General features: G+C 65.2%; 58 protein-coding genes and 3 pseudogenes (1 of these 61 only partly in view). 32 read left to right on the forward strand and 29 right to left on the reverse strand.

Going from position 1 to position 55,290, the window contains the following annotated elements:
• From QTI66_RS33905 to QTI66_RS33920, 4 genes are all read left to right on the forward strand, one after another.
• Window positions 1–142, forward strand: a 142-nt coding sequence (locus QTI66_RS33905; RefSeq protein ID WP_353506263.1) for an ATP-binding protein, incomplete at its 5' end; no start/stop codon positions are given.
• A gap of 667 nt (window positions 143–809) precedes the next feature.
• The gene (locus tag QTI66_RS33910) at window positions 810–1,358 is read left to right on the forward strand and encodes a carboxymuconolactone decarboxylase family protein (RefSeq protein ID WP_286564772.1); all 549 of its coding nucleotides are present in this window, start codon (window positions 810–812) and stop codon (window positions 1,356–1,358) included.
• 4 nt (window positions 1,359–1,362) lie between these two features.
• Window positions 1,363–3,021, forward strand: a complete 1,659-nt coding sequence (locus QTI66_RS33915) for a hybrid sensor histidine kinase/response regulator (protein WP_286564773.1) — start codon at window positions 1,363–1,365, stop codon at window positions 3,019–3,021.
• Between the two features lie 496 nt (window positions 3,022–3,517).
• Window positions 3,518–3,943 carry a hypothetical protein gene (locus tag QTI66_RS33920; RefSeq protein WP_286564774.1) on the forward strand — a complete coding sequence of 142 codons (426 nt, stop codon included), beginning with the start codon at window positions 3,518–3,520 and terminating at the stop codon, window positions 3,941–3,943.
• Between the two features lie 41 nt (window positions 3,944–3,984).
• Here the strand turns inward: QTI66_RS33920 and QTI66_RS33925 are convergent, their stop codons facing one another.
• Window positions 3,985–4,470 (reverse strand): SixA phosphatase family protein, encoded by a 486-nt coding sequence (locus tag QTI66_RS33925; protein WP_286564775.1) that lies wholly within the window; start codon window positions 4,468–4,470, stop codon window positions 3,985–3,987.
• A gap of 598 nt (window positions 4,471–5,068) precedes the next feature.
• Here QTI66_RS33925 and QTI66_RS33930 point away from each other — a divergent pair.
• Window positions 5,069–5,596 carry an autotransporter domain-containing protein gene (locus QTI66_RS33930; protein WP_286564776.1) on the forward strand — a complete coding sequence of 176 codons (528 nt, stop codon included), beginning with the start codon at window positions 5,069–5,071 and terminating at the stop codon, window positions 5,594–5,596.
• A 759-nt stretch (window positions 5,597–6,355) separates the two neighbouring features.
• Here QTI66_RS33930 and QTI66_RS33935 read toward each other — a convergent pair.
• Window positions 6,356–6,610: a hypothetical protein gene (locus tag QTI66_RS33935; protein WP_286564777.1), complete on the reverse strand. Its 255-nt coding sequence runs from the start codon at window positions 6,608–6,610 to the stop codon at window positions 6,356–6,358.
• Between the two features lie 102 nt (window positions 6,611–6,712).
• Here QTI66_RS33935 and QTI66_RS33940 point away from each other — a divergent pair, with 102 nt between their 5' ends.
• From QTI66_RS33940 to QTI66_RS33975, 8 genes are all read left to right on the forward strand, one after another.
• Complete coding sequence (locus QTI66_RS33940) at window positions 6,713–7,330, forward strand: LexA family protein (RefSeq protein WP_286564778.1); 618 nt, start codon at window positions 6,713–6,715, stop codon at window positions 7,328–7,330.
• Between the two features lie 122 nt (window positions 7,331–7,452).
• Window positions 7,453–7,743 carry a hypothetical protein gene (locus QTI66_RS33945; protein ID WP_286564779.1) on the forward strand — a complete coding sequence of 97 codons (291 nt, stop codon included), beginning with the start codon at window positions 7,453–7,455 and terminating at the stop codon, window positions 7,741–7,743.
• Window positions 7,744–9,447: 1,704 nt separating this feature from the next.
• Window positions 9,448–9,645 (forward strand): DUF3606 domain-containing protein, encoded by a 198-nt coding sequence (locus QTI66_RS33950; RefSeq protein ID WP_286564780.1) that lies wholly within the window; start codon window positions 9,448–9,450, stop codon window positions 9,643–9,645.
• Window positions 9,642–9,974, forward strand: a complete 333-nt coding sequence (locus tag QTI66_RS33955) for a hypothetical protein (protein ID WP_286564781.1) — start codon at window positions 9,642–9,644, stop codon at window positions 9,972–9,974. Before QTI66_RS33950 ends, QTI66_RS33955 begins: the two co-directional genes overlap by 4 nt.
• Before the next feature lie 549 nt (window positions 9,975–10,523).
• Window positions 10,524–10,838, forward strand: a complete 315-nt coding sequence (locus tag QTI66_RS33960) for a hypothetical protein (RefSeq protein WP_286564782.1) — start codon at window positions 10,524–10,526, stop codon at window positions 10,836–10,838.
• Window positions 10,839–11,094: 256 nt separating this feature from the next.
• Window positions 11,095–11,745, forward strand: coding sequence for a GntR family transcriptional regulator (locus tag QTI66_RS33965; RefSeq protein ID WP_286564783.1), 651 nt, complete (start codon window positions 11,095–11,097; stop codon window positions 11,743–11,745).
• Between the two features lie 130 nt (window positions 11,746–11,875).
• Window positions 11,876–12,172 (forward strand): hypothetical protein, encoded by a 297-nt coding sequence (locus QTI66_RS33970; RefSeq protein ID WP_286564784.1) that lies wholly within the window; start codon window positions 11,876–11,878, stop codon window positions 12,170–12,172.
• Between the two features lie 462 nt (window positions 12,173–12,634).
• On the forward strand, window positions 12,635–13,051 hold the full coding sequence (locus QTI66_RS33975; RefSeq protein ID WP_286564785.1) for a hypothetical protein: 417 nt from the start codon (window positions 12,635–12,637) through the stop codon (window positions 13,049–13,051).
• Between the two features lie 568 nt (window positions 13,052–13,619).
• Here the strand turns inward: QTI66_RS33975 and QTI66_RS33980 are convergent.
• From QTI66_RS33980 to accB, 9 genes are all read right to left on the reverse strand, one after another.
• Window positions 13,620–14,303 carry a hypothetical protein gene (locus tag QTI66_RS33980; protein ID WP_286564786.1) on the reverse strand — a complete coding sequence of 228 codons (684 nt, stop codon included), beginning with the start codon at window positions 14,301–14,303 and terminating at the stop codon, window positions 13,620–13,622.
• A 134-nt stretch (window positions 14,304–14,437) separates the two neighbouring features.
• On the reverse strand, window positions 14,438–15,211 hold the full coding sequence (locus QTI66_RS33985; RefSeq protein WP_286564787.1) for an enoyl-CoA hydratase/isomerase family protein: 774 nt from the start codon (window positions 15,209–15,211) through the stop codon (window positions 14,438–14,440).
• Window positions 15,208–16,383 carry a thiolase C-terminal domain-containing protein gene (locus QTI66_RS33990; protein WP_286564788.1) on the reverse strand — a complete coding sequence of 392 codons (1,176 nt, stop codon included), beginning with the start codon at window positions 16,381–16,383 and terminating at the stop codon, window positions 15,208–15,210. Before QTI66_RS33990 ends, QTI66_RS33985 begins: the two co-directional genes overlap by 4 nt.
• 11 nt (window positions 16,384–16,394) lie before the next feature.
• On the reverse strand, window positions 16,395–17,942 hold the full coding sequence (locus QTI66_RS33995; protein ID WP_286564789.1) for an AMP-binding protein: 1,548 nt from the start codon (window positions 17,940–17,942) through the stop codon (window positions 16,395–16,397).
• Window positions 17,943–17,985: 43 nt separating this feature from the next.
• Entirely contained in the window at window positions 17,986–18,417 is a 432-nt protein-coding gene (locus QTI66_RS34000) for a Zn-ribbon domain-containing OB-fold protein (RefSeq protein ID WP_286564790.1), read from the reverse strand.
• Between the two features lie 12 nt (window positions 18,418–18,429).
• The gene (locus tag QTI66_RS34005) at window positions 18,430–19,932 is read right to left on the reverse strand and encodes a carboxylase (RefSeq protein ID WP_286564791.1); all 1,503 of its coding nucleotides are present in this window, start codon (window positions 19,930–19,932) and stop codon (window positions 18,430–18,432) included.
• Window positions 19,933–19,936: 4 nt separating this feature from the next.
• Complete coding sequence (locus QTI66_RS34010) at window positions 19,937–21,394, reverse strand: acetyl-CoA carboxylase biotin carboxylase subunit family protein (RefSeq protein WP_286564792.1); 1,458 nt, start codon at window positions 21,392–21,394, stop codon at window positions 19,937–19,939.
• Window positions 21,391–22,845 carry an acetyl-CoA carboxylase biotin carboxylase subunit gene (gene accC / locus QTI66_RS34015; protein ID WP_286564793.1) on the reverse strand — a complete coding sequence of 485 codons (1,455 nt, stop codon included), beginning with the start codon at window positions 22,843–22,845 and terminating at the stop codon, window positions 21,391–21,393. Before accC ends, QTI66_RS34010 begins: the two co-directional genes overlap by 4 nt.
• A gap of 2 nt (window positions 22,846–22,847) precedes the next feature.
• Complete coding sequence (accB, locus tag QTI66_RS34020) at window positions 22,848–23,354, reverse strand: acetyl-CoA carboxylase biotin carboxyl carrier protein (RefSeq protein ID WP_286564794.1); 507 nt, start codon at window positions 23,352–23,354, stop codon at window positions 22,848–22,850.
• Window positions 23,355–23,521: 167 nt separating this feature from the next.
• Here accB and QTI66_RS34025 point away from each other — a divergent pair, with 167 nt between their 5' ends.
• The 10 genes from QTI66_RS34025 (at window position 23,522) to QTI66_RS34070 (ending at window position 34,649) form a co-directional block, all read left to right on the forward strand.
• Entirely contained in the window at window positions 23,522–23,749 is a 228-nt protein-coding gene (locus tag QTI66_RS34025) for a biotin/lipoyl-binding carrier protein (RefSeq protein WP_286564795.1), read from the forward strand.
• On the forward strand, window positions 23,746–24,480 hold the full coding sequence (locus QTI66_RS34030; RefSeq protein WP_286564796.1) for a GntR family transcriptional regulator: 735 nt from the start codon (window positions 23,746–23,748) through the stop codon (window positions 24,478–24,480). The genes QTI66_RS34025 and QTI66_RS34030 overlap by 4 nt, the downstream gene beginning before the upstream one ends.
• Window positions 24,477–26,054 (forward strand): class I adenylate-forming enzyme family protein, encoded by a 1,578-nt coding sequence (locus QTI66_RS34035; RefSeq protein WP_286564797.1) that lies wholly within the window; start codon window positions 24,477–24,479, stop codon window positions 26,052–26,054. Before QTI66_RS34030 ends, QTI66_RS34035 begins: the two co-directional genes overlap by 4 nt.
• Window positions 26,051–27,655 carry an acyl-CoA carboxylase subunit beta gene (locus tag QTI66_RS34040; RefSeq protein ID WP_286564798.1) on the forward strand — a complete coding sequence of 535 codons (1,605 nt, stop codon included), beginning with the start codon at window positions 26,051–26,053 and terminating at the stop codon, window positions 27,653–27,655. The genes QTI66_RS34035 and QTI66_RS34040 overlap by 4 nt, the downstream gene beginning before the upstream one ends.
• A gap of 15 nt (window positions 27,656–27,670) precedes the next feature.
• Window positions 27,671–29,272, forward strand: a complete 1,602-nt coding sequence (locus tag QTI66_RS34045; RefSeq protein WP_286564799.1) for an acyl-CoA carboxylase subunit beta — start codon at window positions 27,671–27,673, stop codon at window positions 29,270–29,272.
• Window positions 29,273–29,288: 16 nt separating this feature from the next.
• Window positions 29,289–30,275 carry a Bug family tripartite tricarboxylate transporter substrate binding protein gene (locus QTI66_RS34050; RefSeq protein WP_286564800.1) on the forward strand — a complete coding sequence of 329 codons (987 nt, stop codon included), beginning with the start codon at window positions 29,289–29,291 and terminating at the stop codon, window positions 30,273–30,275.
• Between the two features lie 66 nt (window positions 30,276–30,341).
• Window positions 30,342–31,652, forward strand: coding sequence for an MFS transporter (locus tag QTI66_RS34055; RefSeq protein ID WP_286564801.1), 1,311 nt, complete (start codon window positions 30,342–30,344; stop codon window positions 31,650–31,652).
• Window positions 31,649–32,677, forward strand: a complete 1,029-nt coding sequence (locus QTI66_RS34060; RefSeq protein WP_286564802.1) for a YeiH family protein — start codon at window positions 31,649–31,651, stop codon at window positions 32,675–32,677. Before QTI66_RS34055 ends, QTI66_RS34060 begins: the two co-directional genes overlap by 4 nt.
• An 18-nt stretch (window positions 32,678–32,695) precedes the next feature.
• Window positions 32,696–33,316, forward strand: coding sequence for a carbonic anhydrase (locus tag QTI66_RS34065; protein ID WP_286564803.1), 621 nt, complete (start codon window positions 32,696–32,698; stop codon window positions 33,314–33,316).
• A 52-nt stretch (window positions 33,317–33,368) separates the two neighbouring features.
• A complete protein-coding gene (locus tag QTI66_RS34070; RefSeq protein WP_286564804.1) occupies window positions 33,369–34,649 on the forward strand; it encodes a branched-chain amino acid ABC transporter substrate-binding protein in 1,281 nt (426 codons plus the stop codon).
• 42 nt (window positions 34,650–34,691) lie between these two features.
• Here QTI66_RS34070 and QTI66_RS34075 read toward each other — a convergent pair whose 3' ends face one another.
• Complete coding sequence (locus QTI66_RS34075) at window positions 34,692–35,438, reverse strand: NAD(P)H-dependent oxidoreductase (protein ID WP_286564805.1); 747 nt, start codon at window positions 35,436–35,438, stop codon at window positions 34,692–34,694.
• Window positions 35,439–35,443: 5 nt separating this feature from the next.
• Window positions 35,444–36,697, reverse strand: a complete 1,254-nt coding sequence (locus QTI66_RS34080) for an acyl-CoA dehydrogenase family protein (RefSeq protein ID WP_286564806.1) — start codon at window positions 36,695–36,697, stop codon at window positions 35,444–35,446.
• A 124-nt stretch (window positions 36,698–36,821) separates the two neighbouring features.
• On the opposite strand from QTI66_RS34080, the gene QTI66_RS34085 reads away from it, so the two are divergent.
• Window positions 36,822–37,817, forward strand: coding sequence for a GlxA family transcriptional regulator (locus QTI66_RS34085; RefSeq protein WP_286564807.1), 996 nt, complete (start codon window positions 36,822–36,824; stop codon window positions 37,815–37,817).
• Between the two features lie 18 nt (window positions 37,818–37,835).
• Here the strand turns inward: QTI66_RS34085 and QTI66_RS34090 are convergent, their stop codons facing one another.
• A complete protein-coding gene (locus tag QTI66_RS34090) occupies window positions 37,836–37,979 on the reverse strand; it encodes a hypothetical protein (protein ID WP_286564808.1) in 144 nt (47 codons plus the stop codon).
• 52 nt (window positions 37,980–38,031) lie between these two features.
• Window positions 38,032–38,175 (reverse strand): annotated as a pseudogene (locus tag QTI66_RS39730) (hypothetical protein); the annotation flags it as partial.
• On the opposite strand from QTI66_RS39730, the gene QTI66_RS34095 reads away from it, so the two are divergent.
• From QTI66_RS34095 to QTI66_RS34110, 4 genes are all read left to right on the forward strand, one after another.
• A complete protein-coding gene (locus tag QTI66_RS34095) occupies window positions 38,120–38,788 on the forward strand; it encodes a TauD/TfdA family dioxygenase (protein WP_353506262.1) in 669 nt (222 codons plus the stop codon). The pseudogene QTI66_RS39730 and the gene QTI66_RS34095 overlap by 56 nt on opposite strands.
• 269 nt (window positions 38,789–39,057) lie before the next feature.
• Window positions 39,058–39,510, forward strand: a complete 453-nt coding sequence (locus QTI66_RS34100) for an Hsp20/alpha crystallin family protein (RefSeq protein WP_286564810.1) — start codon at window positions 39,058–39,060, stop codon at window positions 39,508–39,510.
• 21 nt (window positions 39,511–39,531) lie between these two features.
• Window positions 39,532–39,942, forward strand: a complete 411-nt coding sequence (locus QTI66_RS34105) for an Hsp20/alpha crystallin family protein (protein ID WP_286564811.1) — start codon at window positions 39,532–39,534, stop codon at window positions 39,940–39,942.
• Window positions 39,943–40,022: 80 nt separating this feature from the next.
• On the forward strand, window positions 40,023–40,244 hold the full coding sequence (locus tag QTI66_RS34110) for a hypothetical protein (protein ID WP_286564812.1): 222 nt from the start codon (window positions 40,023–40,025) through the stop codon (window positions 40,242–40,244).
• A 202-nt stretch (window positions 40,245–40,446) separates the two neighbouring features.
• On the opposite strand, the gene QTI66_RS34115 is transcribed toward QTI66_RS34110, so the two are convergent.
• The 11 genes and pseudogenes from QTI66_RS34115 to QTI66_RS34160 form a co-directional block, all read right to left on the reverse strand.
• Window positions 40,447–41,106, reverse strand: coding sequence for a hypothetical protein (locus tag QTI66_RS34115; protein WP_286564813.1), 660 nt, complete (start codon window positions 41,104–41,106; stop codon window positions 40,447–40,449).
• 236 nt (window positions 41,107–41,342) lie between these two features.
• Window positions 41,343–41,510 (reverse strand): annotated as a pseudogene (locus tag QTI66_RS39735) (hypothetical protein); the annotation flags it as partial.
• Window positions 41,511–41,520: 10 nt separating this feature from the next.
• Complete coding sequence (locus tag QTI66_RS34120; RefSeq protein ID WP_286564814.1) at window positions 41,521–41,997, reverse strand: hypothetical protein; 477 nt, start codon at window positions 41,995–41,997, stop codon at window positions 41,521–41,523.
• A 215-nt stretch (window positions 41,998–42,212) separates the two neighbouring features.
• Complete coding sequence (locus QTI66_RS34125) at window positions 42,213–42,677, reverse strand: MaoC family dehydratase (RefSeq protein ID WP_286564815.1); 465 nt, start codon at window positions 42,675–42,677, stop codon at window positions 42,213–42,215.
• A gap of 32 nt (window positions 42,678–42,709) precedes the next feature.
• Window positions 42,710–44,356 carry a fatty acid--CoA ligase gene (locus tag QTI66_RS34130; RefSeq protein WP_286564816.1) on the reverse strand — a complete coding sequence of 549 codons (1,647 nt, stop codon included), beginning with the start codon at window positions 44,354–44,356 and terminating at the stop codon, window positions 42,710–42,712.
• Window positions 44,357–44,417: 61 nt separating this feature from the next.
• Window positions 44,418–44,633 (reverse strand): DUF1289 domain-containing protein, encoded by a 216-nt coding sequence (locus QTI66_RS34135; RefSeq protein WP_286564817.1) that lies wholly within the window; start codon window positions 44,631–44,633, stop codon window positions 44,418–44,420.
• Window positions 44,630–45,664, reverse strand: a complete 1,035-nt coding sequence (locus tag QTI66_RS34140; RefSeq protein ID WP_286564818.1) for a YeiH family protein — start codon at window positions 45,662–45,664, stop codon at window positions 44,630–44,632. Before QTI66_RS34140 ends, QTI66_RS34135 begins: the two co-directional genes overlap by 4 nt.
• A gap of 49 nt (window positions 45,665–45,713) precedes the next feature.
• Window positions 45,714–47,036 (reverse strand): MFS transporter, encoded by a 1,323-nt coding sequence (locus QTI66_RS34145; RefSeq protein WP_286564819.1) that lies wholly within the window; start codon window positions 47,034–47,036, stop codon window positions 45,714–45,716.
• A 296-nt stretch (window positions 47,037–47,332) separates the two neighbouring features.
• Window positions 47,333–48,328 carry a tripartite tricarboxylate transporter substrate binding protein gene (locus QTI66_RS34150; protein ID WP_286564820.1) on the reverse strand — a complete coding sequence of 332 codons (996 nt, stop codon included), beginning with the start codon at window positions 48,326–48,328 and terminating at the stop codon, window positions 47,333–47,335.
• Window positions 48,329–48,360: 32 nt separating this feature from the next.
• On the reverse strand, window positions 48,361–49,416 hold the full coding sequence (locus tag QTI66_RS34155; protein ID WP_286564821.1) for a beta-keto acid cleavage family enzyme: 1,056 nt from the start codon (window positions 49,414–49,416) through the stop codon (window positions 48,361–48,363).
• Between the two features lie 380 nt (window positions 49,417–49,796).
• Entirely contained in the window at window positions 49,797–50,261 is a 465-nt protein-coding gene (locus tag QTI66_RS34160) for a universal stress protein (RefSeq protein WP_286564822.1), read from the reverse strand.
• A gap of 688 nt (window positions 50,262–50,949) precedes the next feature.
• Here QTI66_RS34160 and QTI66_RS34165 point away from each other — a divergent pair.
• On the forward strand, window positions 50,950–51,774 hold the full coding sequence (locus QTI66_RS34165) for an SDR family NAD(P)-dependent oxidoreductase (protein ID WP_286564823.1): 825 nt from the start codon (window positions 50,950–50,952) through the stop codon (window positions 51,772–51,774).
• 130 nt (window positions 51,775–51,904) lie between these two features.
• Window positions 51,905–52,474 carry a hypothetical protein gene (locus QTI66_RS34170; protein WP_286564824.1) on the forward strand — a complete coding sequence of 190 codons (570 nt, stop codon included), beginning with the start codon at window positions 51,905–51,907 and terminating at the stop codon, window positions 52,472–52,474.
• A gap of 89 nt (window positions 52,475–52,563) precedes the next feature.
• Here the strand turns inward: QTI66_RS34170 and QTI66_RS39740 are convergent.
• A pseudogene (locus QTI66_RS39740) lies at window positions 52,564–52,809 on the reverse strand (GAF domain-containing protein); the annotation flags it as partial.
• A 75-nt stretch (window positions 52,810–52,884) separates the two neighbouring features.
• Here QTI66_RS39740 and QTI66_RS34180 point away from each other — a divergent pair.
• Window positions 52,885–53,043, forward strand: a complete 159-nt coding sequence (locus QTI66_RS34180) for a hypothetical protein (RefSeq protein WP_286564826.1) — start codon at window positions 52,885–52,887, stop codon at window positions 53,041–53,043.
• A 16-nt stretch (window positions 53,044–53,059) separates the two neighbouring features.
• Here QTI66_RS34180 and QTI66_RS34185 read toward each other — a convergent pair whose 3' ends face one another.
• Together QTI66_RS34185 and QTI66_RS34190 are read right to left on the reverse strand one after the other, a co-directional pair.
• Entirely contained in the window at window positions 53,060–53,626 is a 567-nt protein-coding gene (locus QTI66_RS34185; RefSeq protein ID WP_286564827.1) for a GNAT family N-acetyltransferase, read from the reverse strand.
• Between the two features lie 234 nt (window positions 53,627–53,860).
• Complete coding sequence (locus QTI66_RS34190; RefSeq protein ID WP_286564828.1) at window positions 53,861–54,256, reverse strand: carboxymuconolactone decarboxylase family protein; 396 nt, start codon at window positions 54,254–54,256, stop codon at window positions 53,861–53,863.
• A gap of 247 nt (window positions 54,257–54,503) precedes the next feature.
• Between QTI66_RS34190 and QTI66_RS34195 the strand changes: the two genes are divergently transcribed.
• Window positions 54,504–55,290: the 5' portion of an AraC family transcriptional regulator gene (locus QTI66_RS34195; RefSeq protein ID WP_286564829.1), read on the forward strand. 209 nt of this gene lie beyond the right edge of the window; 787 of the gene's 996 nt are visible here — the first part of the coding sequence; the start codon lies at window positions 54,504–54,506; its stop codon lies off the right edge, out of view.

The raw sequence follows: 55,290 nt of genomic DNA on the forward strand, positions 1-55,290 counted from the left end.
CCATGACAAGTCGGGCCTGGGCCTGGGCCTTGCCATTGCGCGCAGGAGCATCGAGGCCGACCTTGGCACCTTGACCGTTCGGGACGTGCCCGGCACCGGTTGCGTTTTCACCATCCGGTTGCCGCGCCACTCGCTCAAGTGACTCAGGCCTGCGCCACGCTTTTTTTTTGCTTGACCCCACGGTCCTGCGCAGTGTGATGGCCTGAGATGTCCCGATGATGCTGTCAGAGTTCCTCTGGAACAATCAATCCGGCTCTATGCCATGCCCACCATTTTGGCAGGCTCACAGGACCGCCCGCACCCGGGAATGCGCCTGCCGGGCCCACTTCGGGCAATGCAAGAATTGAAAGCTGCGAGGCCACGCGGATCGCAGGCCAATGCAATCTCGAAGGACCGGGCAAACGCAGCATGTGGCCTGCTATCGGTGCCTTTAGTCAATGCTGCTGACCGGCCGCAAACAGTCGTAGGCGGCGCGAGCTTGACTCGCCGCTTGCCGCGCACCTCTTGGCCACGGGACCCTTGGGTTCCTGGCGCGCGGTACCGGTGCCGCAAGCATTGGCCTACAGCACAAAGTCGCCCCTGGAGACAAGGGCTACGGTCAAAGCGGACATACCATGGACAACTCCGCCGACCTCCGATACCTGCGCCTCCACCGCAGATTCCAAGGACGCTGTGGCCAATGCACGGCGGGCGGGAGGGGCGAAGGACGGGAGAGGGTTCTGGCATTTCGCACGAGATGTCCTGAGCAAGCCGCGCATCATGCGCCTGCGTCGCCAGCTTCCCGCTAGCAAGTCGCGCCTCATTTCATCATGTCCCACCTCGAGATCGTCGAACCCCAAAAGGCCAGCGAACAGGTACGCGCCCTCTACCTGGACTTTCAACGCCGCATGGGATTTCCCTCCGCGCCGAACTTCATCATGGTCCAAGGCCACTCCTTGGCCGCTGCGAGCGGAACCTGGGGGCTCGTTCAGAACACACTCGTGGGCGGGTCGCTTCCACGCACCCTGAAGGAGATGGTTTTCGCGGCCATCTCGGCCGACCGCAAGTGCCGATATTGCGAAGCCGCCCACCTTGCGTGCTGCCGGATGCTCGGAGTCGACGAGGTGACGCTCGAGAAGCTATCGACCAACGTTGAAGACGTTGATCCTGTCAAAGCACGTGACATCATCAAATTTGGCATCAAGTGCGCCCGCGACCCGCAGGCCCTTACCAAGTTTGACTTTGACCATCTTCGCTCCCACGGCCTGCGGGAGTCGGAGATCATGGAACTCATCTCGATGTCCGCCTTGGCCGTTTACGCGAACATCGTCGCCGACGCCACCGCGGTGCCGCCTGACGAGATGTTCGGCCGGCCTTGATTCCATGGACAAGCTGCGCGAGATCACCCGGCTGAATCTCGCGCTCGAGCTGGTCTCCGAATGCGCGGGGCTCGTCGACGTCGACGCTGTTGCACGCGTCGTTGGCGAGCGGATGCGCTGGCTCTTCGACTTCGACGTTTGCGTGCTTGCGTTGCGGATTGGCGGCGCGGTTCGTTGGCTTTCGATGCGCTCCGGCGACGAAGGACTGGCCGTCATGCCGGATGATCACGCCGTCCCGATTCGGAGCCTCGCTGAAAGGGCCATGGGACTGGGTTCCCCTGCCGCATCCGGACAGCCCCTGCTTGCTCTCGCCTATCCCCTGGGAGATGTGGCGCGCCCGCTGGGTGCGCTATGCATCGAAGGCTCGGGCGCCTACTCGAATCGCGATTTGCGCTTTTTGCACCACGTGTGCTCCGGCCTGGGAACGGCCCTCGTGCGCATCGAGCAGTCCGATCATTTGACTTCCGTCCGTACACTCGCCGCCGCGCGTGACCGGGCTGCGAGCGACGAGGCGCGGGCCGCCAATGATGCCAAGGACACCTTCCTGGCCATGCTGGGGCACGAACTGCGCAACCCTCTGGCGCCGATCCTTGCTGCCGTCGAACTGGTGCGTCGCGACCCCTTGGGCCCGACGCTGGCGCGTGTCGAGATCGTTGAGCGGCAAGCGCGCCATCTCAATCGCCTCGTCGGCGACTTGCTCGATGTGTCTCGGGTCACCTCAGGCAAGGTCACCTTGCGCCGCTCGGCGGTCGACCTGCGGGACGTGGCAGCGAAGGCGGCCGAGATGGCTCGGCCCCGTATGCTGGGCAAGGGCCAAAATCTGACGATGGACCTTCCGGGGTTCGCCGTCATGGTCGATGGCGACGAGGCGCGCCTGGCGCAAGTTGCCTGCAACCTCCTCAACAACGCATCGGCCTACAGTGCCCGTGGCGCGCAGGTCGAGCTACTGCTCCGCAGCGGCGTTGGCGAAGCACTGCTGGAAGTGCGGGACGAGGGCATCGGCATCGCCCCGGAACTCCTTGGCAGCATCTTCGAGCTGTTTGTACAGGGTGGTCGCAGCAAGGAAGTAGCGCCCGGCGGCCTGGGGTTGGGATTGGGGGTGTCCCGCGCGCTCGTCAACCTGCACAGAGGCACCATCTCGGCGTCGAGCGAGGGCGAAGGTCGTGGCAGCGTGTTCCGGGTCGCTTTGCCGCTTTTGCCCGCTGGCGCACCGGAACTTGCGCAGGCAGCTTCCGGGACGGGCGAGTCCGCGCCGGCGGACGGGCCGCGAATCCCGCGAAGAATCCTGCTGGTCGATGACAACAAGGATGCCGCTGACTCGACGGGCGAGTTGCTGAGGGACTTCGGTCACGAAGTGCTCGTCGCCTACGGGCCACTCGAGGCGCTCGCCTCCGCCATGGCCTTTGCTCCGGAGGTCGCAGTGCTGGACATCGGCTTGCAGATCATGGATGGCTATGAGCTGGCCCGGGAGTTGCACACGCGCCTGGGCTGCGGCGCGCCCGCCATGATCGCGCTCTCAGGCTACGGCCAGGAGCGCGATCGCAAGCGATCCGCCGAGAGCGGCTTCGCGGCCCACTTGGTGAAACCCGTGAGTCTGTCCGAGTTGCTCGCCAATATTGAGAGCGCTCGCGCGGGGCCTTCTGAATGCATGGCACACGGTTGAGCATTCCTTGCCACCGTCGCGATTCTTTTGCACTGGCCGGGCGACCAAGGTCAGCTCCTCATTGCAGCGGACACTTCACCAATGCGGTGAACGTCCGAGTTGGCCCGCGACTTGGAGTTCGCGCCCGAATCCGGCAGCGGTCCCTCCGTCCTTCGGGCTTATGGCCTGGGTATCCAATGGCAGCTTTCAGCGCGCTTTGGGAACAAGCGGGCCCGGCCACGAGCCTGACATGCGTCCAGGTCTGCTGTCGAGCGATCCGTCTCGAGCAAGGGAGGCGCGTGTTCGGAATTCACGCGGGTGGCGGGGCGCACGTCACTGCTCACAGCCGCACTGCGCACCAGTGTGTCGGCCCTGGCCTGGATCTTCGCAGCCAGGTCGCGCGACCAGTGTTCCTTGCCCGCGCGCTCGCGGGTGGTGGATCCGGCTCCACCGTGCTCGCCTGCAATCGTGCGCAACGCTTTGATCCTCGCGCGTTAGTCGGCCTCGACCGGAGCACGTGGTCATCGACGCCAACGCCGATGTGGTCTTCAAGGTAGGCAGGTCCCAGCGCGGCGACCTTGCACGCACCACGGGGCTGTTTCGGGCCTTGCTGGCCGATCTGGAGGCGCAGACCACAAGTATTGAACTGTTCATCCGCTTGGGGGAGTTGATGGACATGTCCGGCAACGACGAGAATGGGCGCAACCGCCGGGATCTGCTCAACGAGACCTGCCAGAAGGTGATCTCCACCGTTGGTCGCATTGACGGTGCGAAGAAGGTCACCGAGATGCTGGAGAAACTGGTGCGCGTGGAGCGCGAGGCTTACGGCATCACCATGGTCGATGCGGGCAACACCGACCCGCTGCAGTCCTTGCTCAGCGCATCGGCCGCACTGCGTGGCCCCGTGGTTGCCGAACCGCCTGATGACGATTCCGCAGGCTGACGGTCAACGGCTTCCTGCTGCGGCCGCCGAACTGGCGCGAGCTACATCTTCGGCGCGTCCCACTTGACCTTCGACGGCCCAATCACCCCGACATCTGCCCACGCCTGTGCGTCGAAACGGAACTCGGCGACGGCACAGGTGGGCATGTCGGTGATCTCGCTCGACAGCCGGTGTGCGAGGTCAGTGAACTCGGGGTTGTGGCCGAAGAGCATCACGCGGTCCAGCTTGTCATCAAGTGCGCGAACGACGGCGAGCAGCTTGTCCGGACTGGCGGCGTAAAGTCGTTCATCGACGACGATGTCCTTGCGTTGGTAGCCGATCTCGTCAGCGATGAGTTGTGCCGTCGTCAGCGCGCGCAGTGCAGGACTCGACACGAGCAGATCGGGCTTCACCCCGCGCTTGCTGAGGCGCTTGCCCATCGCGGGCGCGTCCTGGCGGCCGCGATCGTCCAACAGTCGCTCCCGGTCGGGCAAGGAAGCATCGCCGCGACTCGATTTGGCATGCCGCACCAGAAACAAGCTTTTCACGATCAACTTTCGATTTCGTTCAAGTCTATACCGGCGTGAGGCCGCCGATTCAGTAGGCTGAGGGCTGGCGGGCAGCAAGGTAGCAGGTGCAGCAATGGCAACTGCACAAAAAACGCCTTGCGCGTCGAGTCGGCGAAGGTCGAGGCGGCCACGGATGTTGGCGACGACTACGCCGGCTGGCCATCGCCGGCCGTTGGCCGCGCAAAGCGAAGGGCATGCCATGACTGGTGCGGCTGTTCGGGTTTCCCATTCGGTTGACTGCCCATGTCAGAAGCTGACCTCGGTAGGACTTTGCAGACTATGGCGCGGGACAACTCCAATGGCGGCCTCTTGGCATGCCAGGCCCGAGGTCTGATGTTGCTTGGACGGTGGTGCCGTCGCCATCTTGTCTTCGCTGTTCCACGGCGCTTCCCATCACCAGAGTTTGGCTCGCGCAGGTTGCCGTGAAGGCGCCGTGCCGAGTGTCGCTTTCTACGGCAAACAAGGCCACACAGCCAAGGCGTTCAAGCGACCCCACAAGTTGCGACGCACGCCTACCTGGGCGCCTATGCGACCTGGATCGATGCGAGCGGCTTGTACGTCGACAGCATGTTGCAGGGTGGCAGCCAGCAGCTACACCGTGCGTCCCGACGGCAACGCGCCCGTGCCGGGCAAGTCGAACTCGATCGCCGCTTCGATAGAGACCGGCAAGCTCTTCGCAGTGAGCGAGCGCTGGAGCATCGAGCCGCAGGCGCAGTTGATCTACCAGCGCACCAATCCCGACGATGTTTCGCTGAGCGGCGCACAGGTGCACTACGACACCGACAGCGGCTGGATCGCGCGCCCGGGCGTGCGCGTGAAAGGCGACCTCGCCACGGGTGCTGGAAGGCTGCAACCCTATGGTCGCGTGAACCTGTACTACGCCAGCGCCAGCACCGACGTCGTGACCTTCAACGGCCCGGCTGGGTCAAGCGTCATCGCGAGCGCGGCGGGGTACAGCAGTGCCGAGCTGGCGGCCGGCGCGACGTTGGCGCTGGCCGCCACGACCAGCCTGTATGGCGAGGTCGGGCACATCTGGAGCATTGGTGGGGACGCGAGCGTCAAGCCTTCGGTGCAGGCGTCCGAGGGGATCACGGTGCGGTGTTAAACATGGCGCCGCATTCACCGGGAAGCCACCGCCACGAGCCGTCCCGGTCGTCGGCGCCCCTCCAACTGCAAGGACTCCCCTGCATCGCTTCACGATGAAGTCGCATCACAATTCGACTTGCCGCGAACCCGGACGCCCTGCGGTCCGTCCCAAGGCTCGCACGCAGGCGCGTGTCACTTGTCATGTAAAGATCTGGAGAGAGTTCAGGAGTTCTGGTCCTGCGTGTCATGTGTATTCGCAAGCCCGGCGCTGCAATCCCGCGCCTGCTGAAACTCCAGACACTTGTCGGAACAGGGCAATGGCGCCGCGTTCCAGGTAGCGCTTGTGCATGGAAGCCCAGCCGAAACTGAGAGCAGTCTGCGTTTCGGGCCGCAACAGGCTGGCGATCGCCGCAGGCGCCGCTGCCGCAGCCCACCGACTGGTCAACGAGCATCTTCCAGTCCGAGCGCCAGCGGCCCAGGTTGTTGATCGCGTAGATGACCGGCACGCCCACCCGGGCGCAACGCCTTTTGTGAAGGCCGCAATCCCCGGCGCAATGGACAAGGCATGCGGCAAGAGCTTTTCCGCATCAGGAAAATCCCAGCAGCTGATCGGGTCGACGATCAGGCACGCCTGACCGCCGGCGGCTCGCGCCGGCGCCAACGGGTTGTTCTAGTTCGTTGCCATGGTGATCATTGACCGGGTGCTTCGCTTTTTTGTCCGCCGATCGCCAGTCCGCCTCCGTGATGGTGAATCCGCTCAACTGCAGTGCAGGTGAGGCTACGGCGATTGTTGTCGTTTTGCTGAAGCCCGCGCCTCGTACTCCAGAATCCAGTCGCGCGCTCGCGCCTGCAACGCAGCGGCTGCATCCGCGTCGTTGGCAAACTCTCCTGCCAGCGCGATCCGGCATCGAAATTCCGCGTCGCAGAAAACGTCGGCGTGATAGCTGGCTGCGCCTTCCCCGACGGTCTCGCGCTCGACCTTCGTGCTCCATCGCGCCGATGCGCCGGCCATGGGTAGCACATCGTCATGCATGTCTTTCATTCGACGGATCCCCTCTTGCCAAGACACGAATATGCGCCAGAAATCCTGTCAAGGATTAAAATTCTATCGCCGCGAGGACATAGCCTCCAGACCATGAGTAGCCATCGACTTATCCGGGAAGGGCGCCGCGGTCTCGGAATGAGTGAACAACAGTTTGCTGACGCTGTCGGGGTCAGTCGTGGGGCAGTACAGCAATGGGAAAAACCAGGCGGGACGGCGCCCAAGCGAAGCAACCAGCATCGTGTAGCCGCGCTGCTGGGCATCTCTGTCGCGGAGCTGGTGTCGGGCGGTTCCAACACCAGCCCGGGATTCGACGTGCGCGCTGAAGTGCCGCTCATCTCCGAGGTTGAAGCGGGCAACTACACCGTGATCGACAACTTCAAACCCGTCGGGAAGTTCGACACGGTGCCCGTCACTGTCCCGGTCAAGCGCCACACCTATGCATTGCGGGTGCACGGGGACAGCATGGTCAGCGAGACCATGGACTCGTTTCCGCCAGGCTCCATCGTGATCGTCGAGCCTGAAATGGAAGCGCTGCCTGGCGACTACGTCATTGTGCTCAACCATGGCAATGAGACGACGTTCAAGCAACTCGTCCGGGATGGCGGCGAGTTCTATCTCAAGCCCTTGAACACGCGGTACCCGATCAAGCCGCTGGGAACCGGAAAGGTGATCGGCGTCGTGCGCGAGTTCACCAAGAGATTCCGCTAAGAAAACCTTGTCCCGAATGGGGGGCTTGGCTGATAGATTTGCTACGTAGTGCTATATTTTCTATCGGAAATTTCGTGTTTGATTTGAGTGTCCCTTCCTTCGAGTCTGATGGAGGACGAGAGATGCCTGATGGTCAGAGACTGCTGCGCGCGATGTTGGCTTGGGAAGCTGCCTGCGAACGTTTGCACAACGCGATCCGGCCGCCCAACGGCGCACCCGTTGCAACGGATTCCGAGCGACGCGATGCGTTTGAGTTGGCTCAGGAGGGCCTTGATGCACTTCGGGCGGCATTCGACAATCCGCCGACGGCGGAGGTGGACGGCATTGGCGGGAGCCAACTCGATGAGCAACATCAGAAGGGCGCCACTTCCAACGCGCGACGATGGGTCGATGCTGGTCGGCATGCACCATGAACGCTGAGTTGATCCGGCTGCATTGATTGAGGGCTGGTGATCCCAGCTCGTCAAGCGATACCTCCCATGCCTGCCATGCCTGCCAAGACTGCTACGACCTCGACGTCGGACGATTTTGAATACCGGGGGTGGCTCGTCCACATCGTGGTCACGTCCGACGGCCCGGCGTGTCTTGGTTTTGCAGACCTCAGTGATGACGGCAAGCACAAGTGCACGGTCACATTGGCGACGGCTTGTCCGGATGAGACGACCGCGCGGTACGCTCTTGATTCCAGGGCGCGTGACTTCGTTGACGAATGGACGATGCGAAGACCCGCGCGAGAAACAGATGTCGACCTCTAATGGCCACGGTCTTTCGAGGGGCGCGTACTGAGTCCGTGTCCGAAATGGCGTGCAAGTGTTTCAAAAAGGCCCGTTGGCTGCGGTGAATGGACGGGCGGTGGGGCGTTGGCCTTGGCTGAAGAAGATAACCACGTTGAGGTGGATTTTTGGCGTGGCGCGCGCATCAAGTGCGGCGTGCACACCGGGGTGCGCGTCGCGCTCTACGTTGACGACTTGCACGCATCACAGGTGTGCATATCGAGGATTCGCACCGACCTCGGCCTGCAGGTGACGTCACAAGGGCGAACGAATCCGCCAAGGCACTTCGTTTGCTCTTCGGTGCCGACCTTGGCAAGCACCTTCAGCAACTTGCTCACATCGTGCGGAACCTTGCCGATCAAGCGACCGGGCGCTCGATCTGGCTCGGCCGTGGCGACGCTGATGCTGTCCTTGTGGACGTCCAAACCCACGTGAATCTTGCTACGCTCTTGCATGGTCGGTCTCCTTGTTGCTGACGACGCATGTCACAGCATGTAGCTCTACGTTCTTGGACGCAACCTACGATGTTGGAGACCGGCCGCCTGTCCCAGGACGGCGACCATAATGTCTAGTACTTTTGTGGTTCTTCCCGATTGGTGAATTTACGCTGCGAGGCCGATTGGTGCCCGTGAGGCGCCGAAGGATTGCGAACGCGGTGGCCGACGGTACCGGCGTGGAACCACGTCCGAACAAGCGTCGCGCGGAGCGGAATTGGTCCGAGGGCTCTTTTCCTCGTGTCCTTCTTTTCGTCGTCGCGGCTGTCTGTTTTTCCGCACTCTCCATGTCAGCTGCGTCTGCAACCTTGGGCGGCGGCTTTGCAGGTGGCTGCCAGACCCGGGCACACGATCGAAGGCGCGACACTGACCGGCTGTCAGCGGGACGGTGAGACGTCTGCGCGACCGGGCGCAGCTTCTGGCCCGCTACAGTTCCACCGGGGTCAGGGCCCAGCAAGGCCGACACGACAAGGCACGCCGTGGCCACGTGCTCCGCGAACTTCCGGCCCACGCGGAGCCACCGCTGGCAATCTGGACGCCCAGGAGATCCCGGCCCACAGCAAGGTGTGCGCCAGGTTGAGGCCGCCGTCTGGTGAGCCGGCAGGCAGCGAAAAACATCGCACCCCATCAGCACACGCGACCGACACGCTGGCGGCGCTGGGGCGCGCACTGGCCGTGAAGGGCCATGGTGGCGGCGGCATCCTTTGATAGCACCGGGCCCTCAAACGCATGGTAGCGAGCGCACACATTCAGCGGCGTCCGCCTACAAACGGATGCCGGATACACGCGCAGACGCAGCAAGCTGAAGCGGCGAAGTTTGGGGACCGCAAACCACCACGGAGACAACGCAATGGCAGAGGATGACCCCACCAAGACCGCCCTGGACCGCAAGCTGATTGCGCTGGGCGAAGAACATGAAGTGCGCAGCTGGTCCAGGGCGCCGGGCTGCACCGAAGCGCAGTTGCGGGCGGTGAAGGCCGTGGGCAACAGCGCGGAGAAGGGTGCGCGAGCACCTGCGCGCGAACAAAGCGTAAGGGGATGGCGGTGAACCCAAATTCCCAACGCGAAATGCGTGTGAGGGTCCAGCGCTTGGCTGCCGAGGCGCTGCCCTTTTTTGCGTGGCTGGAGGGACGGCCGCTGCCGGTTCAGGTCGAGCGCACGGAGCTTGTGGACGTGCTGCGCAACTTGGCGGCCGCGGGCTTTGTCCAGGCACAGATACCCGCGCTGGTGTTCAAGGCGGGGCGGGCGGTGCAGCCGCCGGCCGTGGTCACGGCACTCACAGCAGCGGGCCGCCAATGGCGCACGAAGCTGTACCGGGGTCCGGGCCCAAAGAGGCTGCTGCCTTCTGCGCCGGAAGTACACGAGGGGGAAACGTGACCGCACACGCCAGGTCGGCACGGCGCGAGTACCTGACAGGCGTAGACCGGTTCCAGCGGGTGCGAAGCATTCGCGCGTGGAATGGCCCGGGTGCAGGCGCCTCCGCGGCCGTGCTGCTTGACGTCCTCGCGGTGTCCGGACCGCCCAAGGCGATGCGTCTTGCTGGGGCGTGAGCCTTTGACCGGCTTCATTCGCGCACACAACGAGCAAAACAAGACCTCGATGGCGTATTGGACGCGGCGGCGCGCGATGATTTTGCTCCGGCGGGAGCCGTCTTCGGCTCGGCGCTCATCATTCATCCTCCAGCGGTTGCGGTCAGTGCCTGCCACTGCGGCGAACATGCGCAGTGAGACCGCGTAGCCCTCAACGACCGGTCTCAAGGCAGGGTGTGCAAAATCCCAGCCCCTTGCCAGAGCGGAAGAATCTTGTTGGTGTCCATTGGGCTGAGGAGTCCGCGCAAAGTTGAAGGCCCTTGCGCTGCAGTTTTTGATTGCCTCACGGGCGCACAGGTGCTGCAATGGTTGCTCTTGCCGTGACGAAGGAGACTCCATGGCCTACGAAGCGCGATATGTCCTGCGACCCAACCCCGGAGCCGATCTGGGGGTCATCATCGAAGCCCTGAAAACGGGCGCGGCGCTCTGGAAGAAGCACGGTGCGCCCGATCCGCAGTTGTGGGGCGTGGCCGCAGGTGAACTGGGCAACTATGTTCTGACCGTGCAGTTCGAGAACGCGACGGAGTACGCGAAGGCCTCGGATCCGTTGTCAACCGATCCCGAGTTTCGCCGCTGGCAAGCGAACAACATCCAGTCCGGAGCATTCACGTGGGTGCGTAGCAACCTCATGCGCGAGATCCCTCTGTCGTAGAGCCCGCGTGCCCGGGTAGCGTCGACTCGGGCGCCACAACGACATCACCCTGCTTTTCGCGGGTGCCGATTCTCTTCGCCGCTTCGGCGCCAGCGAAGGCTTGCGCGCGAAGGGAGGTCTTGTGATCTAATTCGGTATGACTACATTAGGTTTGTTGACAATACTGCTGCACTTCGTGTGAGATGCCCGATTCGACATGACGACACAACCAACGATTCTTGCCGCGCCGACGCGAGCCAAGCCCGCCCGCCAACTGATGACCCTGCCGGAGCAGATCGCGGAGCGCATCTTCAACGCCATCGCGAGCGGCGAATATGCGCCGGGGGATCGCATCCGCGAGGAGGCGCTGGCCGAGGAGTTTGAGGTCAGCCGCGGACCGGTTCGCGAAGCCCTGCGAATCCTGGAAAGCGATTCGGTCGTGCGCATCCTGCCCAATCGTGGCGCGCACGTCACGCAACTCTCGATCAAGGAGGTCGGCGACATTTTCGAGATTCGTCGCAAGCTCTCAGGCGCCATGGTCGCCCGGCTCGGCGCTGAGGAAGCGGTCGCGCTGGCGACGCGCATGGATGCGGACATCAAGGCGCTTGACGCGCTGGCCCAGGACCCGGATTCTGCCGCCGCCTACTTCGACGCCTCATTCCGCCTGAGCCGCCTGCTGCGCGAAAGCTGTAGCAACGAACGCATGGCCGAGATCCTGTCGTCGCTGGCGCGGCAGACCCTGCGCTATACCCAGCTTGGCCTTGCCACTCCCGCCCGGCGCAAGGAGTCGGCGCGCAATTGGCGGGCGATGCAGAAGGCCTTGAAATCGGGCGACGTGGAAGCCGCCGCAGGCGCGGCGGAGAAGCTGATCGAGGATTCGAAGCGCGAGGCCGTCAAACAGCTCGAAGCGCGCCCGGGCGCCACATGAACGCGCGATGGTGCGCCGCAACTGCGTGGAGATGAACATGAAGGCGCTACTCCTTGCCGCTCTGTGCGCGCCTGTCCTGTGAGGCTGCACGTCGACTACAACGGCCTCTGACCGGGCCACGCTGGTGGTCATGTCCGTGTTTGTACGGGCGCTCACGAACCCGGCCATTTACCTCGCGGCCATCATGAAATCGGTGACGCTGGGCCAGCAAGCCTGCTCCACCAGCGCGCGCACGGCCGGGCGCGAGTTGGTGGGTTCCACGTTGAAGGGTGCCGCCATGGCGGCCGCGGTGTGGATGGGCCTGTCGCTGCGGCCAAACCTGTGGATGTTGACGCTGTGGTTCGTCGCGGCACGGTCTGGGCGGGTGCCGGGTTGTTTCGCGTCCGGCGCACTTCGTTTACGCCTTCGTACTGGGTCAATGCGCTGATCACGATGTTCATCCTCCCGGGCCCCGCCATCGAGGACAGTGCAGCGGCAAGGACGTCTTCACCGCATCGCTCACGCGTGGCGCTCTTCGTTGCGTTCTACGCACGGGCCACGGTGTGGGTGCTGGAGCACTTGCGTGCCTGGCGATCGAAGGGACAGGCGCTGCGAAGCACCCGGACGCGAAAAGAGCTTGCTCCGTGCTGATGACCCCTGACGACCCAGATGGGGTGAGGATGGCTCGGCGGCATCAGCGACGACCACCAGGTGCTGTGCTTCGCCCTCGCGCTGTGGAACGAAGACAACCCGATCCGGGCGGCTGCGACCTTCGCGCGCGAAGTTCACACTGCTTCCGAGGTGCTGACCTGCTTTTCTCTGGGCCTGGCTTCGTCCACCAGGGGCAATTCGGCGGCTGACGCACGCGTATCTCGCCGCGACCAACTGGGTGCGCGCCCCGGATGAACCCGTGGACGACGTGCTCGCGCAGTTCCATGCGCGTCTGCTGGCAATCCTGCACGAACCCATGTTTCGCGTCGGCACCTGGTCGTTGTTGCAGTGCGTTCCGAACGGGCGCGACAACACGACGTCGGGCCACTTCATCGCGTTCCGCTGGGAACGGGCTGCGCACAAGTGGATGTTCGTGGCTGTGAACTATTCGCCGCCGCAATCCCAATGCCTCATGTGCGTTCCCTTCCCGCAGTTGGCGGGGCGCACCTTGAGGCGACAGGACCTGCTCGACGGGGGTCGATTCCTGGACTGGCCGGCCGGGCACTTCCATGTGTTTGATGTGCAATGGCTCGACTGGTCTCAACCGATGCGAACCTGGCTCAAAACACTGCTCCGAACGAGATGGCGACGACCTCGTCGCTCGACCCTGGATTGAGCCAGTTCCCTCCAGGTGTGACGCGTTGCCACGTCAGATCGCTGCGCTCGCCACCGCAAGCTCTCGTGCTGGCCTGCCAGTCCTACGCGAAGCCAGGGCGCAGCCCGGTAGCCGAGTTCGCTCCATAGAAATAGCTGCTGCTGCGGTCGTCGCGATCGCGCACGTACCAGGCTTCAGTATGGAAGTCGACCGGCCCCCGGACGACGCTGGCCCCCAGCCCCGGCACAAAGGGTCTTGATCGAACCCCATGCGCCACCCGGCAAGGGGGTCACCTCCCAGGTGAACTGCTCTCCGCCGGAAAATTTACAACCACCAAAGCAGAGCGCGAATGCCCACCGACTCATGGTTGTACCAGCCTTCAGATGCAGCGGCCCGCGAGCGCCGCCAAGTTGGCCGAGGTGCAGTTCGAACCGCCGCGAACCATGGTGGGAAAACCGTGGCAGCGAACTCCCGGGAGGGTTTCGTGGCTGCAAAGGCCCGACGCCCTCGGCCGCCTTCCTCCTCGTCCCCCCGTGCGTTCGTGACCAGGGTGGCGATACTGAGCGCGCCAGCGCTTTCAATGCGGTTTTCATCCGCCGAGCGCCATGATCGCAATCACCAATGTCGTGCCCAGTCCGGCCATCATCAGTCCGACCCTCCATCCTCTGTTGCCTGCGTAGCGCCCGAGGCCGAGGCCGCACAGAAACAGCATCACGAGCGCGATGCCACGCGAGAGATGCTTCGCCAATGCGACATCCTGCGTCAGCACGAAGGGCAGCACGACGGGAAAGGTGGCCACGACCACCAACAGGAAAATCCCGAGCGCAGCAAGAAGATCCTGGCGCTTGATCGTGGGTCGCGCGGGCAAGGACGGCCAAGCCACGATCCGACTGCGGATGGCTTCTATTTCCGCGGGTGAGACCAGGGCGGCGGCGGTTCGTGACAGGGCGTTGCGGATGAGATCCCGGCCGGTTTGCGCTTGTGGTGCGGTGCGCACCGCGTGCGCGAGCGCCAGCGATCGGCCGCGTTCCGACCAGGCGCGTACCAGGTACATCACCGCATCGACGAGCCCCCACGCAAGATTGCAGCCGAGTGCTGCGGCAAACATGGACTTGATTTCGGTCCGTCCGGCGTCCGCCACCGACACGGCACCCACGAAGGTGAGCGCCATGAGCAGACCGAAGAGTATTTCCGATATTCGGTCCACGGGACTCAGCACCGGTTCGCGAACCGGTTCGGCATGCTCTCCCCCTTGTTCCATCACGTCAGCCATGACAACTCCTCTTCTGGTGCTTGCCGGCGATTCGAAGATGCCTGGAGCGAACCGGCATATGCCCAGTGTGCTTCCTTCGGTCCTGAGACGCTACTGCAAGGAAACAACGGCAACCTGGTGGCGCGCTTTGCCCCTCATCGTGTCCTTTGCCACGCCTGAACTGCTTCTACCGCCGCCGGCGACCCATCCATCGGATCGCGAAGGGAACGCGACAGCGCCATGCCCGACGCCAGGTCCAGGTCGTTGCTCTTGAGGATGAGCTGCTTGGCAGCGCTCACACCTTCCGGGTCGTTGGAAGCGATCTGGCGCGCAATCGACAAGGTTTCATCGATCAGGCGCTCGTGCGGCACCACGGCTTCCACCAAGCCGAAGGTGAAGGCTTCGTGGGCGGAGAAGCTTCGCCCCGTCAACACCATGAAGTTTGCGCGTCCGCGACCCACCAGTCTGGGCAGGCGGACCGGACCACCCGCGCCTGGAAACGCGCCGACCTTGCTCACCTCGGGCAGTGCGAAGACGGCGCGGTCCGAGGCCACGCGAATGTCGCACGCCAACGCGATCTCGAGGGTGCCGGCGATGGCTGGCCCGTTGATCATCGCGATCACCGGAGCCCCCAGCGCCTCGATCACCTCGATGCAAGCCAGTACGGCAGCGCGCGCGTTCTGTGTTTGCACCGGCGTGAGGATCGCGCGTTCCTTGAGGTCCGCCCCGGCCCCAAAGGCCGAGCCCTCACCCGTGATGATCAGGGCCCTGAGGTCCTGCTCGTCCTGCAGATGGATCAGGCAGTCCTCCAGTTCTCGGGCCATCTCCGCGTTGATCGCATTGCGTTGATCGGGCCGGCACATCGTGAGGACACGAATGTGCGGATCCAGTTTTGTGAGCTGGATGGTCGACCATTGGCTGCCGTTCATGGTGAATCGGTGCCCAGCACCATCACCATGTACGCCGACATCACGAGTCCGCCGGCTTGCATGAGGCAGTTGCGAACGCCTTTGACCTGGCGGTCGCCGCAATCGCCGCGCAACTGGCGTACCGACTCGATCATCAATGGCATGCCGAACATGCCGCCATGGTTGAAGGACAGGCCGCCGCCCGAGGTGTTCATCGGAAACGCGCCACCCGGCGCGATGCGACCGCCCTGCACGAAGGCGCCGCTTTCGCCGCGCCCGCAAAAGCCCAGTTCCTCCAGGCCAATCAGCACGCCGATGGTGAAGGCGTCGTAGATCTGCACGAGGTCGATGTCGTCCCGGGTCATGCCGGCGCGTTGCAGCGCGAGGTGGCCCATCCTGGCGAGCACGCCGTTGTCGATCCAGTCGTCGGTGCCGAAAGGCGTGGCGTGCTGGATGTATTGCTCGGCAAAGCCCTGGACGAGCACGGGCTGGCGGGGCAGGTCGCGTGCGTGGTCGGCGCGCACCAGCACGACGGCGCCGGCGCTGTCGGTCACCTGGCAGATGTCGAGCTTGCGCAGCGGATCGGCGACCATCGGCGAGGCGAGGTAGTCGTCCATCGTGAGCGGACCCTGCGCGATCGCGTTGGGATTGAGCTGCGCCCAGTGCCGCGCAGCCAGCGCGACTGCGCCCAGGTCTTCCGCCCGCGTGCCGTAGCGATGCTTGTGCAACTGCGCCTGCATCGCATAGAAGCCGATCGGGCTCAGCATGCCGTAGGGGATAACGAACTGGCCGCTGGGCATGCGGGCGTCCTGCATCGTGCCGCCGCGCGAGCGGCTGCGGTCCAGTCGCTGCGTGCTGCCGTAGGTGATGAGCGCCACGTTGCACAAGCCGGCTTCCATCGCGGCCATGGCGTGGGCGACGTGCGTGAGGTTCGACTGTCCGCCGACCACGGTGCTGTCGACGTAGCTCGGCGTGAGGCCCATGTACTCGGTGACCAGCAGGCCAGCCGCCCGGTCATCCCAGTGCGCGAACACGCCGTCGATGTCAGCAGGCTTGAGGCCCGCGTCCAGGATGGCCTGCCGCGCGGCATCGCATTGAAGCGACAAGGCGGTGTCGCCTGGCTGGGCCTTGCCCATGCCCGCCTCGCCGATGCCGGCGATCGCGTAGCGCCCGCTCAGTGCTTTGGGGTCCATGCGGTCGTCCTTCAGGCCGTGGCGTTGGTGGCGGCCGTGAGCCGGGCGCGCACGTCCTTCTTCAGCACCTTGCCGACGGGGCTGCGCGGCAGCGTCTCCCAGAACTCGACCTGCTTTGGGGTCTTGAGGCTGCCGAAGCGCTGCTTGCACATCTCGGTGATTTCCTCGGCTGTTGCGGCGCTGCCCGGCTTGAGCTCGATCACGGCGGTGAGGCGCTCGCCCCAGTCCGCATCGGGCACGCCGACGACGGCGCAGTCCTGCACCGCGGGGTGGCCCCAGATCACCTGCTCGATCTCGCTCGGGTAGATGTTGAAGCCGCCGGAGATCACCATGTCCTTCTTGCGGTCGACCACGTACAGGTAGCCGTTGTCGTCGAACACGCCGATGTCGCCGGTGTGGTGCCAACCGAAAGCGCGGGCGGCCTCGGTGGCTTCGGGGTTGTTGTAGTAGCCCGGCGACACGAGGTCGCCACGCGCCACGATCTCGCCGCGCTCGCCCGTCGGGACGATGTTGCCGTCGTCATCCATCAGCGCCACTTCGCAGGCGCCCGACGGGCGGCCGGCCGATGCCAAGTGCTTGTCGAGCTCAGGGTCGTGGTGCACGAAATGGTCCTTGCGCGACAGGCAGGTGATGACGCCGGGCACTTCCGACTGGCCATAGCTTTGCATGAACACCTGGCCCCAGCGCGCGATGCCTTCCAGCAGCTTGTCGACCGACATCGGCGCCGCGCCGTACAGCACGTATTCGAGCGAGGAGCAATCCCGCGTCGCCACGTCGGGATGCGCCAGCAGGCGATAGATCATCGTCGGCGGCAGGAAGATGTGCGTCACCCGCTCGCGCTCGATCGCCTCCAGGATCACGCCCGGATCGGCCGAGGCCGCGATCACGTTGCGCGTTCCGAAGCGCGCCAGCGCGACCATGGTGGCGCCCGCGGCGTGCGTGAGCGGTGCGACGACCAGATGCACCGGGTCTTTCTTCGGCGGTGTGAACTGGTTGGTGATGCGGTAGGCCGTCTCGAGCGAGCGGTGGCTTTGCATGATCGCCTTCGGGCGGCCGGTGGTGCCGCCCGACGACTTGATGAGGGCGATGTCCTCGGGGCCGCGGCGCACGTTGACGCGCTGGCCGGCAAAGTCCTTGAGCCATTGCGTGATGGACGCGCCACCTTCCTCCAGCGCTTCGGTCAAGCCGATGACGCGCTTGAGCGAGGGAATCTCCGCTTTCATCCGCTCCAGATGCGGCGCGTACTGCGAATGGCAGACCAGCACCGCGATCTCGCAGAACTTCGCGAACCAGATGATGTCCTCGATCGGGTCGCGCGCATTGAGCGGCACGTAGACCGCGCCGCTGCGCATCACGCCGAGCATGGCCGGCAACACCATCGGGTGGTTGGGCGAGAGCACGGCCACGTGCGTGCCGGGCGTGACGTCGCGCACCAGCGCGGCAGCGACGGCGTGCGATGCATCGGCGGCTTGGCTGTAGCTCATCTGCATGCCGCCGCCCTGGACGAAGGTGCGCTCGGGAAACGCCGTGGCGCCGGCGTCGAAGGAATCGATGATCATGTTGTCTCCAAATATCTGAATGTGTGTGGGCCGCGAAGGGGCTTCATGCGGCAGGCGACTCGCCGCCCGTGAGCCGGAACATCGGCAAGGCGGCTTGGTCGCTGATCTGTTCGAAGCACACCTCGACCGGTGCGCCGACGGCCAGGTGCTGGAAGTCCGAGCCGACGATGCCCGCCAGCATGCGCACGCCCTCGTCGAGCTCGATCATGCCGATGGCATAGGGAACGCGCGACTCGAATGCGGGGTGCGCGGCGACGTGGCACACGGTCCAGGTGTAGACGCGTCCCTTGCCGCTGGCCTGCACCCATTCGATGTCGGTGGTCAGGCAGGTGGTGCAAAAGCGCCGTGGGTAGAACTGGTGGCGTTGGCAGGCGGGGCAGTACTGCACCTTGAGGCGGCCTTCGAGGGCCGACTGCCAGTAGTGCGTGGTCTCGGCGGTGGGAATGGGAAGCGGGCGTTGCAGCGTGGCGGTCACGGTCGTGCTCCTTCAGTTCGCGCTCAGCGAGAAGCCGGCGCCCGACATGTGCACCTGCGACTTGCGCTTCGATTGCGCCAGGCCGGACACGAGGTCGACCACCGGGTGATGCAGGCTGTACGTGTCGTCCGTCGCGGTCGGCTTCAGGGCGTTGATCTTCTCGTCGCCGTACATGTAGCGCAACAGCAATTCATCGTCGCCGATGTTCTTGTAGCGCTGGCGCAGGCCCGGCAACACCGGCTCGATCATCGGCGGCTTGACGGACACGTCCTTCGAGCCGTTGGCGATGACCTTGTCTTTCACGTTGCCGTCAACGGGCAGCGGCAGGTCGCCGAAGTAGCCGCAGACGTATTTCTTGACCTCGTCCGGCACGACCTTGTAGCGCTCGCCGTTGAGCACGTTCATCACCGCCTGCGCGCCGACGATGGCGGGGTAGGGCGTGACCATGATCGGCGAGCCCAACTCCACGCGCACGCGGCCGATTTCTTCCAGCACGGCGGGCATCTTGTCGGACATGCCGGCGAGCTTGAGTTGCGACTCGAGATTGCTCATCGCGCCGCCCGCGTACTGCGTGATGTAGTGGCTGGGCTCGTACTCGGCGGGCACGCCGACGGGCTGGTTTTCACGCTCGGCGAGGGCGCCGAAGTACTCGCCCACCTCGTCGAGCAGGCCGTCGTCGACGTTCACGTCGAAGCCGATCTCGCGCAGGTTGCGCGCGATCATCTGGGCAGCGGGCAGCGAGTTGCCGTTGGCCATCGGATCGACGGCGGTGAGGATGCTGTCGGCGCCGTGCACGGCGGCCTCGATGGCCAGCAGCGGGCCCAGGCCGGTGAGGCAATGGGTGTTGAACTCCAGCCTGGCCCGGTCGCCGATGGCCGCTTTCATCGCCGGAATCAGCGTGCGGACGCGCTCCAGCGTCAGGATGCCGGCCGCGTCGGCGAGCGTCACGGTCTGCGCGCCGAAACGCTCGACCGCCTCGCGTGCCTTGCTGGCATACAACGCGTCGTCATAGCCGGGGGCGATGTTGTAGCCGAGCAGGTAGGTGATGTTGGCGCCGTGACGCTTCGCCACCGATATGGCGGGCGCGAGGTTGTCCGAGCACATCAGCGCATCGAAGATGCCGATGTCGCGCACGCCGTTGGCAATCTGCCGCTCGACGAACAACTCGGTGACGTCGTCGGCCACCGGGAAGAAGCCGCGCATCAGGTTGCTGCGGATGGCGGCGCGCAGGGGCGTGCGCGGCATGCGTTCGCGCAGCAGGCGGATGCGCTCGAACGGGTCCTGGTTCAGGAACAGCACGCTCGCGTCGAACTGCACCAGCGCAATCGCCTGGATCGACAGAAAGCCGGCGCGGTCCATGCGCTCGGCGATGGGCAGCATGTGCTCGGTGCGCATGCGTGTGGCCCACAGGCATTGCTGGCCGTCGCGCAGGGTGTCGTCGGTCAGGTGGATGGTGCGGCGCTTGCCGGTGCGCGCGGTTTCGGCGGCGACGAGTTGTTTGAGATGGTCGAGCATGGCTTCAGCCCTCCGTGCCTTGAAGTTGAACTGCCACACCGGGGCCTGTGACCTCGAGTTGGGCATAGCGCGCCGCGCGCGCGGTGAGTCCGGCGATGAGTGCATCCGTCGGGGTTGTCGGGACGTAGCGAAGGGCGTCGGCCGATGCCGGCGCAGGATGGGCCTCCGGCTCGACGCCCGAGACCAGCGCGGTCACCAGCGCAGCGTCGCTTGCGGCAGGGTGGGCCGTGCGCAGCAGTTCGATCCAGGGCGTTTCCATCTTTGGCACGGCACCGACGCGCCGTGCCAGCTTTGCGTCGATGCCCGCGGGTGCCGCGCCGAAGACCTGCTGCAGCGCGCGCCGCACGCCGGGGCGGAGTTCAGCGTAGCGCGGCAGCCCCTGCAGATGCATCAAGGCCTGTTCGGCGATGGGCTGCGCGAAGGGTGCCAGCATCGGCGGTGCGCCGACGTCGTTGCGAATGCGTGCGCATTCGTTGGCAAAGGCGTGCAGCTTGTGCGCGAGGCCCAGCGCGGTGAGCTTTTGCATGCACTGCGCGGCGATGTCGCCTGGCAATTGATGCGTGTAGGGCGCGAGGTCGAAAACCCAGGCACGGCCCGATTCAAAACCATGGCGGTCAGCGATGCCGGTGAGCAACTGGTCGGCTTCGCGCAAGGCGTGCAGGCGCTGTTCGCTGGCTGGCGTGCCGGTCTTGAGCAAACGCAGCGATTTGAGCAGCGTGCCCAAGGCCGGGGCGGATGGGCCATTGGCCAGCGGCGCGAAGGCCGTGTCGAGGCCGTCGATACCGATGCGCACCGCTTCGAGCGCGATCATCGGGCCGAGTGCGGTCTGGCAGCGCAGGTGCAGGTCGAGCGGCGTGTCGCCCAGGGCGGTACGCAGTGCCGGCAGCAAGCTCGCCAGGCGGTCCGTCGTCAGCAGGCTCGCTTCGTCGCGCAGCATCACGCGGCTGGCGCCTGCCGCCACCAGGGCCTTGGCGTCGGCACGGTAGTCCTCGTTACCGCGGTTCGATCCTCCACTGAAAGGCAGTGCCGCGATGGCGGTCAGGCCGAGCGCGGTCGCTGCCTTCAGCACTGGCGCGATGCGCTCCATCTGCATCAGTGGGTCCATCACGAGGACTTCGTTGACGCCGCGTTGCGAAAGTTCGCGCAACCAAAGCGTGGCCATGTCGGTCGACACCACGTCGGCGCCGCGCTTGCCGTGCGTTGTCAGCAGCGAGAGCGATGCGCGCAACGCGACGCCGGGGCAGCGCTCGCGCAGCAACTCGATGCGCTGCCATGGGCTTTCGCCGCGCGCCACGCATTGCTGCATGGTGGCGTTGGAGGCCACCTCGATGGCGGCGGGCTGGGCAGCGGCCAAGTTCGTGGCGACGGCCAGTGCCATCGGTGTCGTCATCGCGCCGGCCCAGCGCGCGCTCTGGCCATCGGTCAGGCTGACGTCGGTGTAGCGAATCGTGCGTTCGGTCATGGTTGCGTCTCCGCCGTCGCTTGCGCGAGCTTGGCGGCCTGTGCCGCAGCCTTCTGCGCGGCCTTGCGCTGGGGCAGGAAGGTCTCTTCGACCCAGCGCGTGGTCACGCTGCCCTTGATGAAATCCTCATGCGCAAGCACCGAGTCATGGAAGGACGCCGTCGTCGTCGGCCCTTCGACCTTCAAGCCTGACAGCGCCTGGCGCATGCGCTCGATGGCTTGCTCGCGCGTGGCCGCATGCACGATCAGCTTGCCAAGCAGCGAGTCGTAGTAGGGCGGCACGGTGTAGCCCGCATAGCAGTGCGAGTCGACGCGGATGCCGTCGCCAGAGGGCACGTCCCACACCGAGATCAGGCCCGGGCGCGGCAGGAAGTTGCGCTCCGGGTCTTCGGCGTTGATGCGGCATTCGATCGCGTGGCCCTGCAGGTTGACGTCCGCCTGCGTGAACGACAGCGGCAGGCCACCCGCCACGCGGATCTGCTCGGCCACCAGGTCGAAGCCGGTGATCATTTCCGTCACCGGATGCTCGACCTGGATGCGGGTGTTCATCTCCAGGAAGAAGTACCTGTTGTCGCGCTGGTCGACGACGAATTCGATGGTGCCTGCGCCGCAGTAGCGGGCGTTGCGCGTGAGGCTCACGGCGCATTCGCCCATGGCCTGGCGCATGGCGGGGTCGACGGCCGGGGAGGGCGCTTCCTCGATCAGCTTCTGGTGGCGGCGCTGCGTGGAGCATTCGCGCTCGCCGAGGTAGACCACGTTGCCGTGCGAGTCGGCCATCACCTGGATTTCGATGTGGCGCGCGTGCTCGATGAACTTCTCCATGTAGAGCGTGTCGTCGCCGAAGGCGGACTTGGCTTCGTTGGCGGCCGAGCTCATCAGCGATTCGAGTTCGCTTTCATCGCTGACGATGCGCATGCCGCGTCCACCGCCGCCGGCTGTCGCCTTGATGAGCACCGGGTAGCCGATCTCGGCGCCGGAGCGCTTGGCATGCGCCACGTCGGACAGTGCGCCCGTGCCCGGCACGCGCGGCACGCCGGCCTTTTGCGCGAGGCCCACGGCGGTGATCTTGTCGCCCATGGCGTCGATCGAATCGGCGGAAGGACCGACGAACACCAGGCCCGCTTCGACGCAGGAGCGCACGAAGGAAGAGCGTTCCGACAGGAAGCCGTAGCCGGGATGCACCGCGTCGCATCCAGTGCTCAGCGCCGCCTCGACGATCTTGTCGGCGCGCAGGTAGCTTTCCGATGCCGGCGGCGGGCCGAGCACCACCACTTCGTCGGCCAGCTTGGCGGCGAGGGTGTCGACATCGGCTTCGGAAACACCCACCACCGCCTCGATGCCGAGGGAGCGGCAGGCGCGGATCACGCGCACGGCGATCTCGCCGCGGTTGGCGACGAAGACACGGCGGATGTCGCGCCTGGCGACGGGGATGGTCGTTGCATTCGTGTTCATGCTCAAACTCCCTTCGCCGGCTTGATGAGCATGAGGATCTGGTCGTGCGTCACGGGCTTGCCGTTGCCCACCAGGATGCGCTCGACGGTCCCCGTCACGTCGGCCTTGACCGTGTTGAACATCTTCATGACTTCCACCAGGCAGACCGTGTCGTCGGCCTGCACGGCGGCGCCGACCGTCACGAACTCCGGCTGGTCGGGGCTGGGGCGCAGATAGAAGGTGCCGACCATCGGCGCGCGCACGGCGACCAGGCCTTCGGGGACTTCCGTGAGCACTTCGGCTGCGGCCGGCGCGTTGTTTGTTTCGTCTGTTACAGCCGCTTGCACCGTTTCGACGGTGGTGGAGCGGCTTGCGTGGGCTTGCGCCGTCCGCTCGCGGCTGGAAGCCGAGGCGCCCGGCTTGCGGGCATGAAGCTCGAATTCACCCACGGTCACGTCCAGCGATTCGAGGTGTTCGGCGCTGTCGAGGATCTCGAGGATGCGACGTACGTCGGTATGGGAAAGAGGCACGGTTTTATCTCCGGTTGCGGCGGGAGTTTCCGCCTTGTGAGCGCAGCTGTCTTGCTGCAGTGAACGTATTAAAACATGCAAATAATCCTATTGTCAACAATCGGAATGTCGATTACAGTACATCCATTCCGACGCGAAGTCGGGCATTTCAAAGCAAGGAAACCGACATGACGACACAGACGACGATTCGCTCCGACATCACCGGCACCGTATGGAAGATCGTGGTGGAAGAGGGCAGCACCCTGCAGGCCGACGACACCATCATGGTTCTCGAATCCATGAAGATGGAGATCCCGGTGCTCGCCCCCGAAGACGGCCGGGTCATCAAGCTCCTGATCGCCGAGGGCGCGCCGGTGCGCGAAGGCCAGGAAATCGCGGTCTACGAGGAAGCGTGATCGCCGTGAAGCTGATGACCTTGCCCGGGCAGATCGCCGAGCGCATCTTTGCGGCGGTCGTCGACGGCGAGTACGCGCCGGGCGATCGCATCCGCGAAGAAATGCTGGCCGAGCAGTTCGAGGTGAGCCGCGGTCCGGTTCGCGAAGCCTTGCGCATCCTCGAGAAAGACTCGGTCGTGCGCATCCTGCCCAACCGGGGTGCGTACGTCACGCAGCTTTCGATCAAGGAAGTCAGCGACATCTTCGAAATCCGCCGCCAACTGGTGGGCGCCATGGTGCGCAGCCTGGGCCCGGACGACAAGTTCATCGCCTGGATCGACGGCAAGGTGAGCGAACTCGAAGTGCTGGCAAAAGAGCCGGGTGCGGGCGACGACTACCTGGCCGTCAGCTACCGGCTCGGGCGCGTGCTGGCCGAGAGCGCCGGCAATGAGCGGCTGGTCGAAATCCTCGGCTCGCTGGGGCGCCAGACGCGGCGCTATTCGAAGCTGGGCCTGGCGACAGCCGCGCGGCGCAGGGAATCGGCACGCCTGTGGCGCGTCGCGGCCAATGCCATGAAGGCAGGAGACATCGACGGCGCCGCCGCCGCCATCGAAGAAATGATCGACGCGTCCGAGCGCGAGGCCGTGAGGCAACTGACGCCCCGGCAAGCCGCCTCGCGTCGATCGAACAAGAAACCGACGTCCGCTGCGTCCGCAGCGAACGACCACCACACACAGGACATCCTTCCATGAGTTCCACCCGAATCGCAGGCCACGCCCTGTCCTGGGCCGCCGGCCAGTTCCGCGACCGCCCGGCAGTCGTGTTTCGCGACCGCAGCTTCACCTACACGCAGATCGAACGGCGCAGCAACCAGCTCGCCAACGTGCTCATTGGCCTGGGCCGCCGCCCCGGCGAACGCCTGGCCGTGCTGCTCAACAACTCGGTGGAAAGCATCGAGGCCCAGTTTGCTGCCGAGAAGGCCGGACAGGGCTACGTCGCCCTCAATGCCCGTCACACGGTGCACGAGCAGGCCGCGATCCTGAACGACGCCGAGGCATCGGTGCTCATCGCCGGCCCCGAGTTCCGTGATTCAGTGCTGAAGGTGCGCCTTCAGGTGCCTTCGCTGCGTGTGGTGATCGGCGTGGGCTGGCAAGACGCCGCCGTGCTCGACTACGACAGCTTGTTGGCGCGCGCCTCCGACGGGGCGCCGCACCTCACGGTGCCGGCCGACCTGCTGCTGCGCATCGCCTACACCTCGGGCACCACCGGCAAGCCCAAGGGCGTGGCCTACAGCATCGAGCGCTGGGAGGCCCGCCTGGCCAACCACTTCGCCGCGATGGAGTACGGCCTTGGCATCGACGACGCGATGCTGCACGTGGGCCCGCTCACGCACGCTGCGGGCGTGCACTTGCTGCCGTGCTATCTGCGCGGCGCACGCAACATCGTGGCCGACAAGTTCGATGCGGAGCAGGTGCTGGCGCAGATCGGGAGCGAGCGCATCAGCCAGTTGATGATGGTGCCGACCATGATGGGCCGCCTGCTCGAAGCGGTGGCCGCCAACCCCGGCGCCGACCTGTCGTCGCTCAAGCGCGTGCACTATGGCACCGCGCCGACGCCAACGAGCATGGTCCACGAGGCGCTGGAACGCCTGGGCCCGATCCTGCGCCAGCAGTACGGCATGACCGAAGCCGTGCAACCCCTGTGCGTGCTCTACCCGCACGACCATTTGCAGGACGGCAAGCCTTCGGATCGCATCACCTCCTGCGGACGCCCGACGATGGACGTCGAGATCACGGTGCGCGACGCCGATGGCCGCCCGGTGAAAGACGGCGAAGTCGGCGAGATCGCCATCGCCCACCGCGGCATCGGCGAAGTCGCCTTCTGGCGCCGCCCCGACCTCGAGCGCGAATCGATCCGCGACGGCTGGTACTACAGCGGCGACCTCGGCCGCTTCGACGGCGAAGGCTTCCTCTACATCGTCGGCCGCAACAAGGACATGATGATCAGCGGCGGCTTCAACGTCTATGCACGCGAAGTCGAAGACGCATTGCACGCGCATCCGGCCGTCGCCGAAGTGGCTGTGCTCGGCCTGCCCGACACCGAATGGGGCGAAGTGGTCGCCGCCTTCGTGGTGTGCCGGCCCGGCGAAACCATCGATGCCGCGGCGCTCGCCCGGCACAGCGGCGAGCTGATCGCCGGCTACAAGAAACCACGCGTGATCGAGTTCGTCGACGCGCTGCCGCGCAACCACGCCGGCAAGGTGACCAAGAACGACCTGCGCGATGCGTACCTCGCGCGCCATCCCGAAGGAGCCCTTTCCAAATGAACACCGCCATCACATCCTCTCCCGCAACTGCATCGACAGGTGACTGGGCCGAAGACCTGCATGAACTCGTCGAGCGCCGCGCCATCGCGAATGCGCTCGGCGGCGAGGAGCAGATCGCCAAGCATCATGCGCTGGGCAAACTCACGGCGCGCGAGCGCATCGACCACCTGCTCGACGCCGGCAGCTTCGGCGAAATCGGTGCGCTGGCAGGCTCCGTCAAGTACGGCGCCGACCGCAAGCGCGCAAGCTTCACGCCCAGCAACGCCGTGGTCGGCATCGGCAAGATCGATTCGCGCCGCACCGTGGTCGCGGCCGACGACTTCACCATCCGCGGCGGGTCCTCGGAAGGCTCGGTGTCGGAGAAGTGGATCTACGCCGACCGCTACGCCTGGGAATACAAGCTCCCGCTGGTTCGCATGATCGACAGCGCCGGTGGCAGCGTGAAGCTGCTCGACAAGCTCGGCCACACCAAGATCCCCGGCTATCCGATGCTTCCGATGACGCAACTGCTGGGTGTGGTGCCGGTCGTCGGTATCGCGCTCGGCGCATGCGCCGGACTGGGTGCGGTGCGCGTGGGTGCCTCGCACCTGGCCATCATGATCCGCGGCAAGAGCCAGATCTTCGCGGGCGGCCCGCCGGTGGTGAAGCAGGCCCTGGGCATCGACATCGACAAGGAATCTCTCGGTGGCTACGACCTGATGCACCGCTACAGCGGCGCCGTCGGCCTGGCCGTCGACACCGAGGAAGAGGCAATGAAGGTGACGCGCCGCTTCCTGTCGTACCTGCCCGGCAATGTGTGGGAACGCGCGCGGATCGTGGCTTGCGACGATCCGGTCGACCGCTGCGATCCGTGGCTCAACAAGGCCATCCCGGCCGACAAGCGCAAGGTCTTCAACCCGCGCAAGATCCTGAAGTCGATCTTCGACGAAGGCTCGATCTTCGAGATGTCGCCCGACTTCGGCGGCTCGACCATCACCTGCTTCGCGCGCCTGAACGGCCACGCCGTCGGCGTGATGACGAACAACCCGATGATCATGGGAGGCGCGCTGACGCGTTCTGCCGCGCTGAAGATGGCGCGCTTCGTCGATCTGTGCGACACCTTCCACCTGCCCATCGTCAACCTGGCCGACCAGCCGGGCGTGATGACCGGCGCGGACGCTGAGCGCGAAGGCACCATCTCGGCCGCGCTGCAGGCCATGCACGCGATCGAGCAATCGGGCGTGCCGTGGCTCGCCATCGTGCTGCGGCGCTGCGTGGGTCTGGCCGGCGCGATGTTGAGCCCGCTGCATGGTCCTTCGGGCACCTCGTTGCCGAACCGCTATGCATGGCCGTCCGCACGTTGGGGTTCGATCCCGGTCGAAGGCGGCGTCGCCGCGGCGTACAAGAAGGACATCGCCGCTGCCGAAGACCCGGTCGCGCACCGCCTGGACCTGGAGGCGCACTACCACGCGATCTCGTCGCCGATGCGCACGGCCGAACGCTTCGGTGTGCTGGACATCATCGAGCCCGCATCGACGCGACCGCTGCTTTGCGCCTGGGTGGAAGACGCGTACCAGGCCACCGGCCGTCGCCTCGGCCCGGTCGGCCGCACGATGCGCTGAAGCGGAGTCATCCACATGCATGCCACCTTGGCCCCTGCGGGCCCGGATACTCGCGCCGCACCCACTGCGGCGACCGGCTCCGACGCCTACGAAGAACAACGCGCCGAACTCGCCGCACGCGTGCGCACGGCACTCGCCATGGGCGGAGAAGCCAAGCTCGCCAAGCGCCGCGCCAGCGGCCACCTGAACGCCCGCGAGCGCATCGAGCAACTGCTGGATGCCGGCTCCTTCAGCGAAACGGGCATGCTGGCCGTCTCGGTGGTTGCTGCCGACAGAGAGAGCTCGCCGGCCGACGCCAAGATCACCGGCACCGGCCGCGTCGAAGGGCGCCGCGTGGCGGTCGTGTCGAACGACATGACGGTCATGGGCGCGTCCTCGTCGGCCGTCAACATGCGCAAGATCAGCCGCCTGAAGGAGACGGCGACGCGCAACGGCATGCCGCTGATCTTCCTGGGCGAGTCGAGCGGCTCGCGCGTGCCCGACAGCCTCGGTGCCGAAGCCATGGCCGCAGCCGGACAAGATCCGCAGCAGTATTGCCGACGCCGCGAGACGCCATGGGTCAGCGCCGTGCTCGGGCCGTGCCTGGGCTCATCGACCTGGTACACCTGCCTGTCGGACTTCGTGGTGATGCGCAAGGGTGCATTCCTCGCGGTATCGAGTGCGCGCGTGACCTCGCTGGCCATCGGTGAAGCCGTGGACCCCGAAGAACTGGGCGGATGGAAGCTGCACGCCGAGCACACCGGCCTGGTCGACGTGGTCGTCAACAGCGACGCGGAGGCGCTGGCCGCCATTCGCCGCTTTCTCAGCTACCTGCCGTCGCACTCAGGCGCACGTCCACCCAACTGGCCGGCTGCGGAGGCGAAAGCGCCCGACGCGGACAAGCTCGTCGAACTCGTCCCGTCCGCGCGCAGCAAGACCTACGACATGCGCAAGGTCATTGGCGGCATCGTCGACGAAGGCAGCTTCTTCAACCTGAAGGACCGCTTCGGCCGCGCCGCGGTGACCGGCCTCGCGCGCCTGAACGGCGAGAGCGTCGGCATCGTCGCGTCGAATCCGATGTTCAAGGGCGGCGCGATGGACCCGGAGGCCTGCCGCAAGGTGAGCTCGTTCATCGTGATGTGCGATTCGTTCAACATCCCGCTCATCTTCCTGGTCGACACGCCCGGCTTCCTGGTCGGCATCGAAGGCGAGCGCAAGGCGGCGCCGGCGCACATCATGAACATGATCCACGCCGTGCAGTTGTGCAGCGTGCCCAAGCTGTCGGTCATCCTGCGCAAGAGCTACGGGCAGGCCTACATCAACATGGGTGGTGGCCGCAACAGCGATGAGGTGGCTGCATGGACCAGCGCAGACGCCAGCTTCATGGACCCGCAGATCGGCGTCAGCGTGCTGCACGGCATCCAGCGTGAGGACAACCCCGAACGCTTCGACCAACTCAAGGCCGACCTGGCACGCGACACCTCCGCCTACGCACTGGCGGGCGCCTTCGGCGTGCAGGCCGTGATCGCGCCGCAGCAAACCCGCGCCTGGCTCATCGACGCCATGGCCACCCACCGCCGCGAACGCAACGGCGGCATCGGCGAGCACGAGATGCGCTCGTGGCCGACCTACATCTGAATTGCTGGAGCAGCACATGACTTCTTCCTCTGTATCTCGCCGCAGCCTCGGCACTGCGATTGCCGCCTTGGCCATGCTGGCTGCGTCTGCCTCATTTGCGCAGGCCCCGTCCGACAAGGTGCTGCGCATCATCGCAGCTGGACCTCCGGGTGGCTCGCTCGACCTCGTGTCACGCCTGTTGGCGCAAGGCCTTCAGACCGAGCTGAATCGGCCTGTCATCGTCGAGGCGAAGCCGGGGGGCGGTGGCACGCTGGCGGTCAGCGACTTGATGCATTCGCCGCGCGACGGCAGCACCGTGCTCGTCTCGCTCAACGCGATGGTCAGCGAGATACCCCATGCCATGAAGACGCGCGTCGACATGTTCAAGGAGGTCAAGCCGATCGCAGAGTTGTCACGCGCCGGGATCGTGATGGTGGGCAATCCAGCGCTGCCCGCGACGAACCTCGGCGAGATGATCGGCCATGTCAAAGCCAATCCCGGCAAAGTGAGCTTCGCCTCGTACAGCGCGGGCACCATCTCACACGTGATGGGGCTTCAACTGAACAAGGCGGCGGGCATCGACATGTTGCACGTCGCGTACAAGGGCACGCCCCCCGCGCTGGCCGATGTGATGGGGGGGCACGTCCAACTGATGTTCGCAGGCCTCACCAACTCGCTGCCGTTGATCAAGGCGGGCAAGGTCGTACCCTTTGCCGTCAGCCTGCCGCTGCGTTCTCCTCTGCTGCCCAACGTGCCGACATTCACGGAACTCGGCTATCCGCAGCTGGAAAACGTGGGTTGGAATGGCCTGTGGGTGACGCCCGACGTGCCGGCCGACATACAGAAGCGACTGCGCGATGCCGCGCTCAAGGTCATGGCCCAGACTGCGACACGCGAGCAGCTGAAGCAGCTCGGCCTCGACGTCGGCCAGCCTCGCACGCCGGAAGAGATGACGCAGGCGTTGCACACCGACTACTCACGCATCGGCGTCGTGCTGAAGTCGATCGACTTCAAGCCCGAATGAGCCTGTTGAAGCGTTTCGCTGCCGATCCAGACATTCCCACCAAACATTTCATTGGAGACAACAGCCATGAACCCCACCCTCTCGGCGGACTCCGCCAGCCTCGACGCGCTCGAAGAAAAGCGCCGCATGCCACGCCTTTACGCGTGGTCCGTCTTTGCGCTCACCTTCGGACTGATGATGTCCGACTACCTGTCGCGCCAGGTCATCGGCGCGGTCATGCCCGCGCTCAAGCTTGAGTGGTCGCTGCTCGATTCGCAACTTGCCATGCTGGTGAGCGTCGTCTCGCTTGTCGTCGGCGTGCTGACGGTGCCGATCTCGCTGGTTGCCGACCGCTGGGGGCGCGTCAAGAGCATCACCTTGATGGCCGTCGTCTGGTGCCTGGCAACCATTGCCTGCGGCCTGGCGCAAAGCCATGGGCAGTTGCTGTGGGCGCGGGCCTTCGTCGGCCTTGGAGAAGCGGCCTATGGCGCCGCCGGTGCAGCCTTGCTGGCGCACGTGTTTCCGGCCAAACAGCGCGCTGCGGTGCTGGGAGCCTTCCTGTCGGCCAGCTTGTTCGGCTCGGTGCTCGGCGTGGTCATCGGCGGCGCCGTCGCGGCGCAATCGGGCTGGCGCATGGCCTTCTTCGTCGTGGGTGCGCCCGGCTTGCTGCTGGCGCTGATCTACCCCTTCGTGGTGCGCGACTACAAGACGGTCGCGCTCGACACGAAGCGTGCCGGTGACCTGGCCTCGAAGCGATTGGGATTCAAGCGCGTGGCCGGCGAGGTCTTCGGTTCGCGCGCCGGCAATTTCGCCTACCTGGCGAGTGGCCTGCAAATGGCAATGCCGGCCATGCTGATCGCCTGGTTGCCCACCTACTTCAGCCGCTATCACGACATCGACCTGAAAAAGGCCGGGATGATGGCGGGCGTGGCGGTGCTGGCTGCTGGTCTCGGCATGCTTTTCGGCGGTGGACTGGCCGACAGGCTGAGCGCCAGCAATCCGCGGCGCAGGGCGCTGGTGCCGGCCCTGTACTCGGTGCTGACGGCCGTGGTGCTGATGACCGCGTTCGCCCTGCCGCCAGGCCCACTGGGTATGGGCCTGATCTTCCTGGGCGCCCTGTTCGCCGCGGCGCAGGGCGGCTGCTCCAGCGCCATCGTGTGCGATGTGACCCACCCCGGCGTGCGTGCGACGGTCGCGGCAACGATGACCCTCGCCAACAACCTGATCGGGCTCGCACCGGGGCCCCTGATCGTCGGCATGCTGTCGGACCAACTCGGACTGAAGCTTGCGATGACCATCGCGCCGGTGATGGCGCTGGCCGCTGCCTTCTTCTTCGTGCTGTCCTCGCGCAGCTACGAGGCGGACGCCGCGCGCATCCGGGCGAGGGTCGCGCAATGAACCTCTCCATGACGTTGCCGGCCTGGCGCGAGCCCGCCCGCACGAACTTCCACGGCATCCTGATGTCGGTGGTGGTGGCGGTGGCCGCCATCTCGCTGGCCGAGCACTATCACGTGTCCGCGATGCTCTTCGCCTTGCTGCTGGGCATGGCCTTGAACTTCCTGTCAACGGAAGGGCGCTGCGTGCCGGGCATCAAGTTTTCAGCGAGCACGCTGCTGCGCATCGGCGTGGCGCTGCTGGGCGTGCGCATCACGCTGGGGCAGATCACGGCGCTTGGCGCGATGCCGATCGCGATGGTCGTGGTGTCCGTGGGACTCACCATCGGCTTCGGCATCCTGCTGGCGCGCCTGATGGGCTACCGAAACCGCTTCGGCGTGCTGACCGGCGGGGCCGTCGGCATCTGCGGCGCCTCTGCCGCCATGGCGATTGCCGCGGTGATGCCCGCGCATGCCGACGACAGGGTGAAAGAGCGCGCCACCATCTTCACGGTGATCGGTGTGAGCACGCTCTCCACGGTGGCGATGGTGCTCTATCCCATGATCGTCAACCTGCTCGGCCTGGGGCAGGAGGCCGCCGGCGTCTTCCTGGGCGGCACGATCCACGACGTGGCGCAGGTGGTGGGCGCGGGCTACGGCATGTCGAAGGAGACGGGCGACGTCGCGACGATCGTGAAGCTGTTGCGCGTCGCGATGTTGCTGCCGGTGATCCTGGTCATCACGCTGTCGTACCGCAAGGACCACGCGGCGGCTGGCGGGACAGGACCCAAGCCGCCGCTGCTGCCCTGGTTCGTGGTCGCGTTTGCATTGCTGGTCGGCATCAACAGCGCCGGCCTGATTCCAGCGGTGTTGCAACAGGCGCTGCAGACGCTGTCGACGTGGCTGCTGGTGATCTCGATGGCGGCGATCGGCATGAAATCGCACCTGAAGGATTTCGCGACGGTAGGCATGAAGCCGATCGTGCTGATGGTGAGCGAGACCGTGTTTCTTGCGCTGCTGGCCGTGGCCTTCATCTTCCTCGCGCGTTGAAACAGAAAGGATCACGCCATGATCACAGCACACGAAGCGCTGGAACGCTTGCGCGAAGGCAACGAGCACTTTGCATCGGGCATCGGCAGCGCAGAGACTTTCCTGCGGCGCGTTCAGCGCGCGCGCACCGATTTCAAGCAGGAGCCTTTCGCCATCGTCATTGGCTGCTCGGACTCGCGGGTCCCGGTGGAGATCGTGTTCGACCAGGACCTGGGCGACCTGTTCGTCATCCGCGTCGCCGGCAACATCGTCTCGCCTTCCCAGCTGGGCAGCGTCGAGTTCGCCGCTGCGGCGTTCGGCACGCCGCTCGTGGTGGTGCTGGGTCACTCGAACTGCGGTGCGGTGCTCGGCACGCTGGAACGCCTGCGCCGGCCGGCCGAAGCCCGCTCGCCCCACATGCGCTTCATTGCCGAGCGCATCGAGCCGGCGGTGGCGGAATTGCTGGCGCCGGAACTGGGCTACGACCGCGAGACCTTGATCTGCAAGAGCGTGAAGGCGAACGTGCGCCAGTCGGTCGCGCAGTTGCGCAAGGGCTCGAAGATTCTTGAGGAACTGATCGAGGCCGGGCAGTTGCACGTGGTCGGCGCGGAGTATTCGCTGGCGACGGGCAGGGTTGAGTTCTTCGAAGACGAGATCTGAAGTCGCCACTGCCGCGACAGCGCTGCAGCCACCCCCCAACTGAAGGAAGAACATGACACCACGAATCTTCTGCTGCGCGGTGGTGAAATTCGCCATCGCGTCCCTTTTCACGGTGGTGATCGCTCCGGCGATCGCGCAACCCGCAGAGCCCATACGCCTCGCACTGATCGAGAGCATGAGCGGCCCGTTTGCCAATACCGGCGAGGCCGTATTTCGCAACCTGTTGTGGGCGGTAGAGCGTGTCAACGCGCGCGGCGGCGTCAGGCTGCCCGATGGCGCGCGGCCACTTCAACTTGACCGCTACGACAGCAAGGGGCAGAACGAAGAAGCGCTATCGGCCCTGCGCGCTGCCATGGACGCCGGTGCCCGCATCGTGCTGCAGGGCAATTCCTCGGCCGCGGCGGCCGCACTTGTCGATGCGATCGACAAGAACAATTCGCGCGATCCTTCGCGGCGCATGCTGTTCCTGAACTATTCGGCCGTCGACCCGGGGCTGACCAACGAACGGTGCAGCTTCTGGCACTTCCGCTTCGATGCCCATGCCGACATGCGGGTGACCGCGCTGATGGAGGTGCTCAAGGACGACAAGGCGCTCCACCGCGTGTACCTGATCGGGCAGGACTATGCCTTCGGCCAGGCCGTGCTGCGGGAATCCGCGCGGCAGCTCGGCCAGCTTCGGCCCGACATCCGCATCGTCGGCGAAGAACTGCATCCGATGGGCCGCGTGAAGGACTTCGCGCCCTACGCCAGCAAGATCATCGCCAGTGGCGCCCAGGCCGTGATCACGGGCAACTGGGGGAACGACCTCATGCTGCTGGTGAAAGCCGCGCGCGAAGCAGGCTTCAATGGCACCTTCTACACCTTCTACGGCAACGCGCTGGGCACCCCGACGGCCATCGGCGACGCCGGCATCGGGCGCGTGCTTGCCGTCGCGGACTGGTTGCCGAACGTGCAGACGCCGCAGTCAGAGGCTTTCTACCGTGCCTTCCGCACCCGGTTCACGAATCCGGCAGACGACTATGTCCACATGCGCATGCAGTTGCTGGTCGAGGCGCTGGCCCAGGCGATGGAGCGGGCCGGCAGCGTCGACACGGTGGCGGTCGCCCGCGCGCTCGAGCATGCCGACGTCGCGCTGGCGGGCCAGAGCGGCCGCATGCGTGCGGGCGACCATCAATTCCAGCAGCCCCTGGTGGTCGGGGTCATGGACAGGCAGGGCACGCCCGGCGTGAAGTTCGACGTCGAAGGCTCCGGATATGGCTTTCGCGTTGTGAAGACCGTTGCGGCGAGCCGCGTGGAGATGCCCACCAGCTGCAGGATGAATCGTCCGCCATGAGGCGTTGACAGGCTGGCCTCCTTTCGGCGGTTCCACGGGATTTCAAAGCTGGCGGGTACGCCGTTCATCCGGCTCTGAACGGATGACGGGTCGTGGATACATGCGTTCGTCGTATTCGGACAGACTTGGAAACCTGAGCAGCGCCTCTTCGCCGTTCAAGGACTGCAAGCGGGTGCACCACGCTTCGAGAACAAGGCGCCGCTGCTCATCAGAAAGATAGGGGATGTGCCAGCCGACAAAGGGTTCGAGCACCCCCATGCCGGTGTAAGCGAGCGTGCCTTGCAGAAGATGCCTGAGCATGCCTTTCAACGGGCCGTGGATTCCGCTCTCGCTGAACATGTGTTCCTGCCCACCCAGCGTCATGCTGGCGAGCGCACGCTTGCCGCTCAGACCCCCACGGTCGTAGAAGCGTTTTCCGCCGTAGACGGTTCCAGAAACCAGCACTCGATCGATCCAGCCCTTCAGGATCGCCGGGGTCGAGAACCAGAACACGGGAAAGTTCAGGATGAGAAGGTCACACCAGAGCAGCTTCTCGAGCTCGGCCTGGATGTCACAGGCAATCGTGCCCGTCTGCATTCCATGGCGTTGCTCCAACGCATACGTGCAGTAGTCAGGATGGGCCCGCTCGCCAAAGTCTTCAGCCGACGCAACGGGATCGAACTTCATCGCGTACAGGTCCGAGATCCGTACCTCGTGGCCTTGGCGATGAAGCTCCTCGACCGCCACCGACTTCAGGGCGGCACTGAAGGAGCGGGGCTCAGGGTGGGCGTGAACGACGAAGACTTTCATGGCGCTCAGCCCGTGATGTCTTTGCCGAAGATGGCTCGGGCGATCACGAGTTTCTGGATCTCGTTGGTGCCCTCATAGATCTCGGCGATCTTGCAGTCGCGGTAGATCTCCTCCACCCGGTAGTGCGAACCGTCGGCTGCCAGCTCCGACATGAAGCCATAGCCGCCAAAGATCTGCACGCCGTCACGCGCGAACTCGGCAGCCAGGTTGGTCGCGTACCACTTCGCCATGGCCGCCTCGGGCTCCGGAAACGCCTCGCCCGCATCCATGCGGAGCGCCGCTTTCATGTACAGGTTGCGCGCATTCTCGATCTCGGTGGCGCGCTCGGCCAGCTTGAACTGCCAGTGCTGGAACTGGGCGATCTTCTTGCCGAATGCCTCGCGCGTCTTCAGTCGATCGACGCTGTGATCGAAGGTCGCCTGCGCCATGCCGACGCCGCTGGCGGCGATGCCGATACGCCCGTAGGTCAGGGTCTGCAGTGCGATCTTGAGGCCGCCACCGACGGCGCCGACGACGTTTTCCGCAGGAACCTGCACGTTGTCGAAATGGATGTCCGCCGTGAGCTGGCCGTGGTTGCCCATCTTGCGGTCCGGCGAGCCCACGCGCACGCCCGGTGCATCAAGGTCGATGACGATCTCCGTCATGCGTCCCTCTTCGGCGCACAGCAGCACGACGAAATCGGCGACCGGCGCGTTGGTGATGAAGCGCTTGCGGCCATTGACCACATAGCCCCCGCCCTCCCGGTTTGCGAAGGTCTGCATCGCCTTGATGCTCAGGTCCGTGCTGGCATCGGGTTCGGTGGTCGCAAAACTGCCGATCTTCTGGCCAGCCAGCAGCGGGGCAAGATAGCGCTGTTGCAGCGCAGGCGACGCGTGCTCGAGCGCATGGCCTGCCAGGATGCAATGCACGTCAACGACGGCCGCGACAGAGTTCGAGTGATAGGCCAGTTCCTCGATGAGCGCGGCGGTGGCGCAGGCCGGGTATTTCAGCCCGCGTCCGCCAACTTCGGCCGCGAAGGGAATGCGGAACAGCCCGGCATCGGCCATCTTGCGAAAGAGTTCGCGCGGGAAGTTTTCGACCGACTCCTCGCGATGCCCGATTTCCCACGCCACCGGCGCGACGTGCTCGTCTGCGAAGCGGCGGACCTCCTCGCGGATGGCCAGCGTTTCCGCGGGCGTGAGAAGGTCGTGGTAGAGCTTGGGCTGATGGCGCTCGGGCGTTCGTTGGGTCAGGGCGATGGTGTTGTCTCTGGCGTTCATGTCTCGTGTTTCCTGTGATGGCTGGTGGGCGATGCCGCCCCGTTGATGTGAGACAAGTCTAGGTTTCGGGGCTTCCGGGGTACATTGGCGAAATTGACGTTTTCCATGCGAGATCGGACACCCCATGCCGCGTGCGGCAATCCTTGCCTTTGACGGCTGCTACGCCTCCAGCCTGGGCGGCTTTGCCGACATCCTGCAAGTCGCGAATTCGCACTTGCGCAGGCAGCAGGGTGCGTCTGCGGCGCTCTTTGAATGGCGCTTCGTGTCGCTGAGGGGCGAGTCCGTCGCCGCCAGCAACGGCCTGCAACTGCCCACGCACAAGCTCGGCGCGCGCGAGCATTTCGACCTCGTTTTCATTCCCAGCCTGCACTACGCGGGCCACAAGAAGTTCGACCAGTTGCTCAAGGGCCAGCCGGCCGCGTGCGCGTGGCTCACGTCGCAGTGGCGTCGCGGCGCCTGGCTCGCGGCCAACTGCACGGGCACCTTCATCCTTGCCCAGACAGGTCTTCTGGATGGACGGATCGCCACGACGACCTGGTGGCTGGAGAGGCAATTCCGCACGCGCTTTCCGCAGGTCGACCTGCAATTGCGACCCGTGCTCACGGAAGTCGATCGCCTGCTCTGCGCCGGCGCCTCGGCGTCCTACCTCCTGCAGGCCATCCGCGTGGTAGAACGATTCTCCGGCCCGGCGATTGCGTCGCAATGTGCCAAGAGCATGCTCATCGACGTGAGCCAGACGACCCAGACGCCCTATCTGCCCTTGCTCGCGGACATCACGCACACCGACGCGGTGGTTCATCGCGCGCAGCACTGGTTGCAATCGAACATGGCGCGGCCCGTGCGCATTTCCGAGCTCGCCGCCGAGTTGGCGGTGAGCGAAAGAACGCTGGTGCGGCGGTTCAGCGCGGTCCTCGACCAGTCTCCGCTGACCTATTTGCAGCACCTGCGCATCGACTCCGCTCGCGCCCTCCTGGAAGCCAGCGATCTCGGTGTCGATCAAATCTCCGTGCAGGTGGGCTACAACGATTCGAGTTCCTTTTCGCGACTGTTTCGCGAGCGCATGGGTCTCAGCCCTGGCGCGTACCGGAGTCGTTACCAGTCCGTGGATGCCGGGACTTGACCTGTTGCAAGCCCCCGCTCAGCGAAGCGCCGCAGCTTCGACAAGGCAACTGCGGAACGTGTCCAGCGCGGTCGACGCCGGCGCACCCGTCAATGTAAAAACCGAAATCGGCATCACCAGGCCCGGCGTCTCCACGTCCAGCGTCCGCATCTGCCCTGCCATCGCCAGGCGCCGGGGCCAGATGTTGCGGCAGCACGGACAAAGCCGTCCCCTGGGCCAGCAGTTCAAGAATCAAGTCGAGCGAGAGCGTCTCTGCCAGCACGCGCGGTCGCACGGAACTGGCACGCCGAAATGGCGCTTCGATGGCTGCGCGCACCCGCGCGGTCCGCGGCGGAAGTACCCACGTTTCGGCCGCCAGCGCGTCCCATGTGGGCTTTCTTTTCGCGGCCAGCGCATGCCGCACACGATCGCCGGCGCATCGATGTAGAGCGGCATGCAATCGAGGTCGCGGCGGGCGTCACGCTGTCTCCGACGGTCCCGACCACCAGGTCCAGCCTGCCGGTGCGCAGCTGGCGCAGGAGGTGTTCACCCATGCCTTCGCGCACGGTCTCCCTGACACGGGACGCAAGCTGCTCTTCGTCAACCGGGTCTTCACGTCGCATGTGCCTGCACTGTCGGCGAGAGAGCGCGACGCGTTGCTCGAGATGCTCTACCGGCATATCGAGAATCCGCGCTTCATGTGCCGGTTCCGGTGGCAAGCGAATTCCGTCGCGTTCTGGGACAACCGCTGTACCCAGCATCAGGCGATCTTTGCCTGTTTCCCCGCCCGCCGCAGCGGCTATCGTGCGACCATCAACGGCACACGCCCCCCTCGCGGCGGCGCGCGCGGGCGCATCATCGGCGTGGAAGCACGAGCCTCTCACGGCGGCGGCCTGAGGTATTCCCATGCGATGCTCCGTGTCTCCGCCCTCACGCGCAACCTGCTGGCGGTTCCTCGATCTGCAGGGGTCATCTGCTGGCCGCCGCGGTAGTCGCACTTTGCACGTTGCCCGCGTTTTCGCAGGAAGCCTGCCCGTCGAGGCCGATCACGATCGAACCGCAAACTCGAACCGCGCCGGCGCTGACAGACCAGCCTTCGGCCCTGAAGGGGTCCCGAAGTCGCCGATCGCTTCGTCAGGATTCATTGCTTTTTTCAAAGCAATCCCGGTCTTGAAATGTCTTGAACCGGCTCTAGCTTGCTACCGGAAGCGCTGGAAGGACGCCTCCGGCGCTCTGTTCAACCTGAATGGAGGTATTCGCCATGTATCGATCTTTGTTCCCGCGCGACATGTTCGCCGAGATGGATCGCCTGCAACGCGAGATGCAGCAGGCACTGGATCTGTCGCCCACCATCCGGGGCTTTGGGCGAGGTGGTTTTCCCGCACTGAATGTCGGGGGCACGCCCCAGACGGTGGAGGTCTACGCCTTTGCGCCGGGCCTGGATCCTGACTCCCTGGACATCACCCTCGACCGCGGCCTTCTGACGATCGCCGGCACGCGCGCATCGAGCCTGCCCGAGACCCGGCGCTCCGAGCGCGAAAGCCAGGCGGCCGTGCACATCAACGAGCGATTCGCTGGCCAGTTTTGCCGCGTCATCACCTTGCCCGATGACGCCGATCCGGAAGCGGTCGATGCGAAGTATCGCAATGGTGTCGTTCAGGTCACGGTCCATCGCCGCGCCTCGGCCCAGCCGCGGCGCATCGCCATTCAATGAAGCCACTGAAAGGAGTGCAAGATGAACGAACTTCGCAATCCCCGGGACGCCTCATCAAAGGGCACGCCAGCGCAGCAGGAGGGCGCCACGCGCTACGGCGATGCGGCATTGATGCCACCGGTCGACGTCGTCGAGGATTCCAGCGGCATCACGCTCTATGCGGATTTGCCGGGGGTCTCGCGTGAGAAGCTGCAGCTTCAGGTGGAGGCGGGCACGCTCACCATCGATGCCGAGATCGATCTCCCCCTGCCCGAAGCCTTGCAGTCAAGCCATACGGAAGTGGGGCTCGGACGGTTTCACAGGAGCTTCACGCTCAGCCAGGACCTTGATTCCGACAAGGTCGCGGCAGAGCTGACGAACGGGGTGCTGCGCCTGAGCATTCCGAAGGCCGAGCACGCGAAGCCGCGTCGCATTGCCGTCAAGGCGGCTTGAGGGGCGGCCGGGCGGCGCATGCCGCCCGGTGCGCGCGAACGTCGATCCGCACAGATCTTTCCTGGAGGAGTCTGGAGACCATGGGCATCGATCTGCTGAAGCACATTGCGTCGTCGCCCATGCCGATGTATTTCAGGTTGCCCGAAGACATTGAGAAGGTGCGAATTCTTCGCGCTGCCGGCCTGGTGATCGCGTTCATTCCGCCAGGACCAGATGCGCTGACTGCGAAGGTTTCCGGACGTGAAGCCGAGGTGTATGCGGTCACGCAAAAGGGGCGCGAAACGCTTTGGAAAATCAACTGACGAACCAGTCGTTGCCTCGCGTGGCCATGCTCGCAGGCGGGCGCTTTCTGGCACTGCTGGTTCATCGGCCCGGGCAAGCCTTGAACCAGAGCAACGACCGGTCAGAAGGTATTGCAGTCGTAGCCCGGCTGCATCTTCACGGCGCCCGGCGCCGCGCACAGCGGACGATGGAGGCGCGAGCCGAGCTGGGTGGGCGCTGCGATCAGTTGACCCGAGCGTTCCTGGATCCATGCACGCCAGTGGGGCCACCAGCTTCCTTCCTCGCGCACGGCCGTGCGGGTCCATTCATCGGGATCGACCACGCGGCTCGCAGCGCCGGAGAAAAAGGCCTTGGGCGCGCCGGGCGGGTTGACCAGGCTTTGCAGGTGGCCCGCGTTGGCCAGCACGAAGGTGGCGTCGTCGCCGAACACGCGAGCCGTCGCATGGCAGCTCTCCACGGCGTGACGTGGTCGGTGATGCCGCCGATCACATCGGCGCCGATGTCCACCGTCGACATGTCGATTGGAACGCCGCGGATGGTCATCGTGCCGGCGTTGACGTACGGGTTCTTCTCCATGATGTCCAGCAGGTCGGAATGTAACCGCGCCGGCAGGCGCGTCGTGTCCGCGTTCCAGGCCAGGATGTCGAAGGCCGGCGGCTTGTTGCCCAGCAGGTAGTGGTTGACCCAGTAGTTCCAGATCAGGTCGTTGGGTCGCAGCCACGAAAACATCGCGGCCATCTGGGAGCCTTCCACCACGCCCTTGCGGCTCGAACGGGCCCGCGCCACGCGCGCCGCCGCCGGCGAGTTGAACAGGCCCAGTGTGCTTTCGCCCATCGCGCGCCCACTATCGAGCACGCACACCGCCCAGGAGACGTTGGCCACCTTGCGGTTGCCCGTGCCGGCCAGCCAGCCAGCCCAGGCAGGCCGCCAGCGTCATGCCGCCCGAGCACGAGCCCACATGTTCTACGTCCGGGCTCCTCGGATTTCGCGCGCAGCGTCCGCCGCCTCGTCCAGTGCGATGGCAAGTGCTCGAGGCCCCAGTCGCGCTGCGCGGCCATGGGATTGCGCCAGCTCACCATGAACATCTGCACGCCGCTGTCCACGGTCCACTTCACCAGGCCCTTGTCGGGTGCCAGGTCGAGCGCGTAGAACTTGTTGACCGGCGGCGGCACCATGACCAGCGGGCGCCGGTAGACCTTCGGCGTGATGGGCGTGTACTGGATCAGTTCGAAGGTCTCGCAGCGGTAGACCACCTGGCCCGGCGAGGTGGCCATGTTGTCGCCGACCTTGAACTGTCTACTGCCTGGGCATCATGTGGATGTGCCGCATGTCGCTCACGAGATTCCTGGCGCCGTCCACCAGGCTCTTGCCGCCGGCGTCGACGAGCGTGCGTACCGCAACGGGATTGCCCAGCAGCCAGTTGCTGGGAGCGAGCGCGTCGGTGACGGGGGCGGTGAGGAATTGCGCCTGGCCCTTCTCGCGCTCGCCCAGCGTGGATTCGGCGATGAGGGTGTCGAACTCGCTGCGTGCGAGCAGGTAGTTCTGCATCAGGCGCTTGTAGATGAAGTTGCCCTTCCAGGCCGGGTCCGCAACGCGGCGCTCCCTGGAATCGGGTGCAAGTTCGGAGCGGCCGCGGACGATCTCCCCCAGCGCTTTCGCATACCGGGCCAAGGCGCCGGTCGTTGCGCCAGGGGGCGCGGCGGCCAGTTCGAGCAGCGACTGCGTGGCCTGCGCGAGGTCGTCGGCGCGCAGGCCCGGGAGCGGGTTGGGCACCCAGCGTGTTCTCGCTGGAACGTGCCACCAGGTCATTGAGTTCGTGGATGACGACCATCGGGTCGGACGCCGGGCGGGGGCGGCGCGCCGGTGCTTTGGGGCGGGTACCAGGCTTCGCGGCGGCGACCTTCGTCGCTGCGGGAATCTGTGCGCCGAGCGGTGTCTGTGTCGTCATGTCTGGGTCCTTGGCTGGTGGTTGTTCTTGTGGTCAGCCGTCAGGCAATCAGCATGATCATGGACTGGGCCACCAGGGCGGGCTTGGTCTCGCCTTCGATTTCCATCGTGTTCTCGGTGGTCAGCAGATGGCGGCCCTGACCCTTGTCCTGCAGGGACACGACGCTCACGTGGTTGCGCACCCGCTTGCCGGCGCGAACGGGCGCGATGAAGCGGATCTTGTCCAGGCCGTAGTTCACCGCCTGCTTGAGGGACATGCGCGAGATCAGCACATCGAAGACCGTCGGGGCGAGCAGCGAGAGGGTCAGGAAGCCGTGCGCGATGGGGCCGCCGATGGGGCTTTCCGCGCGGGCGCGGTTGACGTCGACGTGAATCCACTGCGCATCGTCGGTGCAGTCGGCAAACGCGTTGATGCGTTTTTGATCAAGCGTGATCCACGACGAGGAGCCGACGTGTTGCCCGGCGAGGCCGGCGAGGGATTGAAGGCTGAATCGGGTCGTGTTCATGTTGCAGGAACGGTTGCATTGGTCGGATCGGTTCAGGCCGCGAGTTCGCGCAGCGCCTTCTTGTTGATCTTGCCGACGCTCGTCTTGGGGATCTCGGAGACGAAGGCAACGCGGTTCGTTTCGGGGACGGCAAACTTGCTCAGGCGCTTTGAATCGACGTGCTGCAAGAGCCGATCGCAGATCGCACCCGCTTCCAGCGCCATGCCGGCCTTGCGCACGACAAAGGCCATCGGGCGCTCGCCCCACTTCTCGTCTCGCACGCCGATCACGGCGCACTCCTGCACGCCGGGCACCTCGGCGATCAGCGCTTCCACCTCGATGGAGGACACCCACTCGCCACCGGTCTTGATCACGTCCTTGATGCGGTCGACGATCTGAACGAAGCCGTCTGGCGTCATGACCGCGACGTCCTGGGTGTGCAGGTAGCCACCCGCCCAAAGTTCCTCGGACGCTTCGGGCTTCTTGAAGTAGCTTTGCGTGAGGAAGGGTGCGCGCAGCACGATCTCGCCCTGGCCCTTGCCGTCGCGCGACATGTCGCGCAACTCCTCGTCAACGACGCGCAAGTCCACCAGCGGAACGGGACGGCCGGTCGAACACCGCATGCGAACTTCATCGCGCCGATCGGCAGCCTTGAATCCCGGTGGAAGCTGCGCCAGCGACACGATCGGTCCGGTCTCCGACATGCCGTAGCCGGCAAACACATCCACACCGCGGGCGAGCGCCGCCTCGCACAGGACAGGCGAGAGTGCCGAGCCGCCGATGATCATCTTCCAGCCCGACAAGTCCTGCTGGCTATCCTGTGAGGCCTGCAACAGCATTTGCAGGATGGTCGGAACGCAATGCGAGAAGGTAACCTTCTCCGACTTGCGCAATTTCAACAGCAGGTCGGGCACGTAGCGGCCCGGCAGCACCGTCTTGAGGCCCAGCATCACCGCGACATACGGCAAGCCCCAGGCGAGCACGTGGAACATCGGCGTGATGGGCATGTAGACGTCTTCGCGATGCAGGCGCTGGCCATCCTTTTGCGCGCCCAGGCTCGTGGCCGCGACCAGCGTGTGCAGCACGATCTCGCGATGGCTGTAGCTCACGCCCTTGGGGTCGCCCGTCGTTCCGGTCGTGTAGAAGGTCGCCGCCCTGGTGTGTTCGTCGAAGTCGCGAAACCCGAAGTCGGGCGAAGCCTGGGCGATCAGCGTCTCGTATTCGCCCGCCACCGGCAAGGCCGTCGGCGGCATGGCTTGCCTATCCGCCATCACCACGATCTGTCGCACGCCCTTGAGGCCATCCTTGATCTGCTCGAGAACCGGCAGGAAGTCCGAATGCACCAGCACGATCTGCGCCTCGGAGTCGTTGAGCGTGTAGAGGATCTGCTGGGGCGACAGGCGCACGTTCACCGTGAACAGCGTGGCGCCCATCATCGGGACGCCGAAGTAGCTTTCCAGGTAGCGATGGCTGTCCCAGTCCATGACGGCCACCGTCGTGCCGTGGCGCGCGCCCAGCGTGTCGAGGGCTGATGCGAGCCGGCCGATGCGGTGGCGGAAATCGCGGAAGCTGTAGCGCATGTCGCCGCGGTAGGTGATTTCCTGGTCGCCGTGCAGGCTCAGCGAGTTGATCAACAGTTGCTTGATGAGCAGCGGGTACGCGTAGGCGGAAGGGGTGGGGGCGATGAGGTTGGGGGTCATGTCTGTCTCCGTTTTTCGTTGAAGGGTTGGGTCTGGAAAGGGTGCGATGCAATTGCCGGTGTCATGAAGCCGACGGCGTCGCGTTGCGTGCAGGCGTGAACATGGCGTTCATGCGCTGCTCGATCAGGGCGGCCACGTCGGCCTTTTGCTGCTCGGTCATCCATGGCCAGGCGCCGATCTCCAGCGAGGTTCTCTTGCAGCCCTGGCAGAACTTGCCGTCCAGATCCATGCGGCAGATGTTCACGCAGGGATCGGCGATGGGTTTCCCGGGGTTCATGCGCTTCTCGCCAGCAGGAGGGCTGCGGCCACCAGGATGGCCAGGAAGGCGGTCTCGCTCACCATCAGCACGATCGGCTTGAGGCCCACCTTGGCAAAGTCCTTCAGATGCGACTTCATGCCGATGGCCGCCATCGAGACCACCAGCAACCAGGTCGACAGCGTCTGCAAGGCCTGCTGCACCACCGGGGGAATCAGGCCGATGCTGTTGATGGCGACGATCACCGCAAAGGCGACGACGAACCAGGGCAGCAGGGGCGGCTTGGGTCCCGTCGCGCCGGTCGCTGCGTGGTCCTTGCGGTAGGCCAACGTGATGAGCAGGATCACCGGCAGCAGCATCGAAACGCGCAGCAGCTTGACGATGGTGGCCACGTCGCCGGTTTCTTTCGACATGCCGTAGCCGGCGCCGACCACTTGTGCGACGTCGTGGATTGTGCCGCCGAGGAAGACGCCCGCATGTTCGCTGCCCAGGCCGAGCAATGTGGTGAACATTGGGTAGAGCACCATCACCAGGGTCGAGAGCGTGCTGACGCCGATGACCGTGAAGATGGTGGCGCGCTCCTTGAGCTTTTCGTCGGCCCCCACGGGGATGACCGCAGCGATCGCCATGGCCGCGGAAGCACCGCAGATGCCCACGGCCCCGCCCGTGAGCACACCAAATCGGCTTCGATAGCCCATCAGACGCGCCACGGCGATGCCGAAGCCGATCGTCAGCACCACTGACAGCACCACCAGCGTGATCGGCATGGCGCCCAGGGCCGTGATCTGCCCCAGCGTGATGCGCACGCCCAGCAGCGCCACGCCGGTCCGAAGCAGCGTGCTTGACGAGAACCCGATGCCCGGGACGCAGCGGCCTTCGGTCGACAGGAAGTTCAGCGCCATGCCCAGCAGCAAGGCGAAGAGCATTGCCGGGACGTGGTAGTGCCCGGCCAGGGAAATGGCGGCCACCGCCACCACCACCGACACCAGGATTCCGTGGAAGTTGGTGCGGGCGGGCTGGCGCCAGCTGGCCAGTGTCAGGGAGGGGTTCATGGTGAGTACTCGCGCCAAGGTTGTGTTGAAGGGTGTATGCCCGGCGTGATCACGCGGCGTCCTGCGCGCCTCGGGCCCGAAAGCGCGCCAGTGCCACATCGGTTTCGTAGTTGCGCGAGACCAGGACGAAGAGGACCGCCGCTGCCAGCGCGATCGCGGACGTGAGCGTCATGGCGAGCTGCAGGCCGACAGCGTCCGACAACAGGCCCACGATCAGGGGGCCCGGCGCGAGGCCGATCAGGTTGTTGCCCAGGACAGTCGTTGCCGCGACCGTGGCACGCACGCCGGGATGGGTGACATCGCAAATGATGGCGCTCGAACAGCCGCCGTGCGCAGCGGCGAACAGGGCGCCCAGGAAGATGAGGCCCAGCCCCAGCGGTCCGGCGGGCAGCGCGAAGGCGGTGATCAGGATCACAGCGCTCAGCACCGAGTAGGCGGCGGGAACGAGGGCGCGGCGCTGCGGGTGGTGGTGGCTCAGCCGGTCGGCCAGGCTGCCGCCGAAGACCATGCCGATGCCCGAGGCCAGGACCGCTGCGCCGGCCATCAGCCCGGCCTTCTTCACATCCATGTCGTGATAGCGGCCGAAGTAGGTCGGCAGCCACGCGATGAGCATGGCCGGGATCGCCATCTGAAGGCCACTGGCCAGGTAGGTGAGGTTGCCCGAGCGTGCGCCAAACACTTCGCGTGCGACCTGTGCGAAACGCAGCCGCTTCGGCGCGCCTTTGCCGGCGTCTGCGGCACCCAACGCCACCGTCTTGTAGTCGCGCACGACAAACGGATAGATCAACGCCAGCAGCAGGCCGGGCGCACCTACCACGAAGAAGGCCATACGCCAGCCGGACTGGGCCACGACCGCCGACCCGAGGACCACACCGAGCACCGAACCGAACAGGCTTGCAGAAAGGAAGGCGCCCAGCACGGCAGCGCGTTGCCGGGCAGGGAACACGTGCGCCAGCAGCGCGGCCCCGGCGGCGCCGTAGGCCGCCTCGCCCAGACCCACGAAGGCCCGTGCCCACAGCAGTTGTCCGTGGCTTTGGGCCAGGCCGCAAGCAATCGTTGCCAGGCACCACACGAAAGCCATCAGCGTGATGCTCTTGACGCGACCCCACCGGTCGGCAACCAGCGAGATCGGCACGGCCAGCACGCCGACGACGAGCGAGACCACGCTCACCAGCATCGCGAGTTGCGAATCCGGCAGGCCCCAGTCGGCTTTGAGCGCGGGCATAACGGCGCCGATGACCTGCCGCGACAGGTAGTCGGACAGCATCAGGCCGAAAGTGAGCGCAAGGACGACCCAGGGGTAGATGCGCGGCAGTCGCGCGGGCGCGGCGGTCAAGGAGTCGGCCGCAGAGGCCGGCAGGGCGGAGTTCATGGCGTTTGTCTCGATGTGTTGTATGGGCGGTGTGCTTCAAGGCACGGGGTCTTCACTCAATAAGAAGTGTCCGCGCGCAGGGCATCGTTTGATTGACGCAGGGGGACACCGATTTGCCCTGTCGGGACATGCGGTTCGCTCGGCAAGGGGTGTGGGCGGGGCGCGACCGCAGCGCCCCCAGCCCGCTTCTTTCACGCTGCCAACTGTTGGTTGGCGCCGCGCCGCCGCAGGCGGCGTCGCGAAAGAAGGCGTGGGGTGTTCAGCCGATGCGCCTGCGGCTGACCCGGGCCTGTGGCTTATTCCGGCTTGTAGTTGACCGAGCGCAGCACATCGCCCACGCGCACGGAATCCTTGTGCAGGCTGGCGGACAGCTCGCTGGAAGTCAGGGGCTGGCCGACCTCCTGGCCGAGTTCCTTGAAGCGTTCGCGCAGGTTCGGTTGCTGCAAGACCTTGAGCGTGGCCTCATGCAGTTTCTCCTGCACCAGCGCGGGCACGTCCGCTGCGGCGAAGAGGCCAATCCAACCCGTTCCTTCGAGCTGCGGGAAGCCGAGCTCGGTGAAGGTGGGTACGTCCGGCAGCACGCCCAGGCGCCTGGGCGTGCTGACCGCATAGGCCTTGATCTTGCCGCTCTTGATCATCGGCAGCGAGGTGGCCACGCCATCGAACATCAGCGGCACGTGGCCACCCATCACATCGACCAGCGCGGGTGGCGAGCCCTTGTAGCCGACATGGGTCATTTCGATACCTGCGACCTTGGTCATCTGCAGGCCCATGACATGCGACAGCGTGCCCGCGCTGTACGACGCATAGCTGATCTTGCCGGGATTGGCCTTCACGTAGGTGATGAGTTCGTTCAGGTTCTTGGCCGGCAGCGAGGGGTTGCTCACCAGCACGAGGCCGCTGCGCGACAGTTCGGCCAGGGGCAGGATGTCCTTGAAGGGGTCGTACTTCGGCTTGAGCGTGTGCGGCACTTCGCTGACCAGCGCGTTCGGCGCGACGACCAGCGTGTGACCGTCATGCGGCGAGGACAGCATGTCCTGCATCGCGATGCCGCCCAGCGCGCCGGGCTTGTTCTCGACGATCACCGGTTGGCCGAGAAGCGGCGAGAGTCCCTCGGCGACCATGCGCGCCACCATGTCGGAGGTGCCGCCGGCCGGCGCGGTGACGAGCAGCCGCACGGGCTTTTGTGGAAAGGCCTGTGCCCAGCAAGAGGTTGCGGTGAGCGCCAGCGCGGCGCCGGCCAGCAGCGAGCCATGGCGCAGTGCGCGGCCGAAGCGATTCATCAGTGTCATGTTTGTCTCCTTGTGGTTGAATGAACTGGGGATCAAGCCGCGAGGCGAACGGGCACGCCGCGTTGGCCCGGTGCGCGATTGGGCGGCATGCCCAGGCGCGCCAACGTCTCGTCGGTATCGCCCCAGGACTGACCGATGCCGAAGATGCTGCGTGCTTCGGCACCCGTGGCCACCTCACGGCGCAACTCGCGCGCCTGGCGCACCACCATCTCGATCTGCTGCACTGAGGTCATGCGCTCGGCATTGGGGCCGAACAGCGTGTCCTCGATGCCCACGCGCACGTGCATGCCCAGCGCGATGGCCATCGTGTTCATGGGGTAGATGTGGCGGTTGAGCGTCTCCAGGGTGAGCACGGCGCCGTCGGGCGTGCGGCGTGCGAACTCCATCATGTCGGCCGGATGCAGGCCGGCCGAGCCGCCGCCGATCGCCACGTAATTGATGTTGAGCGGACCGCGGTAGACGCCACGGCGCACCATGCGCAGCAGGCTCTCCAGCCCCGTCATGTTGCCCAGCATGAAGTGCGGCTGGATGCCGTTGGCCACCAGGCGGCGGATGTGCTCCTCGTGCCACGAGGGATTGGAGGGCACGATCATGTCGCGATACGCCGCCTGCACCGCCGGGTTGGCCAGCGAGGTGCCTTCCACGTCGGCTGCGGTCATCAGCTCCATCACGTTCATCTGCTGGGTGTTGATGGCCACCGTGACCTGGTCGGGGCGCGGGCTGAGCTCGGCGAGCATGTGGCGCGTGTCGTCGGTCATCCACTTGGCGGCCTGGCCTTCGCTCTCGGGGGCAAAGGAGATCGAGCCGCCCACTTGCAGGATCATCTGCGGCACGGCTTCGCGAAGGCGCGCCAGCATCTCGTTGAACTTGGACAGGCGCTTGCTGCCCTTGCCGTCGTCTTCGCGAACGTGCACGTGCAGCACGGTGGCGCCGGCGTTCCAGCAGTCGACGGCCTTCTGGACTTGCTGGTCCATCGAGACGGGGATGTCGTCGGAATCGCCAGCAGCCCATTGCGGGCCGTAGGGGGCGACCTGGATCACGAGCTTTTGCTGGTTTTCGGGAAGGAGGGAGTCGTCGAGGAAATGCATGTTTTGTCTCCAGATAAAGTTCAGTTGGTTCAGCCGATCCGCCCGTTGTGTTGTCCGGTGCGCTGCGGGGCTGAGGGCCGCATCTGTTGGGAAGACTTGATTGTTCCAGGCAAGGGGTCTGGTCGATTGACCTGGAGGGACAGATATTTGACTTGCGGGGACGCCACTGGACGCACCCCGGAGGCGCGCTAAACCGGCATTCGGGTCCAATGAACGCCGGGCCTTGCGGTCGGGCGCAGGCCTTCAAGGTCAGCGGAGGCGCTATCCGGCGTCAGTGCCGCTGGGCAGGGGTCAAGGGGCGCCGGGAGATCAGGGTCGAGTCATCAGCGCGGCTTGGCGGCGGCGATTCAGCGCCAGCGCGCAAGTCTCATCGAACGCGTTCACTCGCCATCGGTGCTACTTCGACTCGCTTTGACAAGCAGCACCGACACAGGCGCCATGCGTCGGACCTGCTCCGCATCGCTGCCCCACAGCAGTCGCTCGATGCCGCGGCGGCCGTGCGTTCCGATCACGATGAGATCGGCATTCCACGCCATCGCCTCCTGCGCGATCAATTCAGCCAATGACTTGATCAGCGATGTGAGGAGAATCGATTCCGCCTTGACGCCGCCGAGTTCTGCGCGCTCGCGGCCTTGCCGCAAAAGCTCTTCGCCCGCTTCCTTCATGCCCGGTACCAGTCCCGCGTAGGAAGCGTGGGATCCGAGCCGCGGCGTGCTCTTGAAATGGTTGATGACATGGACAAGCCGCAGCTTCGAACCGGACATCAAGGCCAGGCGAACGGCTTCATCTAGGCCTTCCAGCGAGGTTTCGCTGCCGTCCAGGGGGACAAGAATGCGTTGGTACATGGCGGCCCTCAATCTCGAGTGAAAAAGATCAATGTCAGGCTGCGCCCATGAGACCCCGGCAACACCTGCGACATGGCCCGGTCCAGGTGCTTCATCCTCACCGGCTCCCCGATAGCGGCTGGTGTGACCAGGCCGCACCCTTGTCATTGAAGGCGAGACTGCGGGATTCACAGGGCACGCCCGGGTTCGGGGTAGCGGCGACCGCAGTCATGCAATCCATCGAAGGGACCAGCATGAGACAACACTGCGCAAAGGTCACGGGGCCTCCAGTGGACTTTGCAGGACGCGACCCGCACGATGCGATATGGCTCAAAGAAACGCAAGCACTTCGTGTCTCCCCTTGTGCAGCGCCCGGCTTGTGCCGGCTGCATCAGCGGATGCCGCGGCGCGTCTCAGGATGTTGGACTGATCGCCACATGGGCGCAAGGGGCGATTCCCATCGGCACTCTTGCCACCTGCGTGGTCGATGGGTGCACACCGCAGAAGGTGCAGACGGACATCGAGCGCACCATGGAGGCATGACGCAACGCACGATGAGCGGTCGGCAGGACCGCAGACATTTGGCGGTCGGCGGTGTGCTCGGGAATCGAGGCGGACATGGCACCATGCGTGCGCGCACCGAGGCTGGTTCGTGGCGAAGAGGTCACCCGGCGTCGCCTGGTCATTCATCTCAAGAGGAGACTGAAGCATGAAGCTCAAGAACAAGGTTGCACTGATCACCGGCGGCGCGCAGGGCTTGGGCAAGTCCATTGCCCTGGCCATGGCCGGGGAAGGTGCGAACATCGTCATCTGCGACATCAATGCGAAGACGCTGCCCGGCGCGCAGGCCGAGATCGAGGCGACGGGCGTTCGTTGCCTGGGCGTGCAGTGCGATGTCTCGTCGGTCGCGAGCGTTGCCGATCTCTTCAAGGAGATCGTCGCGACCTTCGGCGCGCTCGACATCCTGGTCAACAACGCCGCACTGGTGCAGACCGGCGAGCGCAACGAGGAGATGCGCTCGAAGTTCTACCGGATGACCACGACCCCCGTCGCCAAGGAATCGCTGGGCGTGACCAAGGATTTCACCGACGAGGAGTGGCACAAGTACTGGGGTGTCAACGTGCATGGCGTGTTCTATTGCACCCGCGAGGCGCTGCGCATCATGGAGCCCCGCAGGTCCGGCAAGATCATCAACATCGCCTCGGTGGCCGGCATCGGCGGCTTCAGTGCATTCCACCCGGCGTACTGCGCCACCAAGGGCGCGGTGCTTGCCTTCACGCGTTCGGTGGCGGTAGAAGTCGCTGGGGGCAACATCTTCGTCAATGCCATTGCTGCCGGCGGCATCTTGACGCCGCCGATGGAAGATTACCTCGCGAACGCCCCCGAGGAAGCGCGAAACAGCCTGCACCAACTGATCCCGCTCGGACGCCTCGGCAAGCCACATGAGTACGCCTCGCTGGCGGTATACCTCGCATCCGATGATCACTACCTGGTGGGGCAGACGATCAGCCCGAACGGCGGAATGATCCTCTGACGGCCGCGCACGCACTGTGGTGGTGGCGAGTCGCTTCGCGGCGGCTTGTCGGGGTGCCGGCAATCCCCTCATCCTCCCAGTCACACCCTCCGCCGGGTGGGTCGCGAGGTAGCCGCCGACGGCGGCACCGATGGTGGAAAAGAACGCTCTTTCGCCTATCCGCGCGAAAGGCCCGAACCGCTTTGGCTTGTCCTTGACGGGGTCCTTCGTTCGGCAATACACAACCCGGAAGGGGGGACTCCGAACTGCTCGTGAAGCGGATTCGGGTGTGCGGGATCGCGACATCCGATCGACGCGCAACCGGATCGGCTTCACGTTGCAGCAGATCACTGGCCCTGGTCAGGCGGCCTTGCGGGCCGCCGCCTTGCGAGTCGCTTTCGGGGCGGCCTTGGGCACTGGTCGGCAACTCGTCCAGCCGCGCGAGGCGCACGATCTGATTGGCAACCAGCCGGGCGCTGATCCAGGGAGCTTCGATGACACTGAATTGCTCCATGGGGGCCGGCACCCCGGATGCGATCCATCGCATGGCCTTTCGGAATTCGGACCGGTCAGGAAGTCGCTCCCACAGCGTCACCCGTTCCACGTTGAGAAAAGAGCGCATGTCACGAAGACCCCGCTCGACGGCATCGGCTTCGTCCTGCGTCTCGGCCAGCAACAAGGAGGCCGGGATGCGCGTGGCCAGGCGCTCGAATCCGAGTGACCGAGTTCCTCCTGCGCCCGCTTGCGCGCCAGGGCGTTCGCAACGATGTCTGCAAGCCTGCACATGCCATCGAGCAGTTCGTCGGGCCACGCGCGCTCCTGCCGGGTGCAGCCGAAGCCCAGTACGCCGTGGACCTCGCCGGCGACCATCATGGGAATCGCGGCCAACGACTTCTGGCCGAATTGCTCGAACGTGGCGCGATCGACGCCGGCCTCCGGCGGCAAGTCGTCGAGCCGCGAAAACACCAAGGGGACGCCGGCCAACACCGTGGGGCAGCTGCGCTCGCGCCGAAAAGCTCCTGGGAGACGCTTCGATGCCTTCGCGTGCGACGGCATTCATGACCTCGAGCTGCCCTGTCTCCGGCCACATTCTGGACACGGTGCTGCGGTCGATGGCGATGATGCGGATCCATGCTCGATCGCGTCGCCGACGCGCGCGGGGGAGAGGTTGATGAGATCCGTCGACACCTGCGCCATCAGGTGCTCAAGAGCGGCGAGCTCCTGGGGCGTGTGTGCACGGCATTTGGTCGTGCGGGCCTGGCGATGATGGCTGAGGAGCGCATGGGATGAAGGGCCATGTGCCAGCCTATGGCTTGACCAAGGCCAGCCGGCAGATGCGAACCGAAGGATCGCCAGGCTCGAAGTCGACGCTGAATCCCAGGCGCCTTGCAAGGCGAAGCATCGGCTGGTTCTGCGACAGCACGAAGCCTTCCATCTCCCGCATTTTGCGGCGCCTTGCTTCGTCGATCAGCTCGTTCATGAGCGCGGTCGCAAGTCCGGCGCCGCCGTATGCCGATGCGACCGTGATCGCGAACTCGCAGCTGGCCCGGTCGCTTGCGAAGACAGCGATGGCGCTGCCGACGATGTCGATGCCGTCGTCTGCCGGGACGGTCGCCACCAGCCCGATGCCGCCCGAGGGAAATGTGGCGAGCGCGCTGCGCACACGTTCGATGTCGGGATTTCGGACGGCGTGCATGAAGCGCATGTACCGGGCGTCTTCGCTCAAGCGCTCGAAGGCTTGCAACAGTTCACCTTCGTCGGCCGGGGAGACCGCTCGCAGGTTCACCGCACGGCCATCGCGCAAGGTGACGGACCTGGTTTCGCCGGCGTCTCGAGGTGCAGATGCCGGTTTGCTCTTGGTGTGCTCGCTCAAGGTTGATCTCCTGCGAAATGGGCAATGCGTCTTCGCCGCCACGGCGGAATGTGCTTGAAGCGTACAGGGCGGCCTCGCGCGCTGCAATGGACAACTATTGGCTGAGCGCGTGTTGCAATGGATGCTCTTGACGCGCCCTGCCGAAAAAAGGACCCGCACGAGGCGGGTCGAAGGATTGCCATTGAACAATCCCCTTGAAGAATCTTCAGCAATTTTCCTGACGCGTCGTCGCGTTCAGCCGGCGCCGTTGCGCTGCGCGTGCGCGGCCATTTCCTCAAGAAGGATCGGCGCGCCCAAGCTCATCGTGTGGATGCCCAGCACGCTCACGCACTGCAGCACCGCGTTGATTTCTGCCGGCGTGGCGCCCAGGTCGAGCGCCTTGCGTATGTGGCGGCGTACGCCCGGCCCGTACATATGCGTGCACGAGGCGTCGACGGCGATCGCGAGGAATTCAACGGTCTTCGCCTCGAGTACGCCCGACACCATCGGCGCGACGCCCATGGCCATGAATTTCTCGGTCCATGCCGCATCGAGCGTGGCAAAGGACTCCCAATCGGGGTTCCAGTTGCCACTCGCGCGCATGCGGTCGCAAATTGGAGTGGATGAGAGGGTGTTGTGTTGCTGTTGCATGGTGTCTTGTCTCCTGGAGAGTTGCTGCGCGTGCCCATCACGCATCTTTTTCAAACACTCATTGTTTCGGGCGACAGGCCAAATGGATTGACCTGACGGGACAGTTACTTAACCTGCAGGGACGCCCTTGTTGCCCTGGAAGGGTGGCGAATGCCGAAGGCCTGGCCGTTGGAGGCGAGGGGCGGACATTTGCCGATTGACCTGACGAGACATGTCTTTACCCTTGGGGACAACGCCAGCCAGCCCCATGTCGAATTTTGTTCGCAGTGCCAGCCTGACCCACTACGCCGACCTGGCGCGCGCGGCGGGTCTCGATCCGCTCGCGCTGCTGGCCGATGTGGGCCTCAATCCGGCCTGCCTGCACGATCCCGACCTGCGGATACCGGGCGATGCGGTGGGACGCCTGCTGGAAGCCTCGGCGGCGGCCAGCGGAGTGGACAACTTCGGATTGCGCATGGCCGAGACACGGCTGTTGTCGAACCTCGGCGCCGTCGCCCTGGTGGTGCGCGAAGAGCCCACGGTGCGGCGCGTGGTGCGAGCCTTTGCGCGCTACAGCCGCCTGCTTAACGAAGCGCTTTTCATGAAAGTGGAAGAGGGTGAAGGCATCACCGTGATCCGTGAGCAGCTCGTCGGGCTTGGGGGTCCATCGCGACAGGCGACGGAGTTGCTGGTCGGCGTGACGTTCCGCAGCCTCAAGTTCTTCCTGGGGCCGGCATGGAACCCGCTGCGGGTGTGCTTCGTGCATTCACCGCCGCGCGATCCGGCTGTTCACATCCGCATGTTCGGTTACGACGTGGCCTTTGGACAGGACTTCAACGGCCTCGTCTGCAAGACGAGCGACATGGACGCGCCCAACCCGATGGCCGATCCGGTGATGGCGCGCTATGCACGGCAGGTTCTGGATGCGAGCGCCGGGGCGGGCCGCATGAACACCGTAGACAGCGTGCGCAGCATCCTGCTCGTGTTGCTGACTTCGGGGCAATGTTCGATCGACGAGGTGGCGAAGCAACTTGGCGTTGACCGTCGCACGGTGC

This window comes from Variovorax brevis (assembly GCF_030317105.1).
GTDB classification, from domain to species: domain Bacteria; phylum Pseudomonadota; class Gammaproteobacteria; order Burkholderiales; family Burkholderiaceae_C; genus Variovorax; species Variovorax brevis.

Excerpts from the sequence above, each read along its gene's own strand:
- QTI66_RS34125 (WP_286564815.1), bottom strand. The coding sequence starts at position 42,677 with ATGAACACGACCCGATTCAGCCTTCAATCCCTCGCCGGCCTCGCCGGG.
- QTI66_RS34190 (WP_286564828.1), bottom strand. The coding sequence starts at position 54,256 with ATGCAACAGCAACACAACACCCTCTCATCCACTCCAATTTGCGACCGC.
- QTI66_RS34060 (WP_286564802.1), top strand. The coding sequence starts at position 31,649 with ATGAACCTCTCCATGACGTTGCCGGCCTGGCGCGAGCCCGCCCGCACG.
- QTI66_RS33915 (WP_286564773.1), top strand. The coding sequence starts at position 1,363 with ATGGACAAGCTGCGCGAGATCACCCGGCTGAATCTCGCGCTCGAGCTG.
- QTI66_RS34105 (WP_286564811.1), top strand. The coding sequence starts at position 39,532 with ATGAACGAACTTCGCAATCCCCGGGACGCCTCATCAAAGGGCACGCCA.
- QTI66_RS34075 (WP_286564805.1), bottom strand. The coding sequence starts at position 35,438 with ATGAAAGTCTTCGTCGTTCACGCCCACCCTGAGCCCCGCTCCTTCAGT.
- QTI66_RS34055 (WP_286564801.1), top strand. The coding sequence starts at position 30,342 with ATGAACCCCACCCTCTCGGCGGACTCCGCCAGCCTCGACGCGCTCGAA.
- QTI66_RS34100 (WP_286564810.1), top strand. The coding sequence starts at position 39,058 with ATGTATCGATCTTTGTTCCCGCGCGACATGTTCGCCGAGATGGATCGC.
- QTI66_RS33995 (WP_286564789.1), bottom strand. The coding sequence starts at position 17,942 with ATGATCATCGATTCCTTCGACGCCGGCGCCACGGCGTTTCCCGAGCGC.
- QTI66_RS33965 (WP_286564783.1), top strand. The coding sequence starts at position 11,095 with ATGACCCTGCCGGAGCAGATCGCGGAGCGCATCTTCAACGCCATCGCG.
- QTI66_RS34155 (WP_286564821.1), bottom strand. The coding sequence starts at position 49,416 with ATGCATTTCCTCGACGACTCCCTCCTTCCCGAAAACCAGCAAAAGCTC.
- QTI66_RS34135 (WP_286564817.1), bottom strand. The coding sequence starts at position 44,633 with ATGAACCCCGGGAAACCCATCGCCGATCCCTGCGTGAACATCTGCCGC.
- QTI66_RS34035 (WP_286564797.1), top strand. The coding sequence starts at position 24,477 with ATGAGTTCCACCCGAATCGCAGGCCACGCCCTGTCCTGGGCCGCCGGC.
- QTI66_RS34045 (WP_286564799.1), top strand. The coding sequence starts at position 27,671 with ATGCATGCCACCTTGGCCCCTGCGGGCCCGGATACTCGCGCCGCACCC.
- QTI66_RS34065 (WP_286564803.1), top strand. The coding sequence starts at position 32,696 with ATGATCACAGCACACGAAGCGCTGGAACGCTTGCGCGAAGGCAACGAG.
- QTI66_RS33945 (WP_286564779.1), top strand. The coding sequence starts at position 7,453 with ATGCCTGATGGTCAGAGACTGCTGCGCGCGATGTTGGCTTGGGAAGCT.
- QTI66_RS33990 (WP_286564788.1), bottom strand. The coding sequence starts at position 16,383 with ATGGACCCCAAAGCACTGAGCGGGCGCTACGCGATCGCCGGCATCGGC.
- QTI66_RS34040 (WP_286564798.1), top strand. The coding sequence starts at position 26,051 with ATGAACACCGCCATCACATCCTCTCCCGCAACTGCATCGACAGGTGAC.
- QTI66_RS34010 (WP_286564792.1), bottom strand. The coding sequence starts at position 21,394 with ATGACCGAACGCACGATTCGCTACACCGACGTCAGCCTGACCGATGGC.
- QTI66_RS33950 (WP_286564780.1), top strand. The coding sequence starts at position 9,448 with ATGGCAGAGGATGACCCCACCAAGACCGCCCTGGACCGCAAGCTGATT.
- QTI66_RS34110 (WP_286564812.1), top strand. The coding sequence starts at position 40,023 with ATGGGCATCGATCTGCTGAAGCACATTGCGTCGTCGCCCATGCCGATG.
- QTI66_RS34150 (WP_286564820.1), bottom strand. The coding sequence starts at position 48,328 with ATGACACTGATGAATCGCTTCGGCCGCGCACTGCGCCATGGCTCGCTG.
- QTI66_RS33980 (WP_286564786.1), bottom strand. The coding sequence starts at position 14,303 with ATGGCTGACGTGATGGAACAAGGGGGAGAGCATGCCGAACCGGTTCGC.
- QTI66_RS34070 (WP_286564804.1), top strand. The coding sequence starts at position 33,369 with ATGACACCACGAATCTTCTGCTGCGCGGTGGTGAAATTCGCCATCGCG.
- QTI66_RS34095 (WP_353506262.1), top strand. The coding sequence starts at position 38,120 with ATGGCTGCGCGCACCCGCGCGGTCCGCGGCGGAAGTACCCACGTTTCG.
- QTI66_RS34145 (WP_286564819.1), bottom strand. The coding sequence starts at position 47,036 with ATGAACTCCGCCCTGCCGGCCTCTGCGGCCGACTCCTTGACCGCCGCG.
- accC (WP_286564793.1), bottom strand. The coding sequence starts at position 22,845 with ATGAACACGAATGCAACGACCATCCCCGTCGCCAGGCGCGACATCCGC.
- QTI66_RS33960 (WP_286564782.1), top strand. The coding sequence starts at position 10,524 with ATGGCCTACGAAGCGCGATATGTCCTGCGACCCAACCCCGGAGCCGAT.
- QTI66_RS34005 (WP_286564791.1), bottom strand. The coding sequence starts at position 19,932 with ATGCTCGACCATCTCAAACAACTCGTCGCCGCCGAAACCGCGCGCACC.
- QTI66_RS34090 (WP_286564808.1), bottom strand. The coding sequence starts at position 37,979 with ATGGCAGGGCAGATGCGGACGCTGGACGTGGAGACGCCGGGCCTGGTG.
- QTI66_RS33985 (WP_286564787.1), bottom strand. The coding sequence starts at position 15,211 with ATGAACGGCAGCCAATGGTCGACCATCCAGCTCACAAAACTGGATCCG.
- QTI66_RS34160 (WP_286564822.1), bottom strand. The coding sequence starts at position 50,261 with ATGTACCAACGCATTCTTGTCCCCCTGGACGGCAGCGAAACCTCGCTG.
- QTI66_RS34025 (WP_286564795.1), top strand. The coding sequence starts at position 23,522 with ATGACGACACAGACGACGATTCGCTCCGACATCACCGGCACCGTATGG.
- QTI66_RS34085 (WP_286564807.1), top strand. The coding sequence starts at position 36,822 with ATGCCGCGTGCGGCAATCCTTGCCTTTGACGGCTGCTACGCCTCCAGC.
- QTI66_RS34170 (WP_286564824.1), top strand. The coding sequence starts at position 51,905 with ATGGTGGAAAAGAACGCTCTTTCGCCTATCCGCGCGAAAGGCCCGAAC.
- QTI66_RS34165 (WP_286564823.1), top strand. The coding sequence starts at position 50,950 with ATGAAGCTCAAGAACAAGGTTGCACTGATCACCGGCGGCGCGCAGGGC.
- QTI66_RS34180 (WP_286564826.1), top strand. The coding sequence starts at position 52,885 with ATGCTCGATCGCGTCGCCGACGCGCGCGGGGGAGAGGTTGATGAGATC.
- QTI66_RS33935 (WP_286564777.1), bottom strand. The coding sequence starts at position 6,610 with ATGCATGACGATGTGCTACCCATGGCCGGCGCATCGGCGCGATGGAGC.
- QTI66_RS34050 (WP_286564800.1), top strand. The coding sequence starts at position 29,289 with ATGACTTCTTCCTCTGTATCTCGCCGCAGCCTCGGCACTGCGATTGCC.
- QTI66_RS34130 (WP_286564816.1), bottom strand. The coding sequence starts at position 44,356 with ATGACCCCCAACCTCATCGCCCCCACCCCTTCCGCCTACGCGTACCCG.
- QTI66_RS34080 (WP_286564806.1), bottom strand. The coding sequence starts at position 36,697 with ATGAACGCCAGAGACAACACCATCGCCCTGACCCAACGAACGCCCGAG.
- QTI66_RS33910 (WP_286564772.1), top strand. The coding sequence starts at position 810 with ATGTCCCACCTCGAGATCGTCGAACCCCAAAAGGCCAGCGAACAGGTA.
- QTI66_RS33940 (WP_286564778.1), top strand. The coding sequence starts at position 6,713 with ATGAGTAGCCATCGACTTATCCGGGAAGGGCGCCGCGGTCTCGGAATG.
- QTI66_RS33970 (WP_286564784.1), top strand. The coding sequence starts at position 11,876 with ATGTCCGTGTTTGTACGGGCGCTCACGAACCCGGCCATTTACCTCGCG.
- QTI66_RS34140 (WP_286564818.1), bottom strand. The coding sequence starts at position 45,664 with ATGAACCCCTCCCTGACACTGGCCAGCTGGCGCCAGCCCGCCCGCACC.